We start from the raw sequence: 57,334 nt of genomic DNA, 5'->3' as shown, positions 1-57,334 counted from the left end.
GGTGGAAGAGTGGGGTGGTAAGTACCAATCGCAGGAAGTATCGGCTAAGTCGGGTCTCGGCATAGAAGACTTGCTGGAGAAAGTATTGCTGGAAGCTGAATTATTGGAGCTGAAAGCTAACCCTGACCGCAATGCTGTTGGTACTGTGATCGAGGCCATGCTGGATAAAGGCCGTGGCTACGTAACGACGGTGCTGGTGCAAACCGGTACGCTGAAAGTAGGTGATGTGGTGCTGGCTGGTCCGCACTACGGTCGCGTAAAGGCCATGACCGACCATCGCGGTAAGAAAATGAAGCAGGCCGGACCGGCCACGCCGGTGCAGGTACTTGGTTTAACCGGTGCTCCGCAGGCAGGTGATAAAATTCAGGTGATGGAAACCGAGCGTGAAGCTCGTGAGCTTGCTACCCAGCGTCAGCAGCTCTCGCGTGAGCAGAGCATGCGCACCAAGAAGCACATCACCCTCGACGAAATTGGTCGCCGCTTGGCTATCGGTTCGTTTAAGGAGTTGAACGTGATTGTAAAAGGTGATGTGGACGGTTCGGTAGAAGCACTATCTGACTCGCTGCTCAAGCTTTCTACTCCTGAGGTGAAGGTGAACATCCTTGCCAAAGGCGTGGGAGCCATTTCCGAATCGGACGTACTGTTGGCTTCGGCCTCCGATGCCATCATCATTGGCTTCCAGGTTCGTCCTTCGCAAAGCGCCCGCAAATTGGCCGAGCAGGAGCAGATCGATATCCGTCTCTACTCAATTATCTACAATGCTATCAATGAGGTGAAAGATGCCATGGAAGGCATGCTGGCCCCGTCGGTGCAGGAGATTGTGGTAGCCAACGCGGAGGTTCGTCAGGTGTTCAACATTACCAAAGTGGGCTCTATTGCCGGCTGTATGGTGACGGAAGGCGCCTTCACCCGCCGCACCCGAGTACGCGTCGTTCGCGACGGTATTGTAGTGTACGCCGGCGAAATTCAAGACCTCAAGCGCTACAAAGACGATGTGTCGGAAGTGCGCCAGGGGTATGAGTGCGGTATCTCAGTTAAGAGCTTCAATGATCTGCGCGAAGGCGACAACATCGAAGGTTTCGAGGAAAAAGAAGTGAAGCGGACGCTGTAGAAAGCAACCGATTGAACATGAATTAAGAAAAAGCCCCCCAACATACCGTTGGGGGGCTTTTTACGTTTAGTCAAAAGCCATAATGCTGGGCGCAGAATCGCTTAGCTTTGCAGCAGACTACCTTAACTACCCGCTGGTGCTGATGTGCTAGCTGCTTTTACTACTTATGAAAGCTTTTTCGCTTCTGCTTTGCCTTACGCTTTGGGTGAGCCTGACCTCGCTGACATTGGCCCAAACTGTCCGGCGACCTGCTGCCAAGCCAACAACCAGTAAACCGGCTTCAAAACCGTCAAAGTCAGTTCCACCCCGTGTAGAGGCTCCAGCGGATGACGAAATCCCGCCTCTGGATACTCGCTTCCCCGAACTGTTCACCCCTGAAAGCACTCCTACCTTTCGCAAAGGTTACTCGATAGTGAATTTGGGGCTAGGATTGTTGAGCCCTAATAATGGCTATGATTTGTTTGGGAGCTTGAAAAGCGCGCCAGCATTCACGATAGCTTATGACCGCGGTGTGGTAGAAGGCATTGGACCCGGGACAATTGGGCTGGGAGGAATAATCGGTTATAAAGGCTACCGTTACGATTTCCCTACCAGCGATGAAGATGCTACCTGGACCGACATCGTGTTGATGGGCCGCGGTACGTACCATTACAACTTCACTACTAATCCTCAACTCGATACATACGGTGGTATCAGCTTAGGCATACGGGCTAATTTTTATAAAAATGAAGTTTCACCTGCTGCCGAACGCGACCGTTATACCGGCGACGGCTTGCACTTAGCGTATGGGCTGTTTGCCGGAGCCCGCTACTACCTCACCGAGCGGTTTGGGGCTTTCGGAGAAGTAGGCTATGATATGTCGTACCTGAAGCTGGGACTCACCTATCGATTTCAGTAAGACGCCAAAAAGCCCCCCAGACTTGGTCTGGGGGGCTTTTTTCATTTAAAGCGAGGTTATAATGGCTAAAAGAACAAGAAACCGTTACGCTTCTTATGCTTCAACGGCTTGCCTTTCGGGTCGATGCCGGGCGCGGCCCGCGAGAGGCCGCGCTTCTGCTTGGCCGTTCCGATGCGCTTGTCTTTGAATTTTTTGATTGTGAAGCCGCCCGTGCCTTTATCGTACTGACGAGCCGGGCCAGTGCCGCGGCCGAAGCTAGTGTTGGCTGTGCTGCCCCCGGAGCGAGCCTCCAGAATCTCCAATTGCTGGTCGCGCTTCGCCTCATCGGGGTTCATATTCATGCGGCGCTGCATACGCGCTACGTCCGCCGATTCGTCTTTTGCTTTCTGCTTACGAGGCTTGGCCCCAGCCGCCTGATCGGGCGCGGGCGACGTAACCTGGGCATAAGCAGGCGCAAGAAACAGACCGGAAAGCGCCAGCACCACGCCAGCTAAAAACTTTTTCATGCAAAAAAGATAAAGAGAGGAATAGCTACTAAACGACGAAAAGGCAACTTTTGTACCCGTCCCGGCAACGGGGGCTGCCGGTAGTTAGTTTCAAACGCCTAAAAGTAAGTGAAGCTACTGGCCTGAATTTCTTTGGGCTAGCTGCGTTTCGTTGAATCGATAAGGTTGCCCATTAAAACCAAACCGAGACTTCAAAAAGCTCCCCAGCCTAAAATTGTCTTTTTGCTGGGGGGCTTTTGTGATTTGAATGATGATTCACCTGTGTTAGGGCCGACGCAGGGCGTCGCGAATTTCCATAAGCAAGGCCTGATCCTTCGTGGGACCTGGGTCATTCACGGCTACTACTTCCGTGGGTTGGCGGAAGCGGTTGGCAAAGCGCACAATCAGGAAAACGCAGAAGGCAATGATGAAAAAGTAAATGACCGCGTTCAGAAATAGCCCAAAGTTGAGCGTCGCGGCACCTGCTGCCTTAGCTGCTTCGATGGTAGCGTAAGACTCCCCATTGAGGGCTACAAACCAGTTCTTAAAGTCGATGCCACCCGTAGCCAGGCCAATAAGGGGCATCAGGATGTCCTCGGTCAGAGAAGTAACAATCCTGCCAAATGACGCGCCGATGATAACGCCCACGGCTAGGTCAAGTACATTGCCCTTGGCTACAAACTCTTTGAATTCCGAAATTACGCTCATAAGCCTAAAGGTTAAGTGAGAGGGGTTTAAGTAAATATATAAGTATTTGCTTAACGTGGCTGGATAGCGCTAGCTGTAGGTAAATAGGCCCCCCACGGTTTTGCTTTATCTTTGCGGCCATTCCGTTTTGCCCTGCCTCACCATCATGACTACTTTCGACAACTTACTCCTCGACCTCGATGCCGCTTCGGGCATTCTCACCATCACCCTCAACCGGCCCACCAAGCTGAATGCCCTGAATAGCGCCACTATCAGCGACATTCATGGCGCCATGCAGCAAGCCCTTGATGAGGACCAGGTGAGGGGAATTATTCTGACGGGTAGCGGCGAAAAGGCTTTCGTGGCAGGCGCCGATATTGCCGAATTGTCTGGATTGAATGAAATCAGTGGCCGCCGCTTTGCCGAACAGGGTCAGGATGCTTTCTGCCTGATTGAAGAAAGCACGAAGCCGGTTATTGCCGCCGTCAATGGCTTTGCACTGGGCGGAGGCGCTGAGTTGGCTATGGCCTGCCATCTGCGGGTAGCCAGTGAAAATGCTCGCTTTGGCCAACCCGAAGTAAACCTGGGCTTGATTCCGGGCTACGGCGGCACCCAGCGCCTGGCGCAGCTCGTAGGCAAAGGGAAAGCCTTGGAGATGATGCTGACCGGCGACCCTATCAAAGCGGATGAAGCTCTGCGCTTGGGCCTAGTGAATCATGTGGTGCCTCAAGCCGAGCTATTGGCCTTTTGCCAACAGTTGCTAACGCGCATTCTTAGTAAAGCACCTTTAGCGGTAGGCTTGGTCATTAACTGCGTAAACGCCTATTACGACTCCGAGCGCTACGGCTACCAGACCGAAGCCAACTCCTTCAGCCGCTGCTGCGGCTCCGACGACTTCCGTGAGGGCACTAGTGCTTTTCTGGACAAGCGCCCGGCCGCTTTCACGGGAAAGTAAGACGCTTCGCTTACTAAGGAATGAGGAAGGAAGAATTTCCTTGCTGCCAATTCCTCATTCTTCATTCCTCATTCTTTATTCTTTTATGAGCGTCGCCAAGAAGCTGGCCAGCCAGACGGTTGTGTACGGTCTTAGCAGTATAATGGGGCGGGCGCTGACGTTCGCACTCGTGTCGGTGTATACTGGCCGGTTTGTACCCGGCGAGTACGGTATCGTCACGGAATTGTACGCCTACGTAGCCTTTCTGAATATCGTATTCACCTACGGCATGGAAACGGCGTACTTCCGTTTCGCCAACCGTCCGGGCACTGACCGTCGCCACTTATACAGCCAGGTGATGAGCATGCTGCTAACCAGTAGCGTGTTGCTCAGCGGGTTTCTGGTGCTCATATCAGGTCCGTTAGCTGACGCGCTCCGCTACCCCGACCGCACGACTTACATTGTGTGGCTTGCCTTGGTGCTGGGCCTCGATGCAGTAGTAGCCGTGCCGTTTGCTCGTCTGCGCCTGGAAAACAAAGCCAAGAAGTTTGCGGCCATTCGGTTCACCAACACCTTAGTGAATGTGGGCTTATCATTGTTTTTTATCGTTTTCTGTCGTGATGTGTACGAAGGGCGCATGCTCCCCGAACTACGGCCCCTGGTGGCGCACATCTACAATCCGGAGTTGGGAGTAGGCTATGTCTTCCTAATCAATCTGATAGCAAACGCCCTATACATTCCCTTGCTGTGGCGTGAGCTGCTGGACTTTCGCTTCCGCCTGAATCTGGCCCCGTTACGGCCGATGCTGCAGTACGCCTACCCGCTGATGCTGATGGGCATGGCGGGGATGGTAAACGAGGTAATCGACCGTATCCTGCTCAAGTACTGGCTGCCTGAAGGATTTTATCCTGGGCAAAGCAACCTGACGGCCGTCGGGATTTATGGCGCTTGCTACAAGCTGGCCATTTTTATGTCGCTGGTCATTCAGGCTTTTCGCTACGCCGCCGAGCCTTTCTTCTTTTCCCAAGCAGCCGATAAGAATTCGCCGACTACGTTCGCATTGGTGCTGAAGTGGTTTACTCTGTGCTGCGCCGTTATTTTCGTGGTTATCAGCGTCTTTATCGAAGACTTTGGTTTGCTGCTGCGCAACCCAGAGTACCGCACGGGCTTGGCGGTGGTACCTATATTATTGCTCGCCAATCTGTTTTTGGGCGTGTACTACAACTTATCGGTATGGTTTAAGCTCACCGACAAAACGTATTATGGTACCTACATCAGTCTAGGCGGGGCTGTACTCACCGTGGCTCTCAATTTTCTGCTGATTCCAGTGTTGGGTTATATGGGCAGCGCCCTAGCTACGCTGGCTTGCTATTTTATGATGGCCGCTATCTGTTGGTGGCTGGGTAACCGCTACTTCCCCGTGCCTTATCCGGTGCTGCGTATTAGTGCGTGGCTGTTGCTGGCCGTTGGGCTGGTGGCTGCTGCCTGGTTTATCGATATTGAGGACTATTGGCTGCGGCATGCTTTTCATTTATTGGTGTGCCTAGGCTTTGTGGGGGGCATTTTTTTAGTGGAGCGCGCCGATCTGACGCGCAAACCCCAGCCTCAGGTTAAGCAGGCCTAATCCAGCGGCCGAAAACCAGTAAAAAGCCCCCCAGTCGCTAAATTGTCTTTTAGGCTGCTGCTGCTAGGCTTCGCTTTTAATGGCGCTCACCTTATATTCGTTTGCCTGTCACTACTTGCCCATAAATCGTTTAATCTGCCGTTCGGTCTATATTTGTCGCATGCTGATTCCTGTTATTAATCGCTCTACGCATCCATTGCCGGCTTACCAGACTGCTCACGCGGCGGGCATGGACGTGCGCGCTTATCTCACGGAACCCGTCACGCTGCGCCCTTTGCAACGAGCCCTTATTCCAACGGGGCTTTTCATGGAAATTCCCGTGGGCTATGAGGTGCAGGTGCGGCCTCGGAGCGGCTTGGCCTACAAGCATGGAATCGGTATCGTCAACAGTCCCGGCACCATCGACGCCGATTACCGTGGCGAGCTGAAGGTGTTATTAGTCAACCTGTCGGACGAAGAGTTTGTGGTGCAGGATGGGGAACGAATTGCTCAATTGGTGGTGGCCCGCCACGAAACTGCCGTTTGGCAGGAAGCCGCCACGCTGAGCGAAACAACCCGTGGAACAGGCGGCTACGGCAGCACGGGAGTCAATTAAGACTGACTTCGCGAACGCTAACAAGTTCTAAAAGCAACCCAACTACAATATTTCAGTTAGTATACATTCCGATCAACTCAAACTAGCAAACCCAAACTACCTACTACATGAAAATCATCGTCCCGATGGCCGGCATGGGCAAGCGCATGCGCCCCCACACCCTCACTGTTCCTAAGCCCCTGCTTCCAATTGCGGGCAAGCCTATCGTGCAGCGCCTCGTAGAAGACATTGCGAAAGTTTGTGGGGAGCAGGTAGAGGAGGTGGCGTTTATCATAGGGCGCTTTGGCGAGACAGTAGAGAAAAGCTTGGTGAAAATTGCCGAGTCGGTAGGGGCCAAAGGATCTATTTATTATCAGGATGAGCCCCTGGGCACGGCCCACGCTATTTTGTGCGCGAAAGATTCGCTCAGCGGACCGCTGGTAGTGGCTTTCGCCGATACGTTATTCAAGGCCGATTTTACCTTGGACAGCTCGGCAGCCGGTACCATTTGGGTACAGCGCGTTGATGATCCTAAGCCCTTCGGCGTGGTGAAGTTGGATGACAAGGGTCAGATTACAGATTTCGTAGAAAAGCCCACCGAGTTCGTTTCCGACCTGGCTATCATCGGCATCTACTATTTCCAGGACGGTGATTATCTGCGCGATGAGCTGCAATACCTGCTCGACAACAATATCAAGGACAAAGGCGAGTTTCAGCTGACCAATGCCCTCGAAAACATGAAGAACAAGGGTACGACCTTCGTGCCCGGCCGCGTAACTGAGTGGCTCGACTGTGGTAACAAGGATGCTACGGTGTTTACCAACCAGCGCTACTTGGAGTATCTGCAGGAGCGCGGCGAAAACCTTGTGTCTGAATCGGCCACGCTCACTAATTCCATTGTAATTCCGCCAGTATATATTGGTGAGAATGTAAAAATCACTGATTCGGTGGTCGGTCCTCACGTGTCATTAGGCAACAATGCCAACGTGCGCCAGTCTGTTGTTTCTAACTCAATTGTGCAGGAATCGGCCACGGTATTGAACACAAACGTGACCAATTCCATGATCGGCAACCACGCTACCGTCACCGGCGTGCCTCATGATTTGAGTCTTGGCGACTATAACACGCTGCGCGTGTGATATTTTTCGCCTCTCGGACGTTAGCAGTAGCGCGGACTTATGTTCGCTGGTTTGTTTAGTGCGGAGCCTGCTTCGTTTTAGTACCTTCTGAACAGCGGATTAATAGTCCGCGCTCCTGCGTCCATGAGTCGTATTTCTGCCTTTGTTTTTCTGCTGATCAGCCTGCTGGTTGCCGTTCCGGCATGGGCGCAGCAATCTGCGCCTGCCAAAAAGGATGCGCCTAGTAAAAATTCTGAGAAGCCGGAAAAGCCCCGCAAGCTTAGTCGGCGAGAGAAGAAGGAGCTTAGCCGGCGCGCCGAAGTAGAGGCTGCTCAACTACGGGTGGGCGCTACCTTGTCGGACCGCGACCGGGACATGAGCGAATCCTACTTTGTCGATGGAGTGAAGTATGTGCTGCTGGAGGACTACAACAAAGCACTGGAGCGCCTGCTGAAAGCCTACGCGCTGAACCCTACCAACGCGGCCATCAACTACAAGATAGCCGAGACGAACCTGATGAGTGGCAACCTGAAAGATGCCACCAATTTTGCGCAGGCAGCCGTCAGATTTGCCCCCCAGAATGCGTATTACTACTTACTGCTGGCGCAGGTATACACGTCGCAGAAGCAGTTTGATAAGGCTACGCAGGTGTATACCAGCCTGATTAAAGAAGTGCCGGATTCCGATTACTACCTGTTTAATCTGGCTGATCTGTACATGGCTCAGGGCAAGCTGAATGAGGCGCTGGCCACATTCGAGCAGGCAGAAAAGAAATTCGGCCCCCTCGATGAAGTCTCTTTCAAAAAGCAGCAGATCTATCTCAAGCAGAATAACTTAGAAAAAGCCCTCCAGGAAGGGGAAGCTCTGATAAAGGCCAACCCCGAGGAGGTGCGCTACGTGCTGGCGCAGGCAGAGATGTACGCGTCCAATAACCGGATGCCCGATGCTATTCGGCTGAGTGAGCAAGCCCTGAAGCAAGACCCGGACAACCCGCAGGCCCGCATGATTCTGGCCGATGTGTACCGTCTGCAAGGCAACTCGGTGGAGTCGGCTAAGCAGATCAAAATGGCTTTTGCCAGTCCGGCACTCGACATCGATGACAAGGTGCGCATACTAGTCGATTACATTAAGCAGCTGCCCAACCCTGCTATCGAGCAAACGGCGCTTGACCTAGCGACTATTACGACCAAAGTTCACCCCAAAGAAGCAAAAGCGTTTTCCGTAGCCGGCGATTTACAAACCATTACGGGTCATAAAGCCGCTGGTCGGGAGGCGTATTTGCAGGCCATTCAGCTCGACGATTCCAAGTTCCTGCTTTGGCAGCAAGTTGTGCTGATTGACGCGGAGCTAAACCAAACGGATTCCCTCTTGCGTCACACCGAGCGGGCTTTGGAGCTATTCCCCAACCAGGCTGCTATGTGGTTTTACAACGGGGTAGCGCATATTCTGGACAAACAGCCGGTAAAAGGCGTAAAGTCATTGGAGTATGGCCGGAAGCTGGCTACCGACAATCCGGAGCTGCTGTCCCAGTTTGACACGCAGCTGGGCGATGCTTACCACGAGCTGAAGGAATACGTCAAGTCGGATGCGGCCTACGAAGCGGCGTTGAGCTTTGATGCCAACAATGCGCAGGCACTGAACAATTACAGCTACTATCTATCGTTGAGGGGCGAAAAGCTGGAAAAGGCGAAGGAAATGTCGGGCAAGCTGGTCAAGCAGTTTCCCGACAACGACACCTATCTGGATACCTACGCCTGGGTTTTATACAAGCTCAAAGATTACCAGGGGGCCAAGCAAGCGCTGGAAAAAGCCCTTAAAACCACCACCGATGCCACCGTGATAGAGCATTACGGTGACGTGTTATTTCAGCTGGGCGAAAAAGACAAGGCCGTGACTCAGTGGCAACGTGCCCAAAAGGCCGGGGGCGCATCGGCATTTATCGTCCGCAAGATCAAAGACCAAAAATTGTATGAGTAACCGCTTTTTGCTGCTTTTTATAGTCCTCATTATGCTGGGAAGCTGTGCCCGCAAGGCTATTCCCACCAAAACCGTTATACCACCGACTAGTAATGCAGTCCGAGCCAATAACGTAGAGTTTCGATATCTCTCGGCCAAAGGCAAAGCTCAGATCGAGCAGAATGGTAATAAGCTCCCCAATGCGAACCTGACGCTGCGTATGCGCCGCGATAGTGTTATATGGATATCGGTATCGGTGGCAGGATTTGAAGGGGTGCGCGCTTCTATCACGCAGGATTCGGTACGGGTGCTTAATAAGCTACAGCGCGAATACTATGTTGGTGATTTTGCCTATTTAAGCCGCCAGCTCAATGTGCCCGTTTCCTTTGCTCAGGTGCAAGCATTGCTACTGGGCAACTACCTGCCCGCCACCAATGGAGCCGAGCCCACGATAACGACGGAAGGAACTACGCAGCGCGTACAATACAATCAGGCCAGCTTATTTGTTGAGCAGCTTATCGAAATGAGCTTAGGTAAGCTACAAAAGCTCAGCGTGCGCGACACAGCCAGCAAGAATAACTTGCTGGTTGATTACTCTGACTTTCGTATGTTGATGCCTACTAATCAGAGCTTTGCCCATAATACCGTACTTCAGGTACAGCAGGCCGGCGGTCAGAATAAGTCATCGGCCGCTATTAACTACCGCAACGTGGACGTGGACACCGGGCGGCTGGATTTCCCGTTCTCGGTACCTTCGGGCTATGTACGCAAAAAGTAAGCGCTGGCTCTGCTGGTTGCTAATGGGATTGATGTTGGTGCAGGCTGCTCCAGCGGTGGCTCAGCAGCGCAGCAAAAAAACGACCACGCGCAAAGCACCTGTACGGAAAAGCACCACCAAGTCGAAGGCCCAATTGGAGCGCGAACGACTGACTAACCTACGCCGGATTCGCGAAGCCAGCCGTATTCTGAGTCAAACGCAGAAGCAGAAAGAAGCTTCTCTGGGCCAGTTGAATGCGCTCAAAGAAAAGCTGGATGTACAGAAGGGCGTTATCCGTAATATCTCCTCGGAGCTGAAGTACATTGAGTCGGATGTGCGGCAGACAGAAACCCAGGTGCAGCAAACCCAGCAGAGCCTGGAGCAGCTCAAGAGTGAGTATGCCCGGTTGATTTATGCTTCCTCCAAAACGGCGAACAGCTACAACCGCCTCATGTTTCTGTTCGCGGCCGAGTCGTTTAACCAGCTTATGCTGCGTATGCGCTATGTCCGGCAGTACTCGGAGGTGCGCAAAACCCAGGCGGCGCAAATCACGAATGTGCAGCAGCGCCTCAACCGCCAACTCACGGGCCTGACGGAAAAAAAGCAGGAAAAGAGCAGCCTGCTCACTACGCAGCTGGCCGAGAACCGCAACCTCAGCACTCTGAAGGTGCAACAGGACCAAGTGGTTACGAAGCTGAGCCGCCAAGAGGAAAACCTGCGTCAGGAGCTAGCCAACCGTCAGGAAGCAGTCAGGAAGCTTGATAACCTGATTGCGCAGCGCGTGCGCGAAGAAATTGCCCGCGCCGCCCGCGTGGCCGCGGCTAAAGCAGCCGCCAAAGCGGCGGCCGAACGGGCCGCCGCCGGTAGCAGCAGCCCTGGCAGTACCGCCCGCACTAGCCCGGAAGCCGAAGCACCCGCCACCCGCGTCGACCGCATTACGCTCACGCCCGAAATAGCCAGCATTTCTTCTTCATTTGCTGAGAACCGGGGCCGCATGCTGTGGCCAGTAGGGCGAGGCTTCATTTCGCAGCACTTCGGTCGTCATGCGCACCCGGTGCTTAAAAATGTGATTGTTGAGAACCGCGGCGTCGATATTCAGACCAGCGCCGGGGAGGCCGTGCGAGCTGTTTCGGCTGGTAAAGTGCTTACCGTTACCAGTATAGCGGGCATGAATAACATCGTGATGGTGCAGCACGGCGAGTACTTCACGGTGTACGCCAAGCTGCGCAGCGTAAGTGTAAGCGAGGGCGACCAGGTGCAGGCCAAGCAGTCGATTGGCACTGTGTACACGAATTCGGAGGGTACGTCGGAGCTGCAGTTTCAGGTGTGGCGTAATAGCTCTAACCTGAACCCGGAGAGCTGGTTGGGACGGAAGTAGTAGTTATTTAAATCGCCAGCTTAGCCTTAGCGTGTTGCTGCTTTTGCCCCCCAGCAGCTAGGCGTACCGCGCCCGTGCGCACAACAAATGCGCCTTTAGCCCGCAGCTCATCACGAAGCTCAAGCAAGGTGCTCAATTGGGCAAAGCCGATGGTGTGCGTGGAGTTGCGCTCGGTGGAGATATCCTGCAAGGCTAGTGCCTCCAGAAGATTTTCATCAGTTGAGCGCAGATAAATTTCAAGCTCCAAATCGGTAGTGTACGCCGGCACGTCGGCGGCCCTATGCTTCAGATAGGCATAGCGGTGGCCTTGACGCAAAGCGGCTAAATCTGCCAGCACGGCGGAGCCGGTGGGGTGGCCGCCGGCGCCCCGGCCACGCAGAAACTGCGCATCGGCGAAGGCCGCTTGAATAACTACGCCGTTAAACTCACGCTCCACGGCATATAGTGGCGACTCCGGACCTACGAACTGCGGCGTGACAAGTACCGTAATGCGGCCATCTTTCAGCCGTTGCAAGCTGGCTACTACTTTGATTTTTGCCCCCCAGCGGCGGCAAAGTGAATATCCTGCGCCGTGATGTTTTCGATGCCCAGGTTAAGCACCTGCTCAGGATTCAGGAGTACACCATAAGCGTGCGCGGCCAGAATGACGGCTTTGGAGCGCGGGTCGAAAGCGCCCATATCGAGTGTGGGGTCGGTTTCAGCAAAGCCTAACGCCTGGGCTTCAGCCAGAGCCGGCCCATAATCGGAGCCTTCTTCGCTCATGCGGGAGAGCACGTAATTGGAGGAACCGTTGAAAATGCCCCCCACGCTATGTAGCGGTTCGCTGCCAAAATAGCTGTCAAGGGTGCGGATGATGGGGATGCTGCCGCAAACGGAAGCCTCGTAGAGTAAGGTGCCACCGTGGTCTTGCTGGAGATTTATTAGCTCGGGTAGGTGGCCTGCGACCATCGCCTTATTGGCCGTAACCACTTGGCGACCATTGCGCAGGGCCGTACTTACCAAGCGGAAGGCTTCATCGGTATCGTCAATTACTTCCACCAGCACATCCAGATCAGGGTCGGTGAGCAGATCATCGGCGTGAAACTCGAAGCGGTCAGCGGGCAAGGTGCGCGGCTTGGTAGGGTTTTTTACGGCAATCCGTTTTACTACCGCTCCGAACTCGGGAAGCTGTTGTAAAATATCGTAAAGGCCTTGCCCCACGCAGCCAAAACCAATCAAACCAATGCGCAAACGGCTTTTATCAGATATCATAGGAAGTGCTATTTGCGGAAATAATGAAACAGCAGAGGTGAGCCATCAGGCGAATTAATGGGCAAACGTCTGCGCGTAAAAGCGTTCGAGGACGCGAGTGATTTGGGCGGTTTCAATCAAAAAACCGTCGTGGCCGAAACCGGAATCCATTTCGGCGTACATAGCGCCGGGAATGTAGCGGGCCAGAAGCTGCTGCTCACGGAGTGGAAACAACACATCAGACGTAATGCCCAGCACCAACGTACGAGCCCGAATCTGGCTTAGTGCGGCGGCAATGCCACCCCGACTCCGGCCCACGTTGTGCGAGTCCATAGCTCTGGAAAGCGCCACATAGGTGTAGGCATTAAAGCGGGCCACCAGCTTATCACCCTGATATTGCTGGTAAGAACTGGCTCGGAAATCCGTGATTTTCTCCTCGTCGGGTTCCCGCTGGGTATTACCGTAGGCCTCATAGCTGCGGTAGCTGAGCAAGGCTAATGCGCGGGCCGCTTTCAAGCCATTTTGCCCCCCAGCGGGTGTAGCGGAATGATAGGTAGGGTCAGCGAAAATAGCTAAGCGTTGCGCTTCATTAAAAGCAATGCCCCAGGGCGAATGCTGCGCATTGGTAGCTAGCACAATAAGATGCTCAAACACGGTGGGCTGCTGAATAGCCCACTCCAAGGCTTGCTGCCCGCCTAACGACCCACCAATCAGCGTGTGAATCTGAGCCAGGCCCAAATGCTGGCGCAAAGCTTCATGCGCCGCTACCATATCCCGCACGGTAAGCAGCGGAAAATCCTGGTAAAGTGCTTTCTCCGAACCTGTGGACGTCAGCGGCCCCGTAGAGCCATAGCAAGAGCCCACTATGTTGGCACAGATAATAAAGTGGTTTGCTGGGTCGAAGTAGCAGTTGGGACCAAATAAGCCAGACCACCAGCTTACTACATCAGCATTGGCCGTAAGTGCATGACATGCCCACACCACGTTGTCGCGGGCGGCATTGAGCGTACCATACGTCTGATAGGCTATCCGTACCTGCGGCAAGGCAGCACCGCTTTCGAGTAGAAGCGGGGTGGAGAGAGTGTAGTGCTGGGGATTAGACATGTAGTGTGTTGTTCTGGTCGTTGCCTCAACCCCTAACCCCTTCTCCAGGGGGAGAAGGTGAACTAGCGTTTAGTTTTTCTAGCTGCTAGTCAAGACTAATATTCTACCATACTAGAACTAGTTCCCCTTCTCTTCAGGAGAAGGGGCTAGGGGTTGAGGCACTGACTAGGCGGTAACTATAAAAGCGGATTTTCAATAGCCCCCAAACCGAGTGAGTCTAAGTTGGTTCGGGAGCTATTGAAGGATGGGCAAGGCGGTATCTTTCTTCCGTTTCTGCCTTGTCACCCCGCCAACCCGTAGTTGCTGAAAACTGAGCGCGGGTCGCTGCAACGGCCTCACTCAGTGCTTTCTGCTTGCGGCAGCTAGACTTCCAGTACTACGGGATGCTCGATGGCTGGCTCTGGGAGCGCGTCGCCTTCGGTTTGCTGATTCTGGGGGGTATTTTCTGCTACCGCGTCGAAGGCATTTTGCAGGTCAGCCTTGATGTCTTCGATGTGCTCCAAACCCAGGGAGATGCGCAGCAGAGTGGGCGAAACGCCGGCTGCTACTTGCTCCTGATCGGAAAGCTGCTGGTGGGTAGTGGCAGCGGGCTGAATAATGAGGGTTTTAGCATCGCCCACATTTGCCAAATGACTGACCAGCTTCAAGTTATCGATGAAGTGCGTAGCCGTTTCCTTGCTGCCTTTAATGCTGAATGTAAGTACGCCACCCGCGCCGCGCTTCAGGTATTTCTGGGCTAAAGCATTATAGCGGCTGCTTTTCAGGCCCGGATAATTCACGGCTTCTACCTGCGGATGCTGCTCCAGCCATTCGGCCAGCTTTTGCGCATTCTCCACGGTCCGGTCTACGCGCAACGACAATGTTTCGAGGCCTTGCAACAACAAGAAGGAGTTGAAGGGACTAATAGCAGGGCCGAAATCGCGCAGGCCTTCTACCCGTGCCCGAATGATAAAGGCAATGTTCCCAAACGGCCCTCCTTTACCGAATACATCGTTGAAAACCAGACCATGATAGCCTTCCGAGGGCTCCGTGAACTGCGGAAACTTGCCATTGCCGAAATCATATTTGCCGCCGTCTACAATCACGCCGCCCACGCTGGTGCCGTGGCCGCCAATCCATTTCGTGGCCGATTCTACCACAATGTGGGCCCCGTGCTCCAGCGGGCGAAACAGGTAGCCACCCGCGCCAAACGTATTATCCACGATGAGGGGCAGGTCATGCTTATCGGCGATGGCCGCGATGCGCTCAAAATCCGGGATGCTGAAGCTGGGGTTGCCAATGGTTTCGAGGTAGAGCGCCTTGGTTTTATCGTCAATCAACGCCTCAAAGCTCTCGGGCGTGTCGCCGTCGGCGAAGCGGGCTTCGATTCCTAAGCGCTTGAAGGCTACTTTAAATTGGTTGTAGGTGCCACCATAGAGGTGCTGAGTGCTCACGAAGTTGTCGCCGGCCTGCAGGATGTTGTTCAGGGCCAGAAACTGCGCCGCCTGGCCCGAGCCAGTGGCCAGCGCCGCCACGCCACCTTCTAAAGCCGCTACTCGCTGCTCAAAAACATCGGTGGTGGGGTTCATCAGGCGGGTGTAAATGTTGCCGAACTCCTTCAGAGCAAACAGATTAGCGCCGTGTTCGGCATTCTTAAACACATAGGAAGTAGTCTGGTAGATGGGCACAGCGCGCGAACCAGTGGTAGGGTCGGGCTGCTGACCAGCGTGCAATTGAAGGGTCTCGAAGTGGAGGTTTTGTGTGGACATACTAGGGCTTGTTAAGTTTGATTTGAACTAGGAAGAGATGAGAGAATGCAGATAATCAGGCGCATCGGGTCTGCACGGCAGCGTTGCGTTGCGCGGACTTCGCAGCCAAGGCAAGGCTTAGCGAAGACAGACTAAAACCTGTCGGAGTGAGCATAAAGCCCACAGCGCGACACAGTTTTAAAAGACAAAAGGAGAAGAGGGCTAAGCCGAAACTTGGGTTAGCAACAACAGCACATTCGCGTAGCCACACGGCTGCCAGTGGCAGGGGCCAAAACGCAGAAACCCGCAAGCCAATCGGGGCGCAGCAAAGCGGCCGGGGCAAACGGGGAAGCAAAACGAAAAAGGCCGGGGTTTTCATGGCACTCAGCTTATATCTCCCGGTGGCAAAATGGCCGAACGGGCAGGAATTGGCACCTTTCAAAACAATGAAGGTTGCCAGCGGGTCAGGGAGCCTGTTCTCTCGCCGCTTCTGTATAAAATCTGAAAAACTATCTCGTCGATAACGAGAAGTACCGGATTGGTAAGTGCAAATGTACGGTTCGGATTGAGAACGCCAAATGCATTAAAATGTTTTTTCTTGAAGCTAACTCACTAGCTGTCATGCTAAAAAGCCCCCCAACAGGTTGCTGGGGGGCCTTTTCAAGCTAAAATTCTGAGCGAAATTTGCTTAGGCTTGAGGCAAGGTTAGCACCTGACCCACTTCAATGTGGTCGGGGTTCGAGCCGATTATTGCCTTGTTGGCGTCATAAATCTGGTGCCACTTGGCGGCATCACCGTAGTGCTTTTTCGCAATTTTGGAGAGCGAATCGCCGCTAACTACCGTGTACTGCGTGCCTTGGGCAGCCGCAGCGGGCTTAGCAGCAGCGGGCTGGTTAGCGTTGCCGAAGAAGTCAGTGTTCGCGTTTTGATTAGGCTTGGCAGCCGGCTGAACCGGCTTTTCGTCGCCTTTATTGGTTAAGAAATCGAACAGTCCCATGGTCGTGGTTGATTAAGGAGGAGAAAACGGCGCATGTGCCTGATGGCCATGCTGTCAGGTCGTCTTACGCCCACACTACGAATAAGTTGCGGCCGTAAAAATGACTTCAGCGGTGCTAACTCTTTCCAATGAGGCGCGTAAGAAGCGCAACATTGCTTTGCTGAAATATAACCCCAGCTAAAGCCGCTCCTTTCCATTTTCTTTAACCCCAAGGTCTCTTCTCATGAAAACTATTGCACTCCCTTTCCGCTACCTGGCCAGCCTGATTATGCTGTTGTCGCTATTCACGCCTGCCTGTAGCCAGAAAGACAAAGTTGGTGAAACCAACATGCTGTATGGCACCGAAAGTAAAGTCTGGAAAACCGATAAAGAAACTGCTGCCGGCGGCGACAAAGTAGCCCAGACTGATGCCGATAAAGACACCGAGCTGCGCTTCTACGCCAACGGCAACTTCAACATGACGTCGCCTCAGCAATCCATGCAGGGCAAGTACACTTTCGATCAGCCCGGCAAGAAAATCACGCTTACCCCCGAAGGCGGTACCTCGTCTATGAGCTTTGATGTGGTGAACCTGACGGACGACAAAATCACGTTGCGCGGCGTAAACGGCGAGCAAATGATGCTTGAGTCTGAATAGCGCAACTTCATCCAGCTACAAAAAAGCCCCCCAGCACTGTGCTGGGGGGCTTTTTTATGCTCTAGGAATTCATAATATCCTTCACCCGATTTCGACCGAAAACCCGTGCTATCCAGCGGGGCAGAAAAATGGCTCCCAGCACCAGATAGAGGTAATAGGTGACAATACGGTACAGCAAAATCACGAAGTTGGTCATGGTGGGCGTGCCGATAAACTTACCGAAAAAGGTGGGGAAAGCGCCTTCGGCAATACCCGCGCCGCCGGGCGTAATGGCCACAAGCAGCACAACTTTATAGATCAGGTTGCGGCTAAAAATCAGCCCAAACTCGCCCCAGCTCAAATCGACAAAGGCGGCGATAATGCAGCCGATAACCAGGTAGCGGGCCGTCCAGACGAAGGCTGTAGACAAGGCCGCCTCTACCCAATATTTGAGTGCGTTGCCACGGAGTTGGGCCGAGGCCCACACCATTTCGTTGCCGTGCTTATACGCTTTAGCCCGCCAGCGCCGCAATCCTGTCATGGAGAAGAGACGAATTAATAACCGCTTTACTGACTGCGGATTAATAAAAAGCGCATAGAGCATCACGGCTGAGTACAGCGTAACCAGTAAGTAGCTCAGCACAAAAGCTACTTGCAGGGTAGTCACAAATCCTCCCTGAAGTGCCTCGTGCGGGTATAGCGCATCGCCCGCCAGCCACACCACCAGCGGCACCGTCAAGACATAATACACGTTGTCGAGCAACGCGGTAACCATCACGTAGGCGAGAGATTTACCCAGTGAAATACCTTCCTTATTTAGCAAAAACGGCGCTACGGAGGTGCCGCCCACGGCGGAAGGGAGCACACAGGACGCGAATTCCCAGAGCATAATTACATCCAGGCTCTGGCGCCAGCTCAGTACTTTTTCCGAAATGTGCCGGATGCGGTAGATATAGCCCCAGTCGCGGGCCACGAGCACCGCCACCATAATCAGGAGCCAATGCAGCTTGGCATTAGCCAAGGGGGCCAAATCGCCCGGCCGGTAGCTGCGCCAGAACATAAAACCCACCACGCTCAAGCCAAGTAGAACCGGCAGAACGATACGAGAAGGCTTTAGCTTATCAAGAAGTTGCTTTTCCTGACTGTCCTGGGTGAGCGGCATGGTTAAAGACGGGTGGCGGGGTAAAAGTAGGCAATAATGGGAGTGGCCCCTACCAAATACGGGTTAAGAATTGCCTCGGGCGATGCTGACTGATCCGTATAGAATCAGGTAGAACAAAGGGAAGCGTTTGCGACTTTCAGCAACAACCGGCCCTAATGAAAAGTCGTACCTTTGTCTGGTAGCTTCGGCAGGAAACTTGAAAGAGCTTAACCTTTTGAATTCCTAGTCTGTTATTCAGCTATATTTTACTTTTTGCCCTTTCGAAAGATGATTGTTGAACCCGGTGAACTACTGGCGGCCATTGACTCGCCTGATGACCTCAAGAAGCTCAGCGAGGACCAACTAGTACAGCTAAGCCAGGAGCTGCGCCAGTTCATCATTGATTCAGTTTCGATTTATGGGGGGCATTTTGGTGCTTCTTTGGGCGTGGTTGAGCTAACGGTTGCTCTGCACTACGTCTTCAACACCCCCTACGACCAGCTGGTGTGGGATGTGGGCCACCAGGCCTACGGTCACAAAATCCTGACTGGCCGCCGCAATCAGTTCCCCACCAATCGTCGCTACGGCGGCATGTCGGGATTTCCCAAGCGCAAGGAAAGCGAGTATGATGCCTTTGGCGTAGGCCACAGCAGTACCAGCATAGGCGCGGCGCTGGGTATGGCCGTGGCTTCAGAATACAAGAACGAGCAGGACCGTCAGCACATCGCGGTTATCGGCGATGGCGCCATGACGGCTGGTATGGCCTTCGAGGCGTTGAACCACGCCGGCGTAGCCAAGTCGAACCTGCTGGTTATTCTCAATGATAATTGCATGAGCATCGACCCCAATGTGGGCGCGCTCAAGGAATACCTCACCGACATCACTACCTCCCGCACCTATAATAAAGTGCGCGACGAGTTGTGGAACGTGCTAGGCAAGCTCAGCAAGTTTGGCCCTAATCCCCAGCAGATTGCCCGCAAAGTGGAGCAAGCCATGAAGGCCACGCTGCTGAAGCAAAGCAACCTGTTTGAAGCGCTTAACTTCCGTTACTTCGGTCCTGTCGACGGCCATGATGTGCAGCACCTGACTACCATTCTGCGCGACCTGAAAAGCATTCCCGGTCCTAAGATTCTGCATTGCGTCACGGTAAAAGGTAAAGGGTATGCGCTGGCCGAAAAAGACCAAACCTTGTGGCATGCTCCCGGCCTGTTCGACAAAATTACGGGCGAGATTCACAAGAAAACCTACGAGAAGCCCCAGCCGCCCAAGTATCAGGACGTGTTCGGCCACACCATCGTAGAGTTGGCCGAGCAGAACGCCAAAGTAATGGGCGTAACGCCCGCCATGCCTTCCGGCTGCTCCCTGAATATCATGATGAAGGCCATGCCCGAGCGCGCCTTCGACGTGGGTATTGCCGAGCAGCACGCCGTCACGTTCTCCGCCGGCCTTGCCACGCAGGGCTTGGTGCCGTTCTGCAACATCTACTCGTCCTTCATGCAGCGTGCCTACGATCAGGTGCTGCACGATGTAGCTCTACAGAACCTAAATGTAGTTTTCTGCCTCGATCGCGCCGGTTTTGCCGGCGCTGATGGCCCCACCCACCACGGCTGCTACGACATTGCCTTCATGCGTTGCGTGCCCAATATGGTCGTGTCGGCGCCCATGAACGAGCAGGAGCTGCGCAACCTCATGTACACGGCTCAGCAACCGGACATGGGCCCGTTCAGCATCCGTTACCCCCGCGGCGAAGGTGTGATGCCTGAGTGGCGCACGCCATTTAAGAAAATAGCTATCGGTACGGGCCGCGTGGTGCGCGAGGGCCAAGGCGTCGCAATCCTAAGCTTCGGCCACATCGGCAATTATGCCGTGAAAGCCACTACAGCTTTAGCTGCTGAGGGCATCTCTACCGGCCACTACGATATGCGCTTCGCCAAACCTTTGGACGAAGAAATGCTCGCCGACGTGCTCAGCCGCTACCAGGCTATTGTAACGGTGGAAGATGGTTGCCTCCAAGGCGGCTTCGGTGCGGCCGTGCTGGAGTTCATGGCTGATCACGGCTACAGCGTACCCGTCAAGCGTCTCGGCATCCCGGATCGGGTGGTGGAGCACGGCACCCAGGATGAGCTATATAAAGAGTGCGGCTTCGATGCGGCTGGTATTGCCAGCGTGGTGCGCGAGCTGAGCGCGAAAGTAGTTGCTAAAGCAACAGCCCGAACGGTGATTGTATAGATTGGTTTAGAGCGTATTTGGGAATTCACGGAAACGCCGTTTGCGTCATGCTGAATCTGGCGTCCGCTTGTCGAAGCATCTCTCCCGCTTCGTTGAAAAAGCCTCCTGCGAAGCGGGAGAGATGCTTCGACAAGCGGACGCCAGATTCAGCATGACACGAGAATCAAAATCCCAAACACGCTCTTAGTGTTAAGAAAAAAGCCCCCCAGAAATATTCTGGGGGGCTTTTTTTAGTTAAAACGTCACGCTGTCCTTTGCGTCGAAGTCTACAAAGTAGCGCGTAGTATCATTTATGTGCTCCGCGATGTTGAGCAATGTAGTAGTCGGAGCGGGGAATAGAGGACCGTAACCTACAAATGCGTACGCCCGCACCCGATGGTGAGCCGTGATAATACCATCTTGCTCAAACTGCAGAATGCTGGTCAAAAGTTGCTCGCCAGCCTGTAACAGTCGTGTTTCCTGGTTGCGGTCATCTTCTACTTCCCGATCTTCAGCGCGAATTTTAAATTCGACAAAGCAGACATCCCGATCTTCAAAGAATACACAATCGCAACGCTTTGGCGTGGCCGGTCCGCGCCCGATCAGGCACTTATCAATTGCGGCCAGGTGAACCGGGCGATTATCCGGGTTGCGCACGGTGAAATGACGTTCATCGTCGAAGTCTTTATCATCAACTCGACATGCCCAATTTTTGCCGGGTGGGTCGGCGTAATAAGAAATTGCTTCCGGATAAACCTGAATGCAGCCTTTTTGCCGGCAATGTGTGAAGCGGGCCTCTATAGCTTCCCGCATTAGGCTGGCTGTTTCTTAAGGCGTAACAAGCTGCGAAACGCATCCGAAATATCGCCTGACACGGCATCTAACTCATTACCGCCAATCAAATCAGTACGTTCATCCTGAATAGAACGTACCGTGCCATCTGCTACATAATAAGCAGCAAATTCATCCGGGTTTATCCACGAAGCGCGAGGTACAATCTTTTCGATTTCGGCTTCTAACTCCGGGCGTTCCTGCCAAACTTTGTAAGCTTCGATCAGTAAGTTACAGCTAGCTAGAATGTATGGGCTGTGCGTTGTAATGGTTAAATCGTTTTCGCCTGCCGTGCATTTCTCAATTAGCCAGGTTAATAATCCTTGTTGCGCGATGGGATAGAGGTTTAGCTCAGGCTCTTCAATGATGAAGCTTTGTGTTTGTTCCTTCTGTTGCGAAAGATATTCTAGTAGCACGAGCATAGGCGTAACTGACTGAATGCCGCTGGCTGTTTCATAAATGGGTAAGTCTTGTTCACTGTTTTTTATGCTTATATATCCCCTCTCATTAATGTGCCTATACTGTATTTCAAGAAATTCAATAGATATTTTATTGATTTTTGTTGCTGCTTTTAAATAACCTTTTGTAAAATCAAGGAGTGGCTTAGAGAATTCGACCTTAGCGTCGATTAATGAAGGCCAGGAATTATTTAATATCGATATAAGTAATCTCTCAGCTGGAATGTAATGCGGTTTTGGATGTATTAATTCTTGATTTTTTAAACGTAAAAGTGTTTCTGATGCTTCAATAAAATTTCCTTGTCGCCGCATCTGCTCCTTTTCAATATCAGAGTAACTCTTGATAAGTTGCTCAAGCTTATCAAAATCCATTTCGTTTAATAAATTTTTTATAATATCATTCCTCCTGTTAGAAGTGACTTCATTTGATAATTCACCTTTCTTTTCTCCGTTAACTATAACAGATTGGCGTTGTGTTAAATCATTTTTAGTTTCGTAGCCCTCGTCTTTATAAATCCAGTGGAAATAAGTAGAAGGAAGGAAATAGTTATTAATAGAATAGTCATTAAAAACTTTTTTGCGATATTCCATTTTAGAACCGTAAAAGTCTATGTCCCTAAATATTGCCGCCAGCTTCGCCAGCGTACTCTTCCCACCACCCGTCGGCCCGATAAACACCGTGACTTTTTTAAAGTCCACGGTAGCGTCCTTAATTGGCCCGAAGTTCTTGACAATCAGTTGCTCATTCATAGCAGTAAGAAAAATGCCCCCTGAAGCGGCGGTAAACAAAGGTAGCTTTTAACGTAAAGCAGACGGCACGTAGTTCTCAGCCGCTTTATGCCTCAACAACCCGCCCTTGTCTTCCTGCACGGCTTCGCCGAAAGCCGCGCCATCTGGACTGAGTTCATCCAAAATTGCCCCCCAGACTACCAAATCCTCACGCCTGACTTCCCCGGCTACGGCGCTGCCGGTGCAACACCCGCCGCCGACTACTCTATGGAGGCGCTGGCCGAATTTCTAAAAGATGAGCTGGATCGGGCTGGTGCTCAGCAAGCCATTCTGATCGGCCACTCTATGGGCGGCTACGTGGCGCTGGCGTTTGCCGAGAAGTACCCGGCGCGGGTCGCGGGCTTGTGCCTTTTTCACTCCTCAGCCCAAGCTGACACCGAGGAGAAAAAAACCAACCGTGATAAAAACATCAGCTTTGTGGAGCGCAATGGCGTCGTAAAGTTCATGGAAACCTTCATCCGCCCACTCTTCGCCGATGCCAATGAGGAAACCATGATGCCCTACCGCCGCCAGCTGGAAGAAACAGGCGCGGCCACGTCTCAGGCCAGCGTAATCGGCGGTATGCAAGCTATGCGCGACCGGCCCGACCGTACGGATGTGTTGCGCAAGGCCACGTTTCCGGTGTTGTTTATCGTGGGCAAGGAAGATGCGGCCGTGCCGTTGGCCACGGCGCTGGAGCAAGTAGCGCTGCCGCCCGTCAGTACGGCGCTGTTTCTGGAGCGCGTGGGTCACTTGGGCTTCTTCGAGCGCCCCGAGCCCACGCGCCGGGCGGTGCTGGACTTCGTGGGGGGCATTTTTGCGGGGAAAGTGAAGTAGCTTAACCAGTTTAGCAAAGCAAAAGGCCGCTTTAGTTTCCTGATACGGCCTTTTGCGTGAATATTCAGTTGTTCAGCTTAGCGGATAACGAAGTTGAGCGGAACCACATAAAACACCTTTACCGGTTTGCCCTGGTGCATGGCCGAAAAAAGTCCCCCAACTAATAGAAACCGCGAAATAAAGCTCATAAGCGTACGCCTGAAATAGATGTAAATCGAGAAGGTTATGCCGTTAATAAGCCCATTCTTAACATCTCTTCCGCAATCTGCACCGCGTTGGTGGCGGCGCCTTTGCGCAGATTATCAGCTACCACCCACATATTGAGCGTGCGCGGCTGCGACTCGTCGCGGCGCAGGCGGCCGACCAGCACCGCGTCTTTGCCGTGGGCGTCTTTAGGCATCGGATACTGGTTCTGGGCTACATCGTCAACCACTTCCACGCCGGCGGTTTCGCGCAGGATGCGGTACACGTCAGCAAGGTCAAATTCCCGCTCAAACTCTACGTTTACCGCCTCCGAGTGGCCGCCCATTACGGGAATGCGCACGGCGGTGGCCGTTACCTGAATGGTGTCGTCGCCGAGGATTTTCTTGGTTTCGCGCACCAATTTCATTTCCTCTTTGGTGTAGCCGTTGTCCTCAAACACGTCGATGTGAGGCAGCACGTTCAGGTCGATGGGGTGAGGGTAGGCGGGGTTGGAAGCCGCGTGGCCGGCGCGCTCTTCCATAAGCTGGTCCACGGCTTTTTTGCCGGTGCCGGTCACGCTTTGATAGGTGCTCACCACAATGCGCTTAATCTGGAAAGCCGCGTGCAATTCATGCAGAGCCAATACCATCTGAATCGTGGAGCAGTTGGGGTTGGCAATAATCTTATCGGCTGGCGTCAGCTCTTTGGCGTTGATTTCGGGCACTACCAGCTTTTTGGTGGGGTCCATGCGCCAGGCTGAGGAGTTGTCAATCACCACGGTGCCCACCTCGGCGAAGCGTGGGGCCTGCTCTTTCGAAACACCGCCGCCGGCCGAGAAAATGGCTACAGCGGGCCGGGCCGCAACGGCCGCATCCATGCTCACCACCTTGTATTTTTTACCCTGAAACTCAATTTCCTGACCCACCGATTTCTCGGAAGCCACGGGCAGCAACTCAGTGACCGGGAAGTTGCGCTCGGCCAGCACTTTCAGCATTTCGCCCCCGACCAGGCCGGTGGCACCAACTACGGCGATTTTCATACGAAAATTGGGTTTCTACACAGTGGCCGCATCTACGGCTCCAGCACAAAGATACGGGCGTAGCGACTTGGATTTCACGGTATCTTTCTTGCATAAGCGCGCCGCGCGCCGAAGCAAAATACCAGCAAATTTTTATGCCGCCTCTCGGGCCAGCGCACCAGCTTATTTATAGGTAGCCATATACCGCCGATTGTAGTGAATATGAAAGCATTGATACTGAGTTTATTCCTTTTAGGCTTAGCTATATCCGCCAACGCTCAGCTTACCGAGTCCTTTGCCGACGGCAATTTCACCCAAAATCCGACCTGGACCGGCGATGAAGCCAACTTTCAGGTAAGCGCCCAGCAGCTGCAAAGCAACGGTCCGGCTACCACCGGCACCACGCTCCAATTGGTAACGGCCAGCACGGCGGCCGGTGGCGTTACCTGGGAGTTTTATGCTAATCTGCGTCTGGCTACTTCGGGGGGCAATCTGGCCGATGTCTGGCTCATGGCCGATCAGGCGAGCTTGAAAGCGAGCGATACTAAAGGCTACTTCGTGCGGCTAGGCGGCACCCCGGATGAGATAAGCCTGTTTCGGCAGGATGCTACGGGCAGCCCCGTATATGTTATTAATGGCCAGGATGGTACGCTCAAGTCTACTACCAATAACGTAGTGCGCGTACGCGTGACCCGCTCACCGGCAAATGTCTGGACGCTGGAACACGACCTGGTTGGGGGGCAAAATTTCACGTCTGGCGGCACGGCCACCGATGCCACGCACCAGCGTAGCGCCTATTTTGGAGTTCGGCTGACGTACTCCTCGGCCAACAGCCGAAATTTCTACTTCGACGATTTTCGCATTACCGACACGGTGCCGCCGGCGCTGCTGAGTGCTACGCCTACCGGCCCGCGTCAGCTGGATGTATTATTCAGCGAAGCTTTGGATGCCGCCCCTAGCGCTGCCAGCTACCGCCTTATTGCCGGACCGGCGGTACTTACGGCCCAGCTCGATGTGGATAATCCGGCGCTGGTGCACCTGACGCTGGGGGGCAATTTAGCGTTGGGAAATAACACCCTCGAAGCACGCAACGTGACCGATGCCAACGGTATAGTGGCCGCCGGACCGCTCACAGCCGTCTTTGTGAATCAGGGTTTCGCCGTGGCGCCGGCTTTCAATCAGGTGCTTATCACTGAGATTATGGCCGATGAAACGCCCGTGGTGGGGCTGCCCGCGTCGGAGTACCTGGAGATTCATAACCCCACGGCCAGTACGGTGCTGGACCTGGCGGGGCTGCGACTGCTGAAGCCGAGCAGCACTACGGCCGCTGTCTTTCCGGCCGGGGCCGTGCTGCTGCCGGGCGAGTACGCCGTGGTCTGCGGCAGCACGCGCGGTAGCCAGTTTGCCGCTTTTGGAAAAGTCTTTGGCCTGACGAACTTCCCCAGCCTGTCGAACGCGGGCGACCAGCTGGTGCTGCGCGCCCGCAACGGCCAAACGTTATTTGAAGTCACGTATTCGGATACCTGGTACAAAGATTTGCGCAAAAAAGAAGGCGGTTGGGCCCTGGAAATGGTAGACGCCGCCAACCCCTGCGCCGGGAGCAGCAACTGGACCGCCAGCACCGACGACAGTGGCGGCACGCCGGGCCGCGCCAATGCGGCGCGGGCCACCAACCCCGACCGCACCGCGCCGACTTTATTGCGCGCCGTAGCTTTGACGCCTACTACCGTGCGCCTGTTTTTTGGGGAAAAGCTGGATAGTTTGAGCAGCACTAACATCGGGCAGTATGCCTTGACGCCCGCGGTGCCCATCAAGCAAGCGGCGCCGCAGGGTCCCGATTTTCGTGCCGTCGATTTGCTGCTGGCGTCCAGTTTGCCCCCCAACCAGCCCCTGACCGTGGCCGTGCGGCAAGCCACCGATTGCACCGGCAATAGCGCGGGGCCAATTACCTCCGCTGCTTTTGCCTTGCCCGTAGCAGCCCAGGCGGGCGACGTGGTTATCAATGAAATTCTGTTCAATCCGCGTACCGGCGGCGTCGATTTTGTGGAGCTGCTGAATCGTTCGGCCAATTACCTCGATGTGCAGGGCTGGCAGTTGGGCGCAGAGCAACCTACTGGTATTAGCGCTAGCCCCATCAGTGCGGGGCCCTATGGCCTGGCGCCGGGCCAGCTGCTGGTCCTCACCACCCGCCCCGATATTGTGCAGAGCGAGTACCCAACGCATGATCCGGCCGCGTTTCTGGCAATGCCCAGCTTTCCCAGCCTGCCCGACGACGCGGCCACGGTAGTTGTGCTGGATGCCAAAAGCCAGGCTATTGACCGCTTCAGCTACGACGAAAAGCAGCACCTGCCCTTGCTCAGCGACCGCAACGGCGTATCGCTGGAGCGCATCCGGGCGGCGGAAGCTAGTCTGGGGGGCAATTTTCACTCGGCGGCCAGTGCCGTTGGCTACGCAACTCCTGGCCGACCTAACTCGCAGTACCAGGCTGATCCTATTGGGGCAAAGCTTTTTCAGGTTGAGCCCGAAGTATTTACGCCTGACGAGGACGGCCAGCAGGACTTCACTACGCTCACCTATCGCTTCGATTATCCGGGTTACGCGGCCTCCATTACCATCTATGATGCCCAAGGCCGACTGACTCGCCGCCTGGCGCGCAACGAAACGCTGCCCACGAGCGGCTTTTTGCAGTGGGACGGCCTCACGGATCAGGGCCGCAAAGCGGCTATCGGGCCGTATGTGCTGCTGATTGAGCTGTATCGGGTGGCCGGGGGCGAGACGCATGTGTACAAGCGCAACGTGGTGCTGGGCGGACGGTTTTAGCAGCCTTCAGCTAATTCTGCGTCGGTGCTGACTGATGCGCCAACGTTTTATCGTCTGAGCAGATTGGCATCTTATTGCACTCATTTGATATAGCTATCAACTAGCTATTCTTGCTCTGAATATCCCATATCAATACTTTCATACTAGCTCAACAATATCCTTTGAATAGTAGGCGCGTAAGAAGCTCAGAAGTTTCCCTCCACTCTCAACACCTACTAGTTATGAAAGTAATCTCACCTCGCGTCCATGGTTTCCTTGACTATGGCACAATCCTCCTCTTTGCCCTGGCCCCCAGCATATTTGGTTTCGAAGGCATGTATGCTACTGTTTGCTATATCTTAGCCGCTGGCTACCTGGTTGTTACCCTGCTCACAGATTTCCCGATGGGCATAGCGCACCTGATTCCGTTCCCCGTGCACGGCGGCTTGGAGCTGGTTAGTGGCCTGGTGTTGCTGGCCTCGCCTTTCCTGTTTGGCTTCAACGACGACAACGAAACGGCCCGCAACTTTTTCATGATTATGGGTGGCTTGTTTTTAGGTGCCTGGCTCCTGACTGATTGGCGTGCGCAAACGCGCGCCCACAAATCAGCTATGCAGAATCCTTTATAAGTTCTGAACCCAAAAAAGCCCCCCAGCTTCGTGTTGGGGGGCTTTTTTGCGTACAAACGCAATGCTTACCCGCAAGGTCAACAGTATCCTCCCACCACGAGTAGCGTACAAACTTGAGCGTTTTATTCTTCCTTGACCTAACCCTTAATCTATGAAAGTATTATCACCAATAGCTCATGGCGTCATCGATATAGCCTTCATCACCGTCCTGGCGATGGCTCCCATCATGTTTGATCTGGAGCCTGCCGTGGATACCGCGTGCTATGTAATGGCGGGGGGCTATTTGTTGCTTACCCTCCTGACTAACTACCGATTCGGCCTCTTCCGCCTGGTACCCTTTCCCGTGCATGGCTGGCTCAACTTGCTGACGGGTATTGCCTTACTGGCCGCTCCTTTTTTGTTTGATTTCGAGGCCGGCAGCGCCGAGCGCAACCTTGCCCTGGCGTTGGGTGTCGTTTCCGTAATAAACTGGTTTATAACGGATTGGAAAGCCGATTCTCGTTCCTTAATGACCGATAAGAATACTTGATCGACTTATAAGTAGGTGATAGAAAAATAAAAGCGGCTGAAGCACAGTAGTGCTTCAGCCGCTTTTTTGCTGCGCAGGACTTTATGTATCAGCGCTATATCCTCACGGTAATACCTACGAAAAACTCGCGTTCGGTATCGGAGGTGAGGGGCAATTGCGCCCCCATATCGAACTGGATGTTCTCCCCTACCTTAATTTGCGGACCAAAATTAACGGTGGCTTGCCATTCATTCTGGCGGGTATTCCAACGGCCCACCACTTCGCCATATATCCCCAGCGCGTCCGTAAAACTATGCTCAGCTGTGATTCCGGGCACAAGCTGAACATAATGCTGCTTGTCTTCCCGGTCGTAGGCGCGGTCCGCCTCTAGTTGAGTTGTCAGCTCCCAGTTTTCGGTCAAATGATAGTTTACGGGCACAACAAAGCCCATTTCAGTTTTGTCAACGCCTTCGCCACCGCCCGTGGGAAGGCGCACAAAACCCGTAACGGCCATCGCAACGCGAGTTTCATCATCGTCGCCGAAGAGGTTGCGCTTCAGACGTAGGGTCACGTCGCCGAAGCCTTCGAGGCGGCCAACGGCCGTGCGCGGCCGCTCCTGGGTCAGCGCATACGGCTCCAAGGCCACCTGGAAGTCAATCTTGTCGGTCAGGCCAAGCTTGAGCACTAGGGGCGCTACCTGCCAAGTGCGGCGGCGAACCCCCTGGCCGCGGCCGGTGAGCAGACGCAAAAAGTCGCCCTCCACCTGAAAATGGCCTGGGTCGATAGTGAACGGGCTTTCCGTGATACCCGGCCGGTCAGGATGCAGCTCGCGCATAGAGTCGCGGGGCACCGGCCGAAACAGCGAGTAGCCATCCATTTCGATGCCCTTCTCCGGCCGCTGAGCATACGCAGTGGTCAGCGGCAGCAGGGCCAGCAGTAGCCAGTAAAGTTTAGGCATCAATGGGCGCTGTTAAGCAAATAAGGTAAAACCTCCGACTCATTTTAGCGGCGCTTTCGGCGGTAGCTGCCAGGCCATAATCAGGGCTATGTTGAGGGGCGCTTTTGCCGGCACGGCCCGCGCTACTCATTTAAGCCCCGGCCGTTGAGAATGTCCTGACTGCATTTTTCAATTCTGGCTGCGCGGATTTTGGATTGCTTGGGAGCCGAAAAATACAGCAGGTAGGCCCGTTGCCGGCTCGGTGTCAGGGCCGTAAACGCCGTTTGCAAGGCTGGGGTTTCAGCTAGCTTGTGTTGCCATTCTTCCGGCAGGGTGAATTCGTTTGATTTTTTGAACGCCACTTTAACCCCGCTTCTTTCCAGCTCCATAGCTTCCCGGATGTAATCTTTCAAGACGGCTTCCCGCTCCGCCACTTCCCGCACCGTGGTGAACCGCAACTGGCGCGCGGCCTGCGTATTCGCCGTTTGCTGAACCAAACTGCCCTGCGCATCCCGCAGCAAAGCGCCTTTGAAAAACAGAACGGCGCAGTATTCCTTAAACACGTGCAGCAACACGACGTTGCGGTTCTCAAACATATAGCACGGCACGCCCCACTTCAATACTTCCGTCAGACCGCAGTCCAGCACGAACGTTCGTAGCTGCTCCAGCTCTTCCAGCCACTGCTTATTTTTTATGAAATAGAAATCAACCTTTGGATTCATGCCGGGCTTACTTTAGAGGCTGTTCCTGAGACTGTACTAGCGCAAAATCGGCGGTAGGGTGGGCAGGATCTACTGCATTGTTCTGGGCCGCGCGAGTCAGCGCGGGAGTTAGCCGGCGACTGGCGGGGCGCAGCTGCCAGGAAGCCACCGTCAGGCAGGCAAACACAAATGGCGCCAGCGCGCCGCTGGGGCCGTCGCCGCTGGCCAGGTGCGAGATGGTGGCGCCCGTGAGCAGGAAGAAGAATCCCGCGTAGGCCCACTCCTTAGCCAGCCGCCAGCCCGGCAGCAAAATCACCAGCACCCCGGCCAGCTTCCAGGCGCCCACCAGCGGCAGCACGTAGAGCGGGTAGCCCAGGTGCCGCATGCCGTCCACGTTGAAGGGCGCGCGCAGCAGTTGGGCCGTGCCGCCGGCCAGCATTCCGAAGGCCAGCAGGCCGGTTACCAGCCAGAATAAAACGGGGTGAGGGCGTTGAGTTTCCATGAGAGTAGCGGTTAATTGACGTTTTCAACAAAGCTACCCGCCAGTAGTATCCGGCTGTTTAACAAATGATAAAAAGCTACTGCCCGGCCCGGATGCGGCTCAGCGACACCTGCGTGATACCCAAGTAGGCCGCCAAATCGCCCAGGCTGATACGCTGTAGTAGGGGCGCTTTCTCCTGCACAAACAGGCGGTAGCGGGTGGTGGCGTTTTCTTCCAGCATCTCGCTGAGGCGCTTCATCATGCCGATGGAGGCCAGCGTCAGCAGCTGCTTGAACAGGGTCTCGACGGCGTGGTGCTGGCGGCAGAGGCGCTCAATGTCTGGTCGCGCGATGCTGTACACGGTCGTCGGCTCCAGGGCCAGCAGCTGGTATTTGGAGGGGGCACTGGTCAGGTAGCTGTTGATTTCCGTGAACAGGATATTTTCCTTAAAGAAGGTCATGATGAACTCCTTGTCTTCCTTATAGAAGGACGACTTTACCAGGCCCTGCTCGATAAAGTGGTAGTGCTGGCTCGTTTGCCCGGCCCGCAACAGGCAGGCACCTTTCGCGAATTCCTGCCGCACCAAGGCGCGCAACAGCTCGTCGCGGGCCGGCGGTTCGAGCGGGACGAGGCGGTCGGTGTAAGCCAAAACAGGATGCATGGGGGCAAAGGTGGCAGAATAGTCTAAAAGTTGCGAGAGGCGGAGCCACCGCTGGTTTATCGGGTAGCTATTCTGCTACGACGTGCTGCTTGCCCCCTGTTTGGCGGGCTGATGGGGCCGGGCAGCGCGGGCGCGGCTGGCAGAAGCTTTTACCCTGTTCGTTTAACAACACTCATAGATTGGCTATCGATGCGCCAATCCGGAGCCGGCCTGCTTACGCAACCAGCCACCCAAAAGATGCTAAGGCACAGTCGCGGCTTCGGCCTGTAGCTTAGCGAGGGCCTCCGTAAGCTGGTTGGCTTTAATCAGGCCCGGCCAGCGCCCGCGCACTTGCAGCTTATTATTCAGCAGTACGATGGTGGGGTAGGCAACCTGGCCGGATTCGTCGCGGGCCAGGGCCAGGGCCAATTCGTGTACGCCACTGCCGGGCCCGGTCGGCCGAAACGTAAACGTGTGCCCGGCCAGCCGGACCGGCTCCCGGCTTTCGGCGTTCAGCGCCACGGCGTAGAAATCGGCGTTCAGACGATTGGCCACGATTTTGTCCCGGAATACGGTCAAATCTTGGAGCTTGCAGTAGCGGCACCAGTCGGTATACACCTTCACCAGCACTGGGCGGGGGCGTACGCGCATACTGTCGGCCAGGGCCTGGGGTGTGAGCCAGCGCACGGCCGGGGCGGGCGCGGGCGGGTGGCTGGCGCTGAGGGTAAGCAGCAGGAGCGGTAGAAGCAGAAAAAAGCGGGGAGAAGGCATGATGTGGGGGCGCGCTGCCCACGCCCGTTGCTGTTTGGTTATTGAAAAGAATGTTTAGTGCTTATCATTCGCAGCTGGGTGCGTACCACGCGCCCCTATCGTGTACCGCAGCCCCAGAAAGCCCCGGATACCCTGGTTGGAAGCGTACACGTAGCTTGGGTCAAACGTCAGCGCGTTCGGGTTGTCTGGGGTAGCCACGGGTTGCCCAGCGGCATCAAACTGCACTTGCTTGTCGAAAGGATCAAAGGCGCGGGCGATGGCCGCGGAGGTAGGGCGGAAGTTGAGCAGGTTTTTTACGCCTCCATATACTTCCAGCTTGTCGCCCAGCCGCTTGGTTACCTGTATGTTCTGAATGCTGAACGCGGGCGAGGAAGCTGGTCTTGGATCCTGAGGTCCCAGCAAAGGCAAACGCATAGGTCCGTACACGTTGCCGGTATAATCTACGCTCAGGCCCGCCTCCGCAAAGCGGTAGCTAAGCGCAAATGTGCCCGACACCCGCTCCGTAAGTAGCTGCCGCTGCTTCCGCGTCTGGCCGGTGGCATCGGCGCTTACCTGGTACACATCCAGCACCGTCACCCCCAGAATGGCGGTCAGCGGAAAGCCAAACGTCAGGTCGGTATTCAGCGTGACGCCCCGCGATACGGCGTGCCCGCGCAGGTTATCGTAAATCAGCAGCGTGGGGTCGGAAGTGTAGTCGGGCGTAATCTTATTGGTGAAATAAGTGTAGAAAGCGCTGGCATCGAAGCTCAACAAACTTTGGCCGATCGGCAGCAGACGCTGGTAGTTCAGGTTGGCATTGTAGCTGCGCTCGGGCCGCAAAGAGTTGCGGATGATTACGGTGCGAGCCCCGGTTAGCGCTGCGTGATCTTCCGTAAATACGTTCACCACCCGGTAGCCATTACCCATGCTCAGCCGGAAGGTCTGGCGGTCATCGGGCGAAAACTTATAGTTGAGGCGGGGGGTAAAAATGCTGCCATGGTACGAATTGTAATCATAGCGCAGGCCCAGCAGCAAGGAATGCTTGGCGTTGAAACGCAGCTCATTTTGCACGAAAATTCCCGGTAGCCAGGTACGCTGGGGGGCATTTTTGGAGGCCAGCGAGTCGCCGGTAGCCGTGGCGGGCGTATTGTCGTCGAAGTGCGTGAAGCGCAAAGCCGAGCCCAGCAGCAAGTGGTGTCGGCCGGCGGTGTGGGCTGCGGTAAGCTGGCCAAAGGCGATATCCTGCTGCGCCTTATACACCGTAGTGCCGTACACGGAATTCTGATTATGGGTATTCAGCGAGGTGCTCAGCATCACCTGCGGCCCCCGAATGGGCAGTTGATACGCACTGATTACCTCGGCCCGACTCGTATAAATCGACTCGGCATACAGGCTGTCGCCGCCCCGAAACTCCGGCGACCATTGCATTTGCCCGCCCCAGCGGTCCTCGTAGAGGTAGCGCGCCGCCAGCGAGGCCACCCGATTCTCGGGGCGGGCCAGCGTGAGCTTGTCGAACACCGAGATGCGCTTGGCCAGGGCAATGTCGGTGAAACCGTCGCCATTGGCGTCGCGGGGCGAGTCGTAGACGAAGCCGTTGACGCCGAGCAGGGAAGTCACCTTTCCGGCCCGCGCCTTCAACGCCACGTCAACGTTGTGCTCGCCCCAGCTTGTGCTGAAGGCGTCGGCCGACACCTGGGGGGCTTTTTCCGGGTCGCGGGTAATTATGTTGATGACGCCGCCCACCGCTTCGGAGCCATAAAGCGTCGAGGCCGGACCTTTCACCACTTCAATGCGCTCCACGAGGCTATTCGGAATACCCGTCAGGCCATACACCGTGCTCAGGCCACTCACGATGGGCATGCCATCCAGCAGCACCATGGTATAAGGGCCTTCCAAACCGTTGATGTGAATGTCGCCGGTATTGCAGATGTTGCAGTTGAGCTGCGGCCGCACCCCGTTCACCGTTTGCAACGCCTCGAACACCGAGGGCGTGGGATTCTTCTTAAAGTACGTCGGGTTGTATACCTCCACCGGCACCGCCGACTCCAGGCGCGATACGGGGTGCAAGGTGCCTGATACGACTACTTCCCCCAACTCCTGCCCACCGCTGGCCTGCAGCGTCACGCTTAGGTGGGTGGTTTTACTAGCTATTACAGTCACGGCCCGCTCAGTGGCGGCGTACCCAATGGCGCTGATAGCCAGGCGGTGACTACCGGGGGGCAAATCCAGAATAAACACGCCATCCTCCATAGCGGTAGCGCCCAAAGAGGTGCCCTTTACCCCGATGCTGGCAAAAGGCACCGGCTTGCCTTCCGCCTGTATTCGGCCGTGTACCTTACCCGATTGGGCTGCTACTTCAAGAGTAATCAGGCAGCTGAAAATCAATAGGAAGAAGTGTCTCATAGCAAAAAGAAGCAGGAATTTAGGCGATGTATTCATTTATATTTAGACGAGTCTAAATCATTAGGCCGAAAAAAGCGCAGCTACTTTTTAGAGCGGCTGCGCTTAAGTATTAACCGAAGAATGTCTCGAACAGCAGGTAAGCGTTCAACACGATAATGATAGCTGAAACAGTCCAGGCAAGTACTTTGATAAGCGGCGAGTTGGTGAAAACGCCCATCTTGAGCTTGCTGCCAGTAAACAGCACCAGCGGTACCACCGCGAAGCTAAGTTGCAGGGAAAGAATAACCTGGCTGAGTACCAACAGCTCGCCCGTACCTTTCTCCCCGTAGAGTATCGTGACGATAAGCGCGGGAATTACGGCAATGGCGCGGGTTATCAGCCGACGCAGCCAGGGCTTCAGACGAATGTGCAGGAAGCCTTCCATTACGATTTGGCCCGCCAGCGTACCCGTCAGGGTGGAGTTTTGGCCGGAAGCCAGCAAAGCCACGGCAAATAACACGCTGGCCGCGCCCGCGCCCAGCACCGGTGCCAGCAGCTTATGCGCGTCGTTGATATCGGCTACGTTGAAGTAGCCATTGCGGTGAAACGCCGCCGCCGCGGTTACCAGAATGGCCGCATTCACGAAAAACGCCAGAAACAGCGCTACCGTGGAGTCGATGGTGGCAAATTTGATGGCCATACGCTTGCCCTGTTCCGTCTGCTCGATGGCGCGGGTTTGTACGATGCTGGAGTGCAGATATAGGTTGTGCGGCATTACCGTAGCGCCCAGAATCCCGATGGCGATGTAGAGCATGCCGGGGTCCGTTACCACTCTCGTCTGCGGTACCAGGCCAGCGGCAATACCCAGCCAATCGGGGTTAGAGGCGATAATTTCATACAGAAAGCAGCCGAAAATCACCACGATAAGGCCCGCTACGATGCTCTCGATGATGCGGAAGCCTTTATTCTGGAAATAAAGCACTACCAGCACATCCAGAATGGTAAGTACCACACCCCACGGCAGCGGCAACCCAAACAACAGATTCAGGGCAATGGCCGACCCAATGACCTCGGCTAAGTCGCAGGCGGCAATGGCAATTTCGCAGAGCACCCACAGCACCATCGCTACGGGCTTGGAGTAATGGTCGCGGCAGGCCTGGGCCAGGTCGCGGCCCGTCACGATGCCCAGCTTGGCCGCCAGGTGCTGAAGCAGCATGGCAAACAAGTTGGAAATCAGGATAACCGATAGCAGCGTGTAGCCATAGCGGGCCCCGCCGGCAATATCGGTAGCCCAGTTGCCGGGGTCCATGTAGCCCACGGCCACCATAAGGCCGGGCCCCCAGAAAGCAAACAGCTTACGCCAGAAAGAAGCATCGTGCGCCGGCACCTTTATGCTCGCGTACACCTCCTGCAAAGAAGGCGCATGACGAGGCTGCCGCCAACCCGGATGTTCGGCAACGGGCGGCGTGGGGGGCTTTTCTATAAAATCCTTAACCGGTTGAGACACTTTATCAGCAGATGAGGTATTCACAAAGTACGCTATTTTTAGACTAATCTAAATTTATTTTTCAATTTACCTTAACTACTGATTTTCTGTTAAAATGTTTCATACGCCGTCGAAGTAGATTTTTTAACGGATTTTTGCCCCCGCTTTTGTGTTCAACCCCTTATGACGCTTTCTGAATCGAAGCTGCGCCTTGGCCTCCTGTCCCTTGTGGTGAGTGCTGTGCTGGTAGCCGTGAAATTCTACGCCTATGCGCTCACGGCCTCGCAGGCTGTGCTCACCGATGCGCTGGAATCCATTATTAATGTGTTTACCAGCGGCTTTGCGCTGTATAGTCTGTATTTGTCAGGTCTGCCCAAGGATGAAAACCACCCATACGGCCACGGCAAAGTAGAGTACCTGTCGGTGGGGTTTGAGGGGGCCCTGATCCTGATTGCGGGCGTCTATATTTTCTACAGCGCCACGCTGGCGTTCCTGGAGCCGCATGCCGTTGCCCGCCCCGATCTGGGTATGGCCTTGCTGGGTATTACGGCCCTGATAAATCTGGCCGTAGGTTTTCTGCTGATTCGCTCCGGCCGTAAGCTCAAATCGGTGGCCTTGGTGGGCGACGGGCAGCACCTGTATCTCGATGCCGTCAGCACGCTTGTGTCGTGCGTAGCCTTGCTGCTGGTGGCCGCTACCGGCAACGTACTTTTTGATGCGGGCGCGGCGTTGCTGCTGGGGGGCTTTATTGTGGTGAATGGCCTGCGTATGGTGCGGCGCTCGGTGGGCGGCCTCATGGACGAGTCGGATGTGGTGGTGGTGCGGGAGGTAATCGGGGAGCTCCAGCAGTTTCGCCGCCCCGCCTGGATTGATGTGCACAATCTGCGCGTGCTACGGTATGGAGCCAACCTCCACATCGACTGCCACATGACTATGCCGTACTACTTCAGCCTCGACGAAATTCATAATGAGCTGAACGATATCGAGGCCCTCATTCGTCAGCGCTTCGATGTCGATGTGGAGATGTTCGTACACGCCGACCCCTGCACCGCTACTGCCTGCGCTCACTGTCACATGTCGGAGTGCCCGGTGCGCCAGCATCCGTTTAGCCAGGAAATAGGCTGGACGCTAACCAACGCCGTGAAGAACGAGCGGCACCAGTTGGTAGTAGAGTAACGCGAAGCGGTGCTTCGCTCGTTGAACGAGACGGCGGACTTTTTCAACAACGTTGTTCAACGCCTACAACGCGAGACGAAGCACCGCTTCGCGCTACTCTACCACCAGCCGCCGGGCGTACTGCTCCGTCGCGTTGCGCACTTGCACCACGTACACGCCCGCTTGTAAGCCGGTCAGGCTTAGGCTTAACTCCGCCTGCTGGGGGGCAAATTTAGCCGTCCGCACCACGCGCCCCAGCGCATCATGGATGGTGGCGGAAGTAGCGGAAGTAGGGGCGGCTGGCAGGCGCAGCGCTACTGTCTGACGCGCCGGATTCGGCCAAAGACCCAGCGCCGCATTGCGCGACTCAGACTTTGTACTCAGCACAAAGCCCCGGTTTTCCAGTGTCACAATCTGGTCGTTGCCGCTGCCGTTGCTGGTAGCCACATACACGCGCCCCGCTGGCGAGACGCACAAAGCCCGCAAACGACCAAACCGATTAGCCAGAAACTCCGGCGGATTCGTCGTTGAAATGGCGTCGCCGGCCGCATTGAGTGGGAGTTGAACCAGCCTGGAAGCCTTGAGCGTAGCCAGCAGCAAGCTGCCGCGCCACTCCGGAATAGCCGGCGAATCATAGTAAGCCAGCCCGGCTACGGCTAGGGTAGGGGTCCAGATGAATAGGGGCTGACGGACATTATTGGCGGCGCAAAAGGCCGTTTCGTCGGCTTGGTCACAGCGGCCGGGCACGTTGGGCCAGCCATAGTTGCGGCCCGGCTCTATCAGGTTTATTTCATCGTCAGTATTTTCCCCGTGTTCCGAGCTGTAAATACGTCCCGACGGCAAGCGAACTAACCCCTGCGGATTGCGGTGACCCAACGAATACACGGGGCTGCCCGGCGTAGGATTATCAGTCGGAATGCTGCCATCCAGGTTCAGCCGCAGAATCTTGCCATTGAGTGAGGATGGGTTTTGTGACTCGGAGCGCAGTTGGGCGTCGCCGGTGGTCATGAGTAGGGTGCGATCGGGAAGGATGAGCAGGCGCGAGCCGCTATGAGTAGTGGTGGAGGTGATATTGCCCAGCAGCACCAGCGGGGCGCTAAGCGATGTGGTAGCCACGTTGTAGGTATAGCGTACTACCTTTTCTTTCAGCCCGTTGTCGTTGTAATTATAAACGATATATAAGTAAGGCGAAGTCGTAGCAAAATCGGGGTGGAGCACCATGCCCAGCAGACCGCTTTCGCCGGTGGGCGCTACGTCAGGCACATTCAACAATGGCAGGACCTGCCCCGTGGTCGGGTTCACGCGACTAATGCGCCCGCCGCGCTCCGTCATCCAAATGAAGTCATCCGGGCCCCAAACCAGCTCCCAGGGTATATCGAGGCCTGTGGCCAGCGGTGTTGCCGATACCGTGGTATTGCCAACAGGAAAGGTGATGGTCTGGGCGGAGGCAGTGGTTACAAGTAAACTGCTAACCAGGAAAAGCGAAGCGGCGAGTGTTTTCATAGTTGAAATAAATAACGGAAGCTGTTTAGGAAGTGGTCCAGCACATACCGGGACGTCATGCTGAGCTTACCGAAGCATCTCTACTGCTTTATCTAACGGATTTGACGAAGCGGTAGAGATGCTTCGGCAAGCTCAGCATGACGTTCTTTTGACTTCCTAAACAGCTTCAACGGAAGCTGAACAGGCTGCAAAGACTAACGAATGAATAACCCGTTCGGATTAGCTTAGTGTTGCTCAACGAGGGACTATTTTTATTTCTCCCGTACTTTCCTATCTACTTCTCAGCCCATCCACTCTTCTTTCACATGATGAAAAAATTGCTGCCCCTGCTGGCTATTGGCGCTATCAGCTTTGGCGCGGGTGCTATGCTGCCCCGCCCCGCCGATTTGCCCCCCATCACAGTTCCCATGCTTCAGGCTGCGCAGGGATTGTTGGGTCTGAATTTTACCGAAGCCCAGCTCGACTCTACCCGCCGCGACCTCGAAGACAACCGCAAAGATTACGAGAAGATACGCCAGGTAAAGCTCCCCAACAGCGTAGCGCCCACGCTCGTCTTCGATCCCGTGCCGCTGCGCCTGCGCCAAACCATGCTGCCCAAAGCCAGCAACGACTTTGGGAAATTGCCCCCCACGGCCAAAATAAAGCTGCCCGCCAACCGCGACGATCTGGCTTTCTATACCGTGCGGCAGCTCAGCGAGCTAGTCCGCACCAAGCAGATTTCCTCCGAGGAGCTAACCCGGTTTTTCCTGGCCCGCCTCAAAAAGTATGACCCTAAGCTGCTCTGCGTCACCACCCTGACCGAAGAGTTGGCCATGCAGCAAGCCCGCCAAGCCGATAAGGAAATCAAGGCCGGCAAATACCGCGGACCGCTGCACGGTATTCCGTTCGGGGTCAAAGACTTATTCAGTACCAAAACCTACAAAACTACCTGGGGCTCGGTGCCTTACAAAGATCAAGTGCTGGACGAAGACGCGGCCGTGGTTACACGTTTGCGCGAGGCGGGGGGCGTTTTGGTGGCCAAGCTCACCTTGGGCGAGCTGGCGATGGGCGACGTGTGGTACGGGGGCAAAACCCGCTCACCCTGGGATATTACCCAGGGCAGCAGCGGCTCCTCGGCCGGCTCGGCTTCGGCCGTGGCCGCCGGGCTGGTGCCCTACGCCATTGGCACCGAAACGCTGGGCTCTATTGTGAGCCCGAGTACCGCCTGCGGCACAACGGGGTTGCGGCCATCGTATGGGCGCGTGAGTCGGGCCGGAGCTATGGCTTTGAGCTGGAGCATGGATAAAGTAGGTCCGCTGGCGCGCTCAGCCGAAGATTGCGCCCTGGTATTTGCCGCTCTGGTCGGTGCCGATGCCCGCGACCCCGCGACCACAATCATCCCTGCCGGCTTCAAGTACGCTTTTGATATCGACATCAAAAAGCTGCGTGTTGGCTATCTGAAAGCCGATTTTGACCGCGACTATCCCACCAAAGCCAATGACCAGGCCTCGCTGGAGGTAATGCGTAAGCTGGGCGTGCAGCTCATCCCGCTCGATTTGCATGACCTGCCCGCCGGGGAATTGACGTTTCTGCTCAGCGCCGAGGGCGCCGCTGCTTTCGACGACCTGACCCGCTCGGGGCGCGACGCGCTGATGGTGAATCAGGGCCGCAATGCCTGGCCAAACTCCTTTCGCACGGCCCGCTTTGTTCCGGCCGTGGAATACATTCAGGCCCAGCGGGTGCGGCGCCAGCTTATCGAAGAAGTAGACAAGCGCCTGCAGGGTTTTGATGCGTATCTGGCACCGTCGTTTGGTGGTCCTAACCTGGTTATTACCAACCTCACCGGCCACCCGGCGGTAGTAGTGCCCAATGGTTTTCGTGCCAATGGCTTGCCCAGCACCATCACGTTTGGCGGGCAGCTTTTTGAAGAAGGGAAACTGCTGGCGCTGGTAAAAGCCTATCAGGATGCGACGGATTTTGATGAAAAACACCCCCCGCTTAATTTTTAGCAGCATGTATAAAAGCCATCATGCAGAGCAACGCGAAGCATCTCGCGTGTTTATCGGGATTACTAATCCTACGTCAGCAAGCGAGATGCTTCGCGTTGCTCTGCATGACCGCCTAATAATTAACCTTGCTACTTAGGACAATGCCTTCCAGCCTTCACCAACGCGCCGATGGCTACCTCATCTCCACCGACCCCGCCCGCCTGGACCTGGCCGTTATCCACGATTTTCTGGCTAATGACTCATACTGGGCCCGTAATATGCCCCGCGAATTGCTGGAGCGGGCCATTCAGAACTCGCTCAATTTCGGCCTGTACGCCCCCGATGGCCGCCAGGCCGGCTTCGCCCGCGTTGTCACCGATCGGGCCACGTTCACCTGGCTCTGCGACGTGTTTGTGCTGCCTGAGTTTCGCGGCCAGGGCTTATCGAAGTGGCTAATGGAGTGCGTGTGGGCGCACCCCGATTTGCGGGGGCAGCGCCGCCATTTGCTGGCCACAATGGATGCGCACACGCTCTATACCCAGTTCGGATTTAGCCCCCTGGCCCAGCCTGAGCGGTTTTTGGAGATACGCTTCGCCAATCCGTACGGCGTGCCGACCAGCCACTAGAATGTAGCGCGAACTTTTAGTTCGCGTATCGTTGGGGTTATTGTTAAGGATGCTCTTAGCCAGTCCTTCACCGATACGCGAACTAAAAGTTCGCGCTACAGGCAGCCGACTGCAACACCTGCCGCCCATGTCTGTCCTTGCCGTGGGCTTGCGTATGTTGCGGGTAGCTTTCATGTTTCATCTTTCTTACTACCTGATGCGCGTTTCGTTCGTCGTGCGGGCGCTGGCTTTGTTGGGGCCGGTTTCTGCTGCTTTTGCTCAAACTCCCACCACCGCGCCGGCTACTTCGCTCGCGCCGCTTACGGTCGAGAAAATCATGCGCGACCCGGCGCAGTGGATTGGTACGGCTCCTTCCAATGTGTATTGGGGTGAAGATGGCAAACGCATCTACTTCAACTGGAACCCCGAAAAAAACCGTCGTGATTCGCTGTATGCGGTTGCTCCCAGCGGCGGCGCGCCCCGCAAGATCAGCCTGCGCGACCAGTTAAATTTGCCCCCCAGCAGCGGTGTATACGACCAGAAGTTTGCCCGCAAAGTCTATGAGAAGGACGGCGACATTTATTTGCTCGACCTGAAAACTAACAAGGCTCGGCGCGTGACCAATACGGCCGAGCGCGAATCAGATGCGGCTTTTGCTCTGCAAGGCCAGCTCGTGAGCTACACGCGGGGGGCAATTTGTTTACCTGGAACCCGGCCAATGGCGAAACCGTGCAGCGCACTGATTTTCGCAAGGGCAACAACCCCACGAAAGGCTCACCCACCGATCAATCGGAAAAGTACCTGAAGGCGCAGCAGCTGGCTTTGTTCCAGGTAATTCGGCAGCGCGACCAAGACCAGCAGGATCGGCAGCGTGCGCAGAAAGCGTTGAATAAGCTGCGTCCGAAGGCTATTTACTTGGGCCTCAAAAGCGTGCGCAACCTTCAGCTCAGCCCCGATGGACGCTTCGTGACGTACTCGCTGGTGCAGGAGCCCGGTAGTGAGAAAGTTGCCATCGTGCCCAGTTTCGTGACGGCTACGGGCTTTACCGAGGACATTTCGAGCCGCACGAAAGTAGGCGCGCCCCAAACCGCTATGGAGCTGGGTATCTATGACATTGGCCGTGATACCACGTTCGTGCTGGGCTACCGCGACTTGAAAGGCCTGGACGAACAACCCGCGTATCGCAAAGAGTATCAGCTGAAAGCCAAAGCCCCAACGGCCGCCGATTCAACTAAAGCCACGGCCGCCACGGCGAAAAAAGCCGAAAAACCCGCGACGGAGCTACGCCGCGTGGCCCCATTTGGCCCGTTCTGGTCCGACAACGGCGAGCGGGCCTTCCTGGTGATGCGCTCCGCCGACAACAAGGACCGCTGGATTGTGGCTCTCGACCCAAGTACACAGAAAATTGCGCTGCTCGACCGGCAGCGCGACGAAGCCTGGATCAATGGTCCGGGTATTGGCTACGGGGCGGGAAATGTGGGCTGGCTGCCGGATAACAAGCGCGTGTGGTTTCAAAGCGAGGAGAGCGGCTACTCACATCTTTACACGGTAGACGTAACCAATCAACAGCGTAAAGCCCTGACCAGCGGCAAGTTCGAGATTCAAAAAGCCGAGCTTTCCCGCGACAAAGAGACGTGGTATCTATCGGCCAACAAAACGCATCCTGGCGAGCAGCACTTCTACCGTATGCCGGTATCTGGGGGGCAAATGACCCAGATTACGACGCTGCCCGGCGCGCATGAGGTCACCGTTTCGCCCGACGAGAAGACGCTGGCCGTGCGCTACAGCTACGCCAATAAGCCCTGGGAGCTGTTTGTGATGGACAATAAGCCGGGCGCCAAAATGCGCCAGCTTACTAACTCGCTCACCTCTGAGTTCAAAAGCTACGCCTGGCGTGACCCGGAAGTCATTACCATCAAAGCCCGCGACGGAGCCGACGTCTACGCCCGCCTTTACCGGCCCGCCAACGCCGTAGCGCAAGGTCCGGCCGTGATTTTTGTGCATGGCGCCGGCTATTTGCAGAACGCGCATAAGTGGTGGAGCCAGTATTCCCGCGAGTATATGTTTCACAACCTGCTCGTCGAACAGGGCTACACCGTGCTTGACATCGACTACCGGGGCTCCAGCGGCTACGGCCGCGACGTGCGCACGGGCATCTACCGCTTTATGGGAGGCAAAGACCTGACCGACCACGTAGACGGCGCGAAGCTGCTCACGGAGAAATACGGCGTCAGTCCGCAACGCATTGGCATTTATGGCGGCTCCTACGGCGGCTTTATTACGCTGATGGCCATGTTCACGGAGCCCGAGGTGTTCAAAGCCGGCGCCGCCCTGCGCTCCGTTACCGACTGGGCCCACTACAACCACGGCTACACCGATAACATCCTCAACGAGCCGTATAACGACTCGCTGGCCTACGCGCGCTCGTCGCCCATTTATCACGCCGAAGGCCTGAAAGGCGCTCTGCTCATGTGCCACGGCATGGTTGATACCAACGTGCACTTTCAGGACATCGTGCGCCTCACTCAGCGCCTCATCGAGTTGAAGAAGGAGAACTGGGAGCTGGCCGTGTATCCCGTCGAAGACCACGCCTTCATAGAGCCCAGCTCCTGGACCGACGAATACAAGCGGATTTTGAAGCTGTTTGAGACCAACCTGAAACCGGCCGGAGCGGGCGCCGCCGGTAGTAGCGGCGGCAACTAAGCTAAAAGCAAACGCCTGATGGTATATCATCAGGCGTTTGCTTTTAGCTTAGTACGGCTTGGCGTCTCGCTTACCAAGCAGTCGCACTCCCATTAGCAGCCCCACGCTCCAATTTCGGGCGGTATATTCATAGCCTTGGCTGAGATAACTCTCGTCTGGGTCCCGAACGATAAGGTCATCCCTATAATACCCCTTGCCATAGAGCCGGCCATTAACACTAAATGACAGGCGCCCTGTTTGCAAGCCCGCTTCCAGATAGGGGAAGAACGTGGTGCGAAATCCATACACGAAAGAGCTAGAGGTGCCAATCATAGAACCGTCGCCGGCCCGCCGCCGTGGTGTAGTACCGTAGCGCAGGGTACTCTTATCCCTCCATAAGTACTTCACTTCAATACCCATACCGGCAAAGGCTTGATATGGACCTACGAGCCGCAGGCCCCGCAAGCTAATATGATTGGCAAGGAGAGTGCCACCCCATGCGAAAGTGCCTTGTGGGACTTGCCCGTTGGGTGACGTAGGTAAGACACCCGTACGACCATAACGGCTGAGTACAGCATCGATGTGTAGTGCCGTGCGACGTGCCGGATGTATTATGTCCACGTAGGCTCCGCCCTGTGCATGCAAGCGCCCGTCAGCATCCACGCCTTGCAACGTATAATGCTCAACACCAAGCGCCTGGGTTGTTTGTAAGCGCATAGAATTAAAGCGCGTCCCAATCAGCAGCCCAGCGGAGGTTGCTACTCGGCGCCGGCCCACTTCTTCTGGCTCGTAATACACCCGATTGGCCTCGCCGGGCGTGTTGTAGCGTTGGTTATACGCTTGCACCAGTCCTATCATGGCAGTGGGGGTGAAAGGCGTGTTCTCGATTTGCGCTACTACGGCAGGGCAATCAATAAAGTATAAGCGCAGCTGATTCTGATAATCATTGCCATCCGCAACTACCGACTGCCTAGCTCGCACATAAAGACGTTCGGTCATTTCAACCCAAGGCTGTTGGGGCCGGCGCACGAAATAATGATGCACATCATCCAGTGTTATAGCCAGCAGCATAGCCGGTCCATCGACCAGCACATCCGCCATTACGGAATCAGGCTGTTGCTGAAAGTGAAGTCCTTTTGGTAGGCGCTGAACGTCGGTCTGCGCGCCGCGGTCCAGCGGCAGCAGCTCATGGCGCAACAGCCGGCCTGAAGCCAAGGCAATAGCGCGCAGTTGGCTAGCTTGATATGTCTGGTTGGAAGCCCCCGGCGTAGCTCGAAAGCGTACCACTTTAGGCGGATTGCTCCAAAAGGCATTCTCTACTTCACCTCGTAGTGTATCACCCTGATAACTAACTAACTGATGTTACGCGGCAACTGCACCTCTGCCTCAGAAAGAAGCTATTGCTGCTTCAGGAAACATCCTTTCCAAGCAATCGACTAATATGCCGCGTAACATCAGTAACTAAATAACCGGGCTCGAATATTTGAGCTTGCACTAGGCCGCATGTAGCAGCCAATAAAAAAACACATAGACAATAGCGAGTAATCATTTAATCAAATGCAAAGGGAAAGTGTGAGAAAAGAGGTGATATGCGTTGGCTCTAGACAGTAAACGAATGTGAGCCTTAAGCCCCCAATTCATTATAGCATACCAGAATGCCAAGCTCGGTTGAAATAAACGCACGCCATTAAGGATAGAGTACTAATACCGCGCCATACAATAGAAAGAATAAGAGACCAGTTTCTTTTTGGCATTAGCTTCCCTGAAGCTTATTTAATTATATAAATTCACAAAAAAGCCCCCCAGTGTTTGCCTGGGGGGCTTTTTTGTGCTCATGTTTTCAAATAGGTAGTTTGTAAAGCGGGCGCTTAGCAATTAGACTACTGATGCTGACCAAACTTCATATGTTACTCACCAACTACCGGCTTGCTGGCGCATCAGGATTGGCGTTAAGACGAAACCCGACCGTGGCTGAGAAGCTCCAAGGGCGGCCTGTGTACTCATTACCGAGGTCGGCGGCGCTGGTACTCAGTAAATCAGTACTCAACGAATCAAAATAATCGACTTTACGATAGGCACAAACGTCGAGCGCCGCAGTCAGACGGCCCTGCCGCCAGCCAGCCTCCATATAAGCCAAACTGTTGAGTCTGGCTGCGTTAACGAAATAGTCCTGTGTATAAGACAGTGTCGGCGACACGTATTCCAGCAACGATTCCTGTTTCCAGAGATATTGAAATACGATACCTGCACCATAGAAAAAACGGGCCTGCATCTGACCCATTGGCACAAAGTAGCGTCCGCCCATCCGAGCGGTGCCTATGGTGCCACGCCACACGTAGCGCCCATTCTGCCCATTCGACGTCGATACATGACCCTGCTGCCCATACGTACTCATGCTCACATCAAGGTGTAAAGCGGTCTTTCGACCGCCGTGCAGTACATCCAGATACAGGCCGCCGAGCGAGTGGGGCCGGTTGTCGATGTTTAAGCCATCCAGTAGGGCATAGCGTGTGCCATTGACTGTCTGATTGCGCAAACGGAAGCTATTGAGCCGTACTCCACCCAACACGCCACCATTAAAGCCCACGCGGCGTTTTGGGGCGTCGGTAAGGGTAAAGTCGATGCCTAGCTGATGGCCGACGGCGCATTCCTGATTATATAGCTGCACGAGGCTTATGAGGCCTGCATCCGTGTACGGAATGGAGGTGGCTGCCTGTGCCACTCGCGGGCAGTCACCAAAACAACCGGCCATTTGAGCTTTATAATTATTGCCATCGGCCACAGTCAATTGGCCATTTATCCGGCGCATATAAAGACGTTCTGCCAGTTCTATATAACCTTGGTTTTCGCGGCGTACCCAGTAGTGTACGGCTCCTGGCAGTGCCACCCGAAGCAGTGTAGCCTCCCCTTCCACCAGCACTTCTGCTACCACAAATTCTGTTTTCTGCCTGAACGTCAATTGTTCGGGCAGCTGGGGTAGCCGCGTTTCCGCGTAGCGGTCGAGAGGCAGCAGCTCGCGCCGAAAGAAGCGGCCCGGTGTTAGGGCAAAGCTGCTTATCTGATCAGGCTTGTACACGATGATGGCCGCATTCGGGCCACTGCGAAACCGCACTTCCGGTGGCGGCTCTACCCAAAAATTATTTTCAATTTCACCCCGTAGCGTGTCGCCTGTAGTTTTTACCAAAAAACCCGGATCAAATCGTTGCGCTTGGACCAAGCTGCTTGTAGCTGCAAAACAAAGAGTAAGAAGGAAATAGCGTGTAAACATTCAGGTCAATAGTATAGAGAAATAGTGGGTCACAACTTGGTTTTCGTCTGCCGGCGGCCCTTAACAAATGCCGCACCAGTTGCCGAAATAAGGGTATTGCTACGCAGTTGGCACTAGCCGCTTGACTTCTATACTTTTCGTTTTAACTGAATAGATGCCAATAAATACAGCTTACTCATATAAGCAAGAAAGCCCCCCAGAATATTCTGGGGGGCTTTTTTGTTGAATATGTCGTTAAGATTACTACATCTGCCGCGTCAGTGAGAAGCCGCTGTATGAATACCCATTCGGCGTAAAGCCTTGCATGGGTAGCAGCGAAAAGCCCTTGCCACTGCGGTTCACCTTGTGCAAGTGCGGCACCAGTATGCCAGCCCCGGCACCCACGGCGTAGCCAACAAGGTTGTCGGAAAGGAAGTGCTTGCCGGCGCGTAAGCGCAGGTAGCCCACGGTAGCGGGTACGGCCGCGGCTACGGCCCACACATACGGTCGCGCTTGAGAGTTGGGGTGAAAGTCGTTGAACACTTTGGCCATAAAGAAGGTCGCCGTGGCTGTAGCGGCCGTATGACCCGCAAAAAGGAGTTGGTCGAGTTACGGTTAGTGCGCTGATTTATATCCAGCGTCGGATCATAGGCCAGCGGCCGACTGCGCTCTGTCAGCGCCACGGTAGAAGTAAACAGTGTGCCGGTCACGGCCAGAGTTTGAATATAAAGGGCTCCCAATTGCCCAAATTTCTTGCTCATATCCTTGTCGAGCAAGAACAGCGCTACCGGGGCGGCCAACGAGCCATAGAAGGGATAGTCGCTCAGGCGCTTGGCACTTTCACTCGAATAGCCTGCCGAAAACCGGTCGAACCGGTTCACATCTTCCCGGCGCAGGGCAAAAGCTTCCCCATCGGTTAGGCCATCTTTTTTCTGCATCCCGTTCAGCCCAACGGCCGTTCCCAGGATCAGAGCACCCGTAACAGGTGCGTCAATACCAAAATTGGTGCGGTAGGGCGAGCGCTGCTGACCTAAGCCAGGTACAGCCGCTGAGAGCGTAACAAAGACAAAAAATGAACGAACAATATTTCTCATGGGGAGCCAGGTAAAACGCAGGAATGGGTACCCAAACGCAGGTTTTAGGTAAAAGTTGGTGGCTCCCTTTCTTGAGATTGAAGCTGGGGGGCTTTTTTAGTTAATTATTTCCTTCGTCATTTTCCTTTAGCTTTGCGGCCTTCCGCGCCTTTGGCGCACAGCTAAGTTTCTTTTTTACCGACGACGTTCTATTCCGACCCTGATGTCCTACTTGTTCACTTCCGAGTCTGTTTCGGAAGGCCATCCCGATAAAGTTGCCGATCAAATTTCTGACGCTATCCTCGACGAGTTTCTTCGTCAGGACCCTAATTCTAAAGTCGCTTGCGAAACGCTGGTAACTACTGGCTTAGTAGTAGTAGCTGGCGAAGTAAAATCCAAGGCATACGTAGATGTGCAGGCAGTAGCCCGCAACGTGATTCGGCGCATTGGCTATACCAAAGCTGAGTATAAATTTGAAGCGGAAAGCTGCGGCATCCTGTCGGCTCTGCACGAGCAGTCGCCCGACATCAATCAGGGAGTAGAGCGCCAAAGCCCCGAGGATCAAGGGGCCGGTGACCAGGGAATGATGTTTGGCTACGCGACGCGCGAAACCGACAACTACATGCCTCTGGCTCTGGACTTATCGCACCGTCTGCTGCGTGAGCTGGCGGCCATCCGCAAGGAAGGGAAGGAAATGACCTATCTGCGTCCCGATGCCAAGTCGCAGGTAACCATTCGCTACGCCGACGACAACACGCCTGAGGCCATCGACACCATCGTGGTCAGCACCCAGCACGACGATTTCGACGAGTCGGAAGCAGGTATGCTAAAGTGCATTTCGGAAGATATCCGCAACATCCTGATTCCCCGCGTGAAAGCTGGCCTGAGCGCCGATGTGCAACAGCTCTTCACCGACCAGATTACCTATCACATCAACCCCACCGGCAAGTTTGTCATCGGTGGTCCCCACGGCGACTCTGGTCTGACTGGTCGCAAGATTATCGTGGATACCTACGGCGGAAAAGGGGCGCACGGCGGGGGGCTTTTTCGGGCAAAGACTCCTCGAAAGTTGACCGCTCAGCAGCGTATGCGGCTCGTCATATCGCCAAAAACCTGGTGGCTGCCGGCGTAGCCGATCAAGTGCTAGTGCAGGTAGCTTACGCTATCGGCGTAGCCCAGCCGGTTGGCCTCTACGTGACTACCTATGGCACCACGAAAGCCAAGGGCAGTAACGGCCTGCTCACCGACGGTGAAATTGCTGATAAAGTGAATAACCTGTTCGATATGCGGCCGTTTGCTATCGTGCAGCGCTTCGGTCTGCAGAACCCTATATTTGGTGAAACTGCCGCTTATGGACATATGGGCCGCGAGGCTGGTACCACGGAAGTAAAGCTCGCCAATGGCGAAACCCGCACGTACGAAACCTTCACTTGGGAGAAGCTGGATTACGTGGATAAGATCAAGGCTGAGTTCGGTCTGTAAGCCAAACGAGCACCTGCGCTAAATAATAAGGGCGCCCTTCCTCAGTGGAAGGGCGCCCTTATGTTGTATTTGTATTCGCAATCAGCCTTAATGGCTCGTTAATTTTTCCTTATGCTTTTTTATCTGACGACGTAGGCCTTCTGCTGCTTCGTCGGTGGCTGCCTCGAAGGTGGCCGCATCTGCTTGGCTGAACAGCGTACTGCCGGGCACCAGTACTTTGAGCTCAACGGTCTTATTATCAATACCGTCCTTGTTGTTCAGCTTCATAATAACCTCGCCTTCGGTTACACGGTCGTAGAAGGTTTCGAGCTTATCGAGACGCTTCTGGATGAAATCAAGTAGGCTCTGGTCGGCGGTGAAATGCACCGAATGCATCTGTACTTTCATCGTAAATAGGGGTTTGGTAAATAGAAAGGAAAACACTCAACTAGGTACTTAAGCCTTCGGATGGGCTTTGTCAAATACGGATTTGAGCTTGTCAATCGACAAGTGCGTGTACACCTGAGTAGCCGCCAGGTTCGCATGACCAAGCAATTCTTTAATCGCGTTCAAGTCGGCACCCTTGCTCAGTAGATGGGTAGCAAACGAGTGCCGCAGCACATGCGGGTGCTGCTGCGACGAGGCAGTGGTGATTTGACTTAAATACTGCTTCACGGTGCGATACACGAGTTTTTCGTACAGTGGCTCATGCTTATCTGTAACGAGGAGAAAACCACCGGCGTTGTCGGGGGGCAAATTCAGCCTGCTTGCGTTCTATATAGCTTTCCAGCGATATAAGCAGGGTCGGGTTCAGGGGCACCACCCGCTGCTTGTTGCCTTTACCGGTCACGCGTACCGTGCGAGCCGCTAGGCTGAGGTCGTCGTGGCGAATACCTATTAGCTCCGAAAGGCGAATACCGGTGCCATAGAGTAGCTCCAGAATAAGCTGGTCGCGGGAGCCAACAAACGAATCGGCAAACTCAAAGCTGTTGAGTAAGCCGTTCAGCGCGTCCTCCGGTACAAAGTCGGGGAGCTTTTTGGCCGTTTTGGGCGAAGTAATGCGCAGCATCGGATTGCGCTGAATAGCGCCCGTACGCAACAAGTACTTATAATAGGAGCGCAGGCAGGCAATCTTACGATTCACGGTGCGCGGGTCGCGCTGCTGCTGCATCAGCTCCACTATCCAGGAGCGGATCAGGGTATGGTCGGCCTGGGCCGGGTCCGTTAGCTCATACTCAGTGAGCAGGTACTCGACAAACTGCCGAAGATCAGTTTGGTAGGAAATTACCGTATGCGGACTGAAACGCCGCTCAAAGCGCAGATAGTCGAGAAATAGATTCATACGCAGGGGTTCAGCCGCTGGGGGGCAATTATCCAATGTAAGAATTTAAATCGAAACTTTTGGACGCGAAAAAACCGGCTGATTCGCTTACGTAAGCAGATCAGCCGGTTATCACGAAAAGCTTGGTAAGCTAAACGCTAGTAATTCTCAGTAGCGTACATGTTCTGCTTGTACACAGCTTTCTCTCTCTGCTTCCGCTTCGTAATAGAAGGCTTTTGGAAGAACGTACGGCGACGTAGTTCCTTCAGCACACCCGTGCGCTCGAACTTTTTCTTGAAACGCTTCAGAGCCCGGTCAACCGACTCGTTGTCTTTGATTTGAACGATGATCATATATGCAGTGGAGTTGAAAACTTTCTATTAAGGGGGCAAAGATAATCACAGATTTTGAAGATTTAAAAATGCTTACGCAGATTCATGTTTCATAGCTGTTAAATCCGCCAAATCAAAGCCTATTTCAGTAGCGTGCGGGCAATAACCAGCTTCTGAATTTCGGAAGTGCCTTCACCAATGGTGCAAAGCTTGGAGTCGCGGTAGTATTTTTCGGCTGGGTAATCCTTGGTGTAGCCGTAGCCGCCAAAAATCTGTACGCCTTCATTCGCAGCCCGTACGCATACCTCCGACGCATACAGCTTAGCCATAGCCGATTCCTGGGTCACGTTCAAACCTCTGTCCTTCATATCAGCAGCGCGGTAGGTAAGCAAAGCTGCCGCTTCAATTTCGGTAGCCATATCGGCTAGCTTGAATGCAATGCCCTGGAAGTTGGAAATAGGCTGGTTGAACTGATGACGCTCCTTGGAATATTGAGTTGCCGCTTCAAAAGCTCCTTGCGCAATACCCAGGCTTAGAGCTGCAATAGAAATTCGCCCCCCATCAAGCACTTTCATGGACTGGATAAACCCTTCACCTACTTCGCCCAGGATATTCTCCTTTGGTACGCGGCAATCAGTAAAAATCAATTCTGTAGTCTCCGAGGCACGCATGCCCAACTTGTCTTCCTTGCGGCCGTGCGTAAAGCCTTCGGTAGGCTTTTCAATCACAAACGCTGTCATGCCGTGTGAGTCACCGACCTCGCCGGTGCGGGCAATAACTACCGCAATGTTGCTGCTTTTGCCGTGCGTAATAAAGTTTTTGGCGCCATTAAGTATGTAATAGTCACCATCCTCAACGGCTACCGTACGCATGTTGCCAGCATCAGAGCCGGTATTGGGCTCAGTGAGGCCCCAAGCACCGATCCATTCAGCCGAAGCTAGTTTCGGCAACCATTTGCGCTTCTGCGCTTCCGAGCCAAATTGAAGAATGTGACCCGTGCAAAGGGAGTTGTGCGCGGCCATCGACAGGCCAATGCTACCATCAATCTTCGCCAGCTCAGCTATAGCCGTTACATATTCAACGTAACCGAAGCCGGAACCGCCATACTCCTGGGGCACCAGTACGCCCATCAGGCCCAAATCACCAAGCTGCTTGAACACATCAATGGGGAACTCCTGACTTTCGTCCCATTCCATCATGCGAGGCTTGATATGAGTGGCGCCAAAGTCGCGCACCATTTGGGCAATCATTGTCTGGTTCTCGGTAGCTACTAATTCCATGGGTGGGAAGTGATTTGGGTGGGTGGTAAAAGTATAACCAGCAAGAGCCGGTTTTGGGTTCGCAAAAATACTACTTTGCTTTCACAGAAGTGTAGGTGCAACTCCGTGTGAGGACCCCAATTTTGAAAGGGTGCGCTAATTCGGTTACTTTGAAGGTTTTTCAGGGAAAATTACGCTTGGCTTTTGCTATTCTCCCGACACTTCTCCACCTGACCTCGGCTCTTTTGGCTTGTATGCTACAACCCGTCCTTCGTCGTTTACTGCCTATCTGGTTGCTAAGCGTACCGCTTTTATTGTTGTCGTTCTCCTGTACGACGTCAAAAATCACCCAACAAAATGTACTATTTCGCTTAGAGGGCACAACCGTCGATACGGCTCGTTTGCGCACGGCTGTCAACAGAATGGAGCGCAACTATGTCCTACAGCCGAATGACTACGTTGAGGTGCAGGTATACACGAATAAGGGCGAGCGGATTGTCGATCCTAACGGCGAATTAACGTTCGGGTCTTCTGGCAGGCAAGGTGCTCGGCCTGCCGGGCAGCAGGGTGGCAATACTAGTGGCGGTACCACCTTTCTAATTCAAGCCAATGGAGTTGCCAAATTACCTTTGGTAGAGTACGTAAAGCTTAGTGGATTTACGCTTCTCGAAGCGGATAGTGTTCTTAATATTGGCTACAGCCAATATTATGAGCAGCCTTTCGTAGTAACGCGAGTAACAAATAATCGCATCATTGTATTAGGCGCCGTTGGAGGTGGAGGCGGGGTTATTCCCATGTCAAACGATAATATGAACCTTATTGAAGTATTGGCAATTGCCGGAGGCATAGAAGGGGGTGCAGTTGGTACAGGTGGCGGCCGCATAGGACGCACTACCAACATTCGTCTTATCCGGGGCGATTTAAAAAATCCTCAAATACAAGTTATTGACTTATCAACGTTTGAGGGGATGCGCCGGGCTAATTTGCAAGTGGAACCCAATGATATAGTTTATGTTGAGCCTATACGTCGGCCTTTCTATGAGGCCTTGACCGACGCCGGACCAGTTTTTGGTATAGCTTCAAGTATCATAAGCCTGCTTACTACGGTCTATTTCATTACAACGGCTAATAGGAATTAGGCTTGTTCTCTTAACTAATATAATGCGCTGATGGCAGCGAAAGAAGAAGCCGATTTGGAAGAGTTGATCCGTAACGCGGGGGACTCGGACGCGGAAGAAAAAGAAGATGAAGGGATAGGTTTAGACCTAACTACCTTACTGCAGGTAGCTCGTAAGAGCATACCTTGGATAATCCTGCTTATTATATTGGGTCTAACGGGTTCATGGCTATTTCTTCGCTACACAAAACCGGTATATCTTTCCTCTTCGATATTAAAAATTGATGAGAAGACGGAAGCTGGGGTATTAGGCTTGGGCGGGGCATTTGGTGCCTTAGAAAAGCGTCGAGGGGGTGCTTTGCTCGGTGAAGTGGAATTGATAAAATCAAACCTAATATATCGTCGCCTTAAAGACTCGCTTGTCCTCGACATCAATTACTATGTAGAGGGAACCGTGTTAGAGTCGGAACTATATAATAAAACGCCCTTCCGTGTAGCATATACTATTAAAGACCCAGCGTTCTACAATAGAAAGTTGAACGTTGATTTCGTTGCTTCTAATCAGTTTCGACTTAGCTACTTAGAAGGAGACCAAGAAGTAAGTGAACTCTACGCTGTGGGTCAGCCTATTAATATGCCTGGCATAGAGCTGCAGCTCACGACTTACGCGCCCGTACTTGATGCAAGTGTGCTGAATGCGCGTTATTTCTTTACTATACTAGATGAGGGCACTTTAAATAACTATTTAAATACCAATCTATCGGTCGAGATAGTTAATCCTGACGCTAATACAGTTCAGATTTCCTTTACTGATTTCAACCCAGCAAAAGCACAGGAGATAGTCAATAATATTGATGCCGTATATCTGCAGGAGAAACTGGCGCAGAAACAGGAAGCATCGGCTAAAAGCCTGCGATTTTTGAGTGAGCAGACTGATATTACGAATAATAAGCTGCAGAAAGCTGAGGATAATATGCAATCCTTTGCCCGGGAGAATAAAACATATAACGTACGAGGTGACGCCGCTGCGATATTTGATAAAATAGCTGCGCAGGAAGAAAGGCGTCAGGAACTGCTGCAAAGACAGAGCCTGCTAACGAACCTTAGTCGGCTTGTAGAACAAGAGCAACTGACGACAAACGAGGATTCGACTGTAGCACAAAGTATTCCGGGTCTGACAGCATTAGGCGACACGCGGCTTTCCGGGGAGATCGAGGCAATGAACGAGTTGCAATGGAATCTGCGCCGCATCTTGCGTTCTTATAAGGAAACAACGGAGCCCGTAAAGCTTATTCGATCACAGCTAGAGTTCAAAAAGAATACTATTGTGCAGCTTTTGGAGCAAAATAGGTTGCTGCTGCAAAAGCAGATAGATAAGGTAGATCAGCAAAGCAACGAACTTAGTTCTAAGCTTGAAATACTCCCGCAGAAGGCAACAGAGCAGGCCCGTTTACAGCGACCATTCGAGTTGTACGAGAAAACCTATGTCAATCTCATTAACCGGGACATGGAGTTTCGTCTCGGCTTAGCTGGTATCACAGCAGATTTTCAAATCTTATCGCCGGCTAGTAAACCAAGCCTACCTATTTCGCCTGTTCGTTCTATGATTTACGCCATTGGCTTAGCAGGTGGAACTTTGTTAGGTCTTGCGTTAGTAGCTGTTCGATATTTTCTGCATGATACCGTCACGAATACGCGTGAGTTGGAGCGCATGACCTCAGCAGCATTGCTCGGTGTGATTCCTACTTATGACAAAGAAAAAATGACCGTGTCGAAGCTGGTCGTGGATAAAAATCCTAAATCTGCTATCTCTGAGTCTATCCGCTCCATTCGTACTAACTTGGATTTTATAGGCTCATCGCGAAAGAAGCGCATTATATCGGTTACGTCAACGGTGTCGGGTGAGGGTAAAACCTTTGTAACAGTTAATCTGGGGGGCATTATTGCTTTGTCGGAGCAGCGGGTTGTAATCCTGGATCTTGATATGCGAAAGCCAAAAGTGAACTTGGCTTTTGGAACTGAGAATGTGCGAGGTATCAGCACCATCCTTATCGAGAAGCACACCGCTGAGGAATGCATTCAGCATACCAGCATTCCAACGCTGGATTTTATCTCGGCCGGTCCCACACCACCAAATCCGTCGGAACTAATCCTGAATCCAAAGTTCGACGAACTATTAGCCGAATTACACCAGCACTATGATGTGATTTTGATCGATACGCCTCCGGTTGGACTCGTTACGGATGGTATCCTGATTATGCGCAAGGCTGACATTCCGCTTTATATCGTGCGGGCAGGCTATTCTAAGAAAGCTTTTCTGAAGAATATCAATAAGCTGATTCGGACGAACAACTTTACTCGTCTTAGCACTATTTTGAACGACGCCAGTGCTACCGGTCTTGCTGGCTACGGTTATGGCTATGGCTATGGCTACGGTCAGGGCTATTACGATGAGCCAACGCCTCGCAAGGGCATAATTAGCCGACTGCGGCAGCGAACCTCTTAAAATCAGCCTCTTCCTACTAAACATGGCTTCTTTTCTACGCAAGATTTTCGGCCAAGCGGCTTCTGTGCCGCTGGTTAACGAAAGCTTGCTAGCCGAGCTTGGTGCTGATATGCACTCGCATCTGCTGCCCGGCTTAGATGATGGAGCTGAAACCATCAAGCAGTCATTATCCTTACTGGAAGCTATGCAGGCACTGGGGTACCGCAAGCTGATAATGACTCCTCATATTATGGGGGATTTTTATAAGAATACTCCCGCTACGGTTCAGGCGGCATTGGTGCGCATGCGCGAAGCCGCTACGGCCGCAGGCTTCACCGATATTCAGCTTGAGTGTGCAGCTGAATACTACCTGGATGAATGGCTGGGGGGAAAATTAGATAGCGGAGAAGGCCTTCTAAGCTTTGGCGGCGCCAAAAAATACCTGCTGCTGGAAACGTCCTACATGAACGAGCCCTTCAACATGCAGGATATCATCTTCCGGCTGAAAGCGTTGGAATACCAGCCGGTACTAGCTCATCCTGAACGCTACACATATTTATATGGCCGCTTTTCTGAATTAGAAAAGATTCACGACAACGGCGTGTTGTTTCAGGTTAACCTTAATTCACTAGCAGGTTATTATTCATCTGGAGCCCAGCGGGTAGCCGAGAAGCTAATCGATGCTCGCTTGGTGGATTTTGTGGGTACTGACGTGCATACTCTCAAGCACATAGAAACCTTGCGTAACAAAGTGCTGCCTACCGCTTATTTAAAAAAAGTGCTGGCTCTGCCTTTGTTGAACAATACATTATTGACTGATTAGTCTATCAGCTGCTTGCTGTCTAATTATATAACTACCTGCCATTCGACCATTTAACCTCTGCTATTTATGGTTTTTGTAACTGGTGGTAGTGGTTTGTTGGGCAGTTTTCTGATTCCTGCCCTAGTGGCACGGGGCTATTCGGTGCGGGCCCTTTATAGGCAGCAGGTGCCAAGTATTCAGGAAGCCGATAAGGTGGAGTGGATAGAAGGTGACTTACGCGACACTAGCCTGTTGCGCACCGCATTGGCCGGGGTTACCCACGTTTTTCACTGCGCTGGCTTGGTTTCGTATGCGCCGCAGGATGAGGCAAAACTGCAACAGATAAATGTAGAAGGTACGGCTGCCGTGGTA

49 protein-coding genes, 3 pseudogenes and 1 riboswitch (2 of these 53 cut by a window edge) are annotated in these 57,334 nt (G+C 54.0%); of the genes and pseudogenes, 25 read left to right on the top strand and 27 right to left on the bottom strand.

The annotated features are described in order from the left end of the window. Both infB and MKZ35_RS13980 read left to right on the top strand, forming a co-directional pair. A pseudogene (infB, locus tag MKZ35_RS13985) lies at positions 1–1,111 on the top strand (translation initiation factor IF-2); it begins 1,993 nt to the left of the window's first position. 469 nt (positions 1,112–1,580) lie between these two features. Continuing rightward, on the top strand, positions 1,581–2,009 hold the full coding sequence (locus tag MKZ35_RS13980) for a hypothetical protein (protein WP_482513855.1): 429 nt from the start codon (positions 1,581–1,583) through the stop codon (positions 2,007–2,009). Between the two features lie 65 nt (positions 2,010–2,074). Here the strand turns inward: MKZ35_RS13980 and MKZ35_RS13975 are convergent, their stop codons facing one another. Then, complete coding sequence (locus tag MKZ35_RS13975; RefSeq protein ID WP_482513854.1) at positions 2,075–2,515, bottom strand: hypothetical protein; 441 nt, start codon at positions 2,513–2,515, stop codon at positions 2,075–2,077. 264 nt (positions 2,516–2,779) lie between these two features. Further along, complete coding sequence (gene mscL, locus MKZ35_RS13970) at positions 2,780–3,202, bottom strand: large conductance mechanosensitive channel protein MscL (RefSeq protein ID WP_482513853.1); 423 nt, start codon at positions 3,200–3,202, stop codon at positions 2,780–2,782. A 145-nt stretch (positions 3,203–3,347) separates the two neighbouring features. Between mscL and MKZ35_RS13965 the strand changes: the two genes are divergently transcribed. From MKZ35_RS13965 to MKZ35_RS13935, 7 genes are all read left to right on the top strand, one after another. Then, positions 3,348–4,136, top strand: coding sequence for an enoyl-CoA hydratase/isomerase family protein (locus MKZ35_RS13965; protein WP_482513852.1), 789 nt, complete (start codon positions 3,348–3,350; stop codon positions 4,134–4,136). Positions 4,137–4,221: 85 nt separating this feature from the next. Continuing rightward, positions 4,222–5,739 (top strand): lipopolysaccharide biosynthesis protein, encoded by a 1,518-nt coding sequence (locus MKZ35_RS13960; protein WP_482513851.1) that lies wholly within the window; start codon positions 4,222–4,224, stop codon positions 5,737–5,739. Between the two features lie 160 nt (positions 5,740–5,899). Then, a complete protein-coding gene (gene dut, locus MKZ35_RS13955; RefSeq protein ID WP_482513850.1) occupies positions 5,900–6,334 on the top strand; it encodes a dUTP diphosphatase in 435 nt (144 codons plus the stop codon). Positions 6,335–6,441: 107 nt separating this feature from the next. Next, positions 6,442–7,452 (top strand): sugar phosphate nucleotidyltransferase, encoded by a 1,011-nt coding sequence (locus MKZ35_RS13950; RefSeq protein ID WP_482513849.1) that lies wholly within the window; start codon positions 6,442–6,444, stop codon positions 7,450–7,452. Positions 7,453–7,575: 123 nt separating this feature from the next. Beyond that, complete coding sequence (locus tag MKZ35_RS13945) at positions 7,576–9,408, top strand: tetratricopeptide repeat protein (RefSeq protein WP_482513848.1); 1,833 nt, start codon at positions 7,576–7,578, stop codon at positions 9,406–9,408. After that, the gene (lolB1, locus tag MKZ35_RS13940) at positions 9,401–10,165 is read left to right on the top strand and encodes a lipoprotein insertase outer membrane protein LolB1 (RefSeq protein ID WP_482513847.1); all 765 of its coding nucleotides are present in this window, start codon (positions 9,401–9,403) and stop codon (positions 10,163–10,165) included. The genes MKZ35_RS13945 and lolB1 overlap by 8 nt, the downstream gene beginning before the upstream one ends. Positions 10,166–10,187: 22 nt before the next feature. After that, positions 10,188–11,522, top strand: a complete 1,335-nt coding sequence (locus tag MKZ35_RS13935) for a murein hydrolase activator EnvC family protein (RefSeq protein WP_482513846.1) — start codon at positions 10,188–10,190, stop codon at positions 11,520–11,522. Positions 11,523–11,529: 7 nt separating this feature from the next. On the opposite strand, the pseudogene MKZ35_RS13930 reads toward MKZ35_RS13935, so the two are convergent. The 4 genes and pseudogenes from MKZ35_RS13930 to MKZ35_RS13915 all read right to left on the bottom strand — a co-directional run bounded on the left by MKZ35_RS13930 (position 11,530) and on the right by MKZ35_RS13915 (position 16,580). Further along, positions 11,530–12,773 (bottom strand): annotated as a pseudogene (locus MKZ35_RS13930) (homoserine dehydrogenase). 54 nt (positions 12,774–12,827) lie between these two features. Next, on the bottom strand, positions 12,828–13,904 hold the full coding sequence (gene metX / locus MKZ35_RS13925) for a homoserine O-acetyltransferase MetX (protein ID WP_482514751.1): 1,077 nt from the start codon (positions 13,902–13,904) through the stop codon (positions 12,828–12,830). A gap of 314 nt (positions 13,905–14,218) precedes the next feature. Then, positions 14,219–15,604 carry an O-acetylhomoserine aminocarboxypropyltransferase/cysteine synthase family protein gene (locus tag MKZ35_RS13920; RefSeq protein WP_482513845.1) on the bottom strand — a complete coding sequence of 462 codons (1,386 nt, stop codon included), beginning with the start codon at positions 15,602–15,604 and terminating at the stop codon, positions 14,219–14,221. Between the two features lie 365 nt (positions 15,605–15,969). Further along, positions 15,970–16,084, bottom strand: a riboswitch (SAM riboswitch). A 187-nt stretch (positions 16,085–16,271) separates the two neighbouring features. Further along, entirely contained in the window at positions 16,272–16,580 is a 309-nt protein-coding gene (locus tag MKZ35_RS13915) for a LysM peptidoglycan-binding domain-containing protein (RefSeq protein WP_482513844.1), read from the bottom strand. Between the two features lie 223 nt (positions 16,581–16,803). On the opposite strand from MKZ35_RS13915, the gene MKZ35_RS13910 reads away from it, so the two are divergent. Continuing rightward, positions 16,804–17,217: a hypothetical protein gene (locus MKZ35_RS13910; protein WP_482513843.1), complete on the top strand. Its 414-nt coding sequence runs from the start codon at positions 16,804–16,806 to the stop codon at positions 17,215–17,217. A gap of 61 nt (positions 17,218–17,278) precedes the next feature. Here the strand turns inward: MKZ35_RS13910 and MKZ35_RS13905 are convergent, their stop codons facing one another. After that, on the bottom strand, positions 17,279–18,358 hold the full coding sequence (locus MKZ35_RS13905) for a lysylphosphatidylglycerol synthase transmembrane domain-containing protein (RefSeq protein WP_482513842.1): 1,080 nt from the start codon (positions 18,356–18,358) through the stop codon (positions 17,279–17,281). Positions 18,359–18,625: 267 nt separating this feature from the next. Between MKZ35_RS13905 and dxs the strand changes: the two genes are divergently transcribed. Further along, positions 18,626–20,566, top strand: a complete 1,941-nt coding sequence (dxs, locus tag MKZ35_RS13900; protein WP_482513841.1) for a 1-deoxy-D-xylulose-5-phosphate synthase — start codon at positions 18,626–18,628, stop codon at positions 20,564–20,566. A gap of 234 nt (positions 20,567–20,800) precedes the next feature. Here the strand turns inward: dxs and MKZ35_RS13895 are convergent, their stop codons facing one another. After that, a complete protein-coding gene (locus MKZ35_RS13895) occupies positions 20,801–21,358 on the bottom strand; it encodes a hypothetical protein (RefSeq protein WP_482513840.1) in 558 nt (185 codons plus the stop codon). Beyond that, entirely contained in the window at positions 21,358–22,584 is a 1,227-nt protein-coding gene (locus MKZ35_RS13890) for an AAA family ATPase (protein ID WP_482513839.1), read from the bottom strand. Before MKZ35_RS13890 ends, MKZ35_RS13895 begins: the two co-directional genes overlap by 1 nt. Positions 22,585–22,671: 87 nt before the next feature. Here MKZ35_RS13890 and MKZ35_RS13885 point away from each other — a divergent pair, with 87 nt between their 5' ends. Next, positions 22,672–23,439: an alpha/beta fold hydrolase gene (locus tag MKZ35_RS13885; protein ID WP_482513838.1), complete on the top strand. Its 768-nt coding sequence runs from the start codon at positions 22,672–22,674 to the stop codon at positions 23,437–23,439. Positions 23,440–23,662: 223 nt separating this feature from the next. Here MKZ35_RS13885 and MKZ35_RS13880 read toward each other — a convergent pair whose 3' ends face one another. Beyond that, complete coding sequence (locus tag MKZ35_RS13880) at positions 23,663–24,661, bottom strand: aspartate-semialdehyde dehydrogenase (RefSeq protein WP_482513837.1); 999 nt, start codon at positions 24,659–24,661, stop codon at positions 23,663–23,665. Positions 24,662–24,862: 201 nt separating this feature from the next. Here MKZ35_RS13880 and MKZ35_RS13875 point away from each other — a divergent pair, with 201 nt between their 5' ends. The 3 genes from MKZ35_RS13875 (at position 24,863) to MKZ35_RS13865 (ending at position 28,597) form a co-directional block, all read left to right on the top strand. Then, positions 24,863–27,460 carry a lamin tail domain-containing protein gene (locus MKZ35_RS13875; protein ID WP_482513836.1) on the top strand — a complete coding sequence of 866 codons (2,598 nt, stop codon included), beginning with the start codon at positions 24,863–24,865 and terminating at the stop codon, positions 27,458–27,460. A 221-nt stretch (positions 27,461–27,681) separates the two neighbouring features. Beyond that, complete coding sequence (locus MKZ35_RS13870; protein WP_482513835.1) at positions 27,682–28,068, top strand: SPW repeat domain-containing protein; 387 nt, start codon at positions 27,682–27,684, stop codon at positions 28,066–28,068. Positions 28,069–28,219: 151 nt separating this feature from the next. Beyond that, positions 28,220–28,597: an SPW repeat domain-containing protein gene (locus tag MKZ35_RS13865; protein ID WP_482513834.1), complete on the top strand. Its 378-nt coding sequence runs from the start codon at positions 28,220–28,222 to the stop codon at positions 28,595–28,597. 94 nt (positions 28,598–28,691) lie between these two features. On the opposite strand, the gene MKZ35_RS13860 is transcribed toward MKZ35_RS13865, so the two are convergent. From MKZ35_RS13860 to MKZ35_RS13830, 7 genes are all read right to left on the bottom strand, one after another. Then, positions 28,692–29,534 (bottom strand): transporter, encoded by an 843-nt coding sequence (locus MKZ35_RS13860; RefSeq protein ID WP_482513833.1) that lies wholly within the window; start codon positions 29,532–29,534, stop codon positions 28,692–28,694. 122 nt (positions 29,535–29,656) lie between these two features. Then, positions 29,657–30,235 carry a YdeI/OmpD-associated family protein gene (locus MKZ35_RS13855; protein ID WP_482513832.1) on the bottom strand — a complete coding sequence of 193 codons (579 nt, stop codon included), beginning with the start codon at positions 30,233–30,235 and terminating at the stop codon, positions 29,657–29,659. Positions 30,236–30,242: 7 nt separating this feature from the next. Then, positions 30,243–30,716, bottom strand: a complete 474-nt coding sequence (locus MKZ35_RS13850) for a DoxX family protein (protein WP_482513831.1) — start codon at positions 30,714–30,716, stop codon at positions 30,243–30,245. 76 nt (positions 30,717–30,792) lie between these two features. Next, positions 30,793–31,356 (bottom strand): Crp/Fnr family transcriptional regulator, encoded by a 564-nt coding sequence (locus MKZ35_RS13845; protein WP_482513830.1) that lies wholly within the window; start codon positions 31,354–31,356, stop codon positions 30,793–30,795. Positions 31,357–31,596: 240 nt separating this feature from the next. Then, on the bottom strand, positions 31,597–32,106 hold the full coding sequence (locus tag MKZ35_RS13840; protein WP_482513829.1) for a thioredoxin family protein: 510 nt from the start codon (positions 32,104–32,106) through the stop codon (positions 31,597–31,599). Between the two features lie 54 nt (positions 32,107–32,160). Beyond that, the gene (locus MKZ35_RS13835) at positions 32,161–34,488 is read right to left on the bottom strand and encodes a TonB-dependent receptor (protein ID WP_482513828.1); all 2,328 of its coding nucleotides are present in this window, start codon (positions 34,486–34,488) and stop codon (positions 32,161–32,163) included. Between the two features lie 109 nt (positions 34,489–34,597). Next, on the bottom strand, positions 34,598–35,950 hold the full coding sequence (locus MKZ35_RS13830; RefSeq protein ID WP_482514750.1) for an Nramp family divalent metal transporter: 1,353 nt from the start codon (positions 35,948–35,950) through the stop codon (positions 34,598–34,600). Between the two features lie 186 nt (positions 35,951–36,136). Here MKZ35_RS13830 and MKZ35_RS13825 point away from each other — a divergent pair, with 186 nt between their 5' ends. Further along, positions 36,137–37,129, top strand: coding sequence for a cation diffusion facilitator family transporter (locus MKZ35_RS13825; RefSeq protein WP_482513827.1), 993 nt, complete (start codon positions 36,137–36,139; stop codon positions 37,127–37,129). Between the two features lie 93 nt (positions 37,130–37,222). Here the strand turns inward: MKZ35_RS13825 and MKZ35_RS13820 are convergent, their stop codons facing one another. Further along, positions 37,223–38,611 carry a PQQ-dependent sugar dehydrogenase gene (locus MKZ35_RS13820; protein WP_482513826.1) on the bottom strand — a complete coding sequence of 463 codons (1,389 nt, stop codon included), beginning with the start codon at positions 38,609–38,611 and terminating at the stop codon, positions 37,223–37,225. 305 nt (positions 38,612–38,916) lie between these two features. Between MKZ35_RS13820 and MKZ35_RS13815 the strand changes: the two genes are divergently transcribed. From MKZ35_RS13815 to MKZ35_RS13800, 4 genes are all read left to right on the top strand, one after another. Further along, complete coding sequence (locus MKZ35_RS13815) at positions 38,917–40,599, top strand: amidase (RefSeq protein WP_482513825.1); 1,683 nt, start codon at positions 38,917–38,919, stop codon at positions 40,597–40,599. A 140-nt stretch (positions 40,600–40,739) separates the two neighbouring features. Next, positions 40,740–41,204 carry a GNAT family N-acetyltransferase gene (locus MKZ35_RS13810; protein WP_482513824.1) on the top strand — a complete coding sequence of 155 codons (465 nt, stop codon included), beginning with the start codon at positions 40,740–40,742 and terminating at the stop codon, positions 41,202–41,204. A 127-nt stretch (positions 41,205–41,331) separates the two neighbouring features. Then, positions 41,332–41,988: a hypothetical protein gene (locus MKZ35_RS13805; protein WP_482513823.1), complete on the top strand. Its 657-nt coding sequence runs from the start codon at positions 41,332–41,334 to the stop codon at positions 41,986–41,988. Further along, positions 41,880–43,886: a S9 family peptidase gene (locus MKZ35_RS13800; RefSeq protein ID WP_482513822.1), complete on the top strand. Its 2,007-nt coding sequence runs from the start codon at positions 41,880–41,882 to the stop codon at positions 43,884–43,886. The genes MKZ35_RS13805 and MKZ35_RS13800 overlap by 109 nt, the downstream gene beginning before the upstream one ends. A 48-nt stretch (positions 43,887–43,934) precedes the next feature. On the opposite strand, the gene MKZ35_RS13795 is transcribed toward MKZ35_RS13800, so the two are convergent. From MKZ35_RS13795 to MKZ35_RS13780, 4 genes are all read right to left on the bottom strand, one after another. Further along, on the bottom strand, positions 43,935–45,152 hold the full coding sequence (locus MKZ35_RS13795) for a hypothetical protein (protein WP_482513821.1): 1,218 nt from the start codon (positions 45,150–45,152) through the stop codon (positions 43,935–43,937). Between the two features lie 631 nt (positions 45,153–45,783). Beyond that, positions 45,784–47,049, bottom strand: coding sequence for a hypothetical protein (locus tag MKZ35_RS13790; RefSeq protein ID WP_482513820.1), 1,266 nt, complete (start codon positions 47,047–47,049; stop codon positions 45,784–45,786). A gap of 327 nt (positions 47,050–47,376) precedes the next feature. Then, positions 47,377–47,664 carry a phosphatase PAP2 family protein gene (locus MKZ35_RS13785; RefSeq protein ID WP_482513819.1) on the bottom strand — a complete coding sequence of 96 codons (288 nt, stop codon included), beginning with the start codon at positions 47,662–47,664 and terminating at the stop codon, positions 47,377–47,379. Next, positions 47,601–48,206 (bottom strand): hypothetical protein, encoded by a 606-nt coding sequence (locus MKZ35_RS13780; protein WP_482513818.1) that lies wholly within the window; start codon positions 48,204–48,206, stop codon positions 47,601–47,603. The genes MKZ35_RS13785 and MKZ35_RS13780 overlap by 64 nt, the downstream gene beginning before the upstream one ends. Positions 48,207–48,408: 202 nt before the next feature. On the opposite strand from MKZ35_RS13780, the pseudogene metK reads away from it, so the two are divergent. After that, positions 48,409–49,667, top strand: a pseudogene (gene metK, locus MKZ35_RS13775) (methionine adenosyltransferase). An 87-nt stretch (positions 49,668–49,754) separates the two neighbouring features. On the opposite strand, the gene hpf reads toward metK, so the two are convergent. The 5 genes from hpf to MKZ35_RS13750 form a co-directional block, all read right to left on the bottom strand. After that, complete coding sequence (gene hpf, locus MKZ35_RS13770; RefSeq protein WP_084445783.1) at positions 49,755–50,054, bottom strand: ribosome hibernation-promoting factor, HPF/YfiA family; 300 nt, start codon at positions 50,052–50,054, stop codon at positions 49,755–49,757. 48 nt (positions 50,055–50,102) lie between these two features. Then, positions 50,103–50,333 carry a tyrosine-type recombinase/integrase gene (locus MKZ35_RS13765; protein ID WP_317175166.1) on the bottom strand — a complete coding sequence of 77 codons (231 nt, stop codon included), beginning with the start codon at positions 50,331–50,333 and terminating at the stop codon, positions 50,103–50,105. A gap of 25 nt (positions 50,334–50,358) precedes the next feature. Further along, on the bottom strand, positions 50,359–50,988 hold the full coding sequence (locus MKZ35_RS13760) for a site-specific integrase (RefSeq protein ID WP_482513817.1): 630 nt from the start codon (positions 50,986–50,988) through the stop codon (positions 50,359–50,361). 137 nt (positions 50,989–51,125) lie between these two features. After that, positions 51,126–51,320, bottom strand: a complete 195-nt coding sequence (gene rpsU / locus MKZ35_RS13755; RefSeq protein ID WP_482513816.1) for a 30S ribosomal protein S21 — start codon at positions 51,318–51,320, stop codon at positions 51,126–51,128. A 119-nt stretch (positions 51,321–51,439) separates the two neighbouring features. Then, the gene (locus MKZ35_RS13750) at positions 51,440–52,579 is read right to left on the bottom strand and encodes an acyl-CoA dehydrogenase family protein (protein ID WP_482513815.1); all 1,140 of its coding nucleotides are present in this window, start codon (positions 52,577–52,579) and stop codon (positions 51,440–51,442) included. A gap of 149 nt (positions 52,580–52,728) precedes the next feature. Between MKZ35_RS13750 and MKZ35_RS13745 the strand changes: the two genes are divergently transcribed. The 4 genes from MKZ35_RS13745 to MKZ35_RS13730 form a co-directional block, all read left to right on the top strand. Beyond that, positions 52,729–53,697, top strand: a complete 969-nt coding sequence (locus MKZ35_RS13745) for a polysaccharide biosynthesis/export family protein (protein WP_482513814.1) — start codon at positions 52,729–52,731, stop codon at positions 53,695–53,697. A gap of 30 nt (positions 53,698–53,727) precedes the next feature. Further along, positions 53,728–56,181, top strand: coding sequence for a polysaccharide biosynthesis tyrosine autokinase (locus MKZ35_RS13740; protein WP_482513813.1), 2,454 nt, complete (start codon positions 53,728–53,730; stop codon positions 56,179–56,181). A gap of 22 nt (positions 56,182–56,203) precedes the next feature. Beyond that, a complete protein-coding gene (locus MKZ35_RS13735) occupies positions 56,204–56,983 on the top strand; it encodes a tyrosine-protein phosphatase (protein WP_482513812.1) in 780 nt (259 codons plus the stop codon). A gap of 66 nt (positions 56,984–57,049) precedes the next feature. Beyond that, positions 57,050–57,334, top strand: the beginning of a protein-coding gene (locus MKZ35_RS13730) for an NAD-dependent epimerase/dehydratase family protein (protein ID WP_482513811.1). Its footprint extends 741 nt past the window's final position; 285 of the gene's 1,026 nt are visible here — the first part of the coding sequence; the start codon lies at positions 57,050–57,052; its stop codon lies beyond the right edge, outside the window.

This window comes from Hymenobacter sp. R533113 (assembly GCF_056835965.1).
This window is presented reverse-complemented; position numbering and strand designations above follow the sequence as displayed.

What these genes read in the sequence shown, in the direction of transcription:
- MKZ35_RS13975 (WP_482513854.1), bottom strand. Translation starts at nt 2,515, where the DNA reads ATGAAAAAGTTTTTAGCTGGCGTGGTGCTGGCGCTTTCCGGTCTGTTT.
- mscL (WP_482513853.1), bottom strand. Translation starts at nt 3,202, where the DNA reads ATGAGCGTAATTTCGGAATTCAAAGAGTTTGTAGCCAAGGGCAATGTA.
- MKZ35_RS13965 (WP_482513852.1), top strand. Translation starts at nt 3,348, where the DNA reads ATGACTACTTTCGACAACTTACTCCTCGACCTCGATGCCGCTTCGGGC.
- MKZ35_RS13960 (WP_482513851.1), top strand. Translation starts at nt 4,222, where the DNA reads ATGAGCGTCGCCAAGAAGCTGGCCAGCCAGACGGTTGTGTACGGTCTT.
- dut (WP_482513850.1), top strand. Translation starts at nt 5,900, where the DNA reads ATGCTGATTCCTGTTATTAATCGCTCTACGCATCCATTGCCGGCTTAC.
- MKZ35_RS13950 (WP_482513849.1), top strand. Translation starts at nt 6,442, where the DNA reads ATGAAAATCATCGTCCCGATGGCCGGCATGGGCAAGCGCATGCGCCCC.
- MKZ35_RS13945 (WP_482513848.1), top strand. Translation starts at nt 7,576, where the DNA reads ATGAGTCGTATTTCTGCCTTTGTTTTTCTGCTGATCAGCCTGCTGGTT.
- lolB1 (WP_482513847.1), top strand. Translation starts at nt 9,401, where the DNA reads ATGAGTAACCGCTTTTTGCTGCTTTTTATAGTCCTCATTATGCTGGGA.
- MKZ35_RS13935 (WP_482513846.1), top strand. Translation starts at nt 10,188, where the DNA reads ATGGGATTGATGTTGGTGCAGGCTGCTCCAGCGGTGGCTCAGCAGCGC.
- MKZ35_RS13920 (WP_482513845.1), bottom strand. Translation starts at nt 15,604, where the DNA reads ATGTCCACACAAAACCTCCACTTCGAGACCCTTCAATTGCACGCTGGT.
- MKZ35_RS13915 (WP_482513844.1), bottom strand. Translation starts at nt 16,580, where the DNA reads ATGGGACTGTTCGATTTCTTAACCAATAAAGGCGACGAAAAGCCGGTT.
- MKZ35_RS13910 (WP_482513843.1), top strand. Translation starts at nt 16,804, where the DNA reads ATGAAAACTATTGCACTCCCTTTCCGCTACCTGGCCAGCCTGATTATG.
- MKZ35_RS13905 (WP_482513842.1), bottom strand. Translation starts at nt 18,358, where the DNA reads ATGCCGCTCACCCAGGACAGTCAGGAAAAGCAACTTCTTGATAAGCTA.
- dxs (WP_482513841.1), top strand. Translation starts at nt 18,626, where the DNA reads ATGATTGTTGAACCCGGTGAACTACTGGCGGCCATTGACTCGCCTGAT.
- MKZ35_RS13895 (WP_482513840.1), bottom strand. Translation starts at nt 21,358, where the DNA reads ATGCGGGAAGCTATAGAGGCCCGCTTCACACATTGCCGGCAAAAAGGC.
- MKZ35_RS13890 (WP_482513839.1), bottom strand. Translation starts at nt 22,584, where the DNA reads ATGAATGAGCAACTGATTGTCAAGAACTTCGGGCCAATTAAGGACGCT.
- MKZ35_RS13885 (WP_482513838.1), top strand. Translation starts at nt 22,672, where the DNA reads ATGCCTCAACAACCCGCCCTTGTCTTCCTGCACGGCTTCGCCGAAAGC.
- MKZ35_RS13880 (WP_482513837.1), bottom strand. Translation starts at nt 24,661, where the DNA reads ATGAAAATCGCCGTAGTTGGTGCCACCGGCCTGGTCGGGGGCGAAATG.
- MKZ35_RS13875 (WP_482513836.1), top strand. Translation starts at nt 24,863, where the DNA reads ATGAAAGCATTGATACTGAGTTTATTCCTTTTAGGCTTAGCTATATCC.
- MKZ35_RS13870 (WP_482513835.1), top strand. Translation starts at nt 27,682, where the DNA reads ATGAAAGTAATCTCACCTCGCGTCCATGGTTTCCTTGACTATGGCACA.
- MKZ35_RS13865 (WP_482513834.1), top strand. Translation starts at nt 28,220, where the DNA reads ATGAAAGTATTATCACCAATAGCTCATGGCGTCATCGATATAGCCTTC.
- MKZ35_RS13860 (WP_482513833.1), bottom strand. Translation starts at nt 29,534, where the DNA reads ATGCCTAAACTTTACTGGCTACTGCTGGCCCTGCTGCCGCTGACCACT.
- MKZ35_RS13855 (WP_482513832.1), bottom strand. Translation starts at nt 30,235, where the DNA reads ATGAATCCAAAGGTTGATTTCTATTTCATAAAAAATAAGCAGTGGCTG.
- MKZ35_RS13850 (WP_482513831.1), bottom strand. Translation starts at nt 30,716, where the DNA reads ATGGAAACTCAACGCCCTCACCCCGTTTTATTCTGGCTGGTAACCGGC.
- MKZ35_RS13845 (WP_482513830.1), bottom strand. Translation starts at nt 31,356, where the DNA reads ATGCATCCTGTTTTGGCTTACACCGACCGCCTCGTCCCGCTCGAACCG.
- MKZ35_RS13840 (WP_482513829.1), bottom strand. Translation starts at nt 32,106, where the DNA reads ATGCCTTCTCCCCGCTTTTTTCTGCTTCTACCGCTCCTGCTGCTTACC.
- MKZ35_RS13835 (WP_482513828.1), bottom strand. Translation starts at nt 34,488, where the DNA reads ATGAGACACTTCTTCCTATTGATTTTCAGCTGCCTGATTACTCTTGAA.
- MKZ35_RS13825 (WP_482513827.1), top strand. Translation starts at nt 36,137, where the DNA reads ATGACGCTTTCTGAATCGAAGCTGCGCCTTGGCCTCCTGTCCCTTGTG.
- MKZ35_RS13820 (WP_482513826.1), bottom strand. Translation starts at nt 38,611, where the DNA reads ATGAAAACACTCGCCGCTTCGCTTTTCCTGGTTAGCAGTTTACTTGTA.
- MKZ35_RS13815 (WP_482513825.1), top strand. Translation starts at nt 38,917, where the DNA reads ATGATGAAAAAATTGCTGCCCCTGCTGGCTATTGGCGCTATCAGCTTT.
- MKZ35_RS13810 (WP_482513824.1), top strand. Translation starts at nt 40,740, where the DNA reads ATGCCTTCCAGCCTTCACCAACGCGCCGATGGCTACCTCATCTCCACC.
- MKZ35_RS13805 (WP_482513823.1), top strand. Translation starts at nt 41,332, where the DNA reads ATGTCTGTCCTTGCCGTGGGCTTGCGTATGTTGCGGGTAGCTTTCATG.
- MKZ35_RS13785 (WP_482513819.1), bottom strand. Translation starts at nt 47,664, where the DNA reads ATGGCCAAAGTGTTCAACGACTTTCACCCCAACTCTCAAGCGCGACCG.
- MKZ35_RS13780 (WP_482513818.1), bottom strand. Translation starts at nt 48,206, where the DNA reads ATGAGAAATATTGTTCGTTCATTTTTTGTCTTTGTTACGCTCTCAGCG.
- hpf (WP_084445783.1), bottom strand. Translation starts at nt 50,054, where the DNA reads ATGAAAGTACAGATGCATTCGGTGCATTTCACCGCCGACCAGAGCCTA.
- MKZ35_RS13760 (WP_482513817.1), bottom strand. Translation starts at nt 50,988, where the DNA reads ATGAATCTATTTCTCGACTATCTGCGCTTTGAGCGGCGTTTCAGTCCG.
- rpsU (WP_482513816.1), bottom strand. Translation starts at nt 51,320, where the DNA reads ATGATCATCGTTCAAATCAAAGACAACGAGTCGGTTGACCGGGCTCTG.
- MKZ35_RS13750 (WP_482513815.1), bottom strand. Translation starts at nt 52,579, where the DNA reads ATGGAATTAGTAGCTACCGAGAACCAGACAATGATTGCCCAAATGGTG.
- MKZ35_RS13740 (WP_482513813.1), top strand. Translation starts at nt 53,728, where the DNA reads ATGGCAGCGAAAGAAGAAGCCGATTTGGAAGAGTTGATCCGTAACGCG.
- MKZ35_RS13735 (WP_482513812.1), top strand. Translation starts at nt 56,204, where the DNA reads ATGGCTTCTTTTCTACGCAAGATTTTCGGCCAAGCGGCTTCTGTGCCG.